This is a genomic window from Lachnoanaerobaculum sp. OBRC5-5 (genome assembly GCF_000296385.1).
In the GTDB taxonomy this organism is placed as follows: domain Bacteria; phylum Bacillota; class Clostridia; order Lachnospirales; family Lachnospiraceae; genus Lachnoanaerobaculum.
This window is the reverse complement of record NZ_JH815185.1, coordinates 1,068,355-1,126,025: the sequence shown is the minus strand read 5'-3', so window position 1 is coordinate 1,126,025 and position 57,671 is coordinate 1,068,355. Positions and strand designations below refer to the sequence as shown.

General features: G+C 36.3%; 56 protein-coding genes (2 of these 56 only partly in view). 42 read left to right on the top strand and 14 right to left on the bottom strand.

The genetic code is table 11. The features are described 5' to 3' along the window. The 6 genes from HMPREF1135_RS05215 to HMPREF1135_RS05190 form a co-directional block, all read left to right on the top strand. Positions 1-1,100: the 3' portion of a Coenzyme F420 hydrogenase/dehydrogenase, beta subunit C-terminal domain gene (locus tag HMPREF1135_RS05215; protein ID WP_007592780.1), read on the top strand. The gene continues 49 nt to the left of window position 1, outside the view; the window shows 1,100 of its 1,149 coding nt (coding positions 50-1,149); its start codon lies off the left edge, out of view; its stop codon occupies positions 1,098-1,100. A gap of 171 nt (positions 1,101-1,271) precedes the next feature. Continuing rightward, positions 1,272-1,892, top strand: a complete 621-nt coding sequence (locus tag HMPREF1135_RS05210) for a NeuD/PglB/VioB family sugar acetyltransferase (RefSeq protein WP_007592778.1) — start codon at positions 1,272-1,274, stop codon at positions 1,890-1,892. Between the two features lie 2 nt (positions 1,893-1,894). Further along, positions 1,895-2,926 carry an N-acetylneuraminate synthase gene (gene neuB / locus HMPREF1135_RS05205; RefSeq protein ID WP_007592776.1) on the top strand — a complete coding sequence of 344 codons (1,032 nt, stop codon included), beginning with the start codon at positions 1,895-1,897 and terminating at the stop codon, positions 2,924-2,926. Continuing rightward, positions 2,919-3,599, top strand: coding sequence for an acylneuraminate cytidylyltransferase family protein (locus HMPREF1135_RS05200; protein WP_007592774.1), 681 nt, complete (start codon positions 2,919-2,921; stop codon positions 3,597-3,599). The genes neuB and HMPREF1135_RS05200 overlap by 8 nt, the downstream gene beginning before the upstream one ends. A gap of 11 nt (positions 3,600-3,610) precedes the next feature. Continuing rightward, the gene (gene neuC / locus HMPREF1135_RS05195; protein WP_007592771.1) at positions 3,611-4,753 is read left to right on the top strand and encodes a UDP-N-acetylglucosamine 2-epimerase; all 1,143 of its coding nucleotides are present in this window, start codon (positions 3,611-3,613) and stop codon (positions 4,751-4,753) included. A 31-nt stretch (positions 4,754-4,784) separates the two neighbouring features. Continuing rightward, entirely contained in the window at positions 4,785-6,023 is a 1,239-nt protein-coding gene (locus tag HMPREF1135_RS05190) for a nucleotide sugar dehydrogenase (RefSeq protein ID WP_007592770.1), read from the top strand. Between the two features lie 60 nt (positions 6,024-6,083). On the opposite strand, the gene HMPREF1135_RS05185 is transcribed toward HMPREF1135_RS05190, so the two are convergent. Then, on the bottom strand, positions 6,084-6,752 hold the full coding sequence (locus HMPREF1135_RS05185) for a phosphatase PAP2 family protein (RefSeq protein ID WP_007592768.1): 669 nt from the start codon (positions 6,750-6,752) through the stop codon (positions 6,084-6,086). A 133-nt stretch (positions 6,753-6,885) separates the two neighbouring features. Beyond that, the gene (locus tag HMPREF1135_RS05180; protein WP_034242927.1) at positions 6,886-8,331 is read right to left on the bottom strand and encodes a D-alanyl-D-alanine carboxypeptidase family protein; all 1,446 of its coding nucleotides are present in this window, start codon (positions 8,329-8,331) and stop codon (positions 6,886-6,888) included. A 205-nt stretch (positions 8,332-8,536) separates the two neighbouring features. On the opposite strand from HMPREF1135_RS05180, the gene HMPREF1135_RS05175 reads away from it, so the two are divergent. The 5 genes from HMPREF1135_RS05175 (at position 8,537) to HMPREF1135_RS05155 (ending at position 14,501) form a co-directional block, all read left to right on the top strand. Then, a complete protein-coding gene (locus HMPREF1135_RS05175; protein ID WP_007592764.1) occupies positions 8,537-9,907 on the top strand; it encodes an NAD(P)/FAD-dependent oxidoreductase in 1,371 nt (456 codons plus the stop codon). A 190-nt stretch (positions 9,908-10,097) separates the two neighbouring features. Next, on the top strand, positions 10,098-10,577 hold the full coding sequence (locus tag HMPREF1135_RS05170) for a C-GCAxxG-C-C family protein (RefSeq protein ID WP_007592754.1): 480 nt from the start codon (positions 10,098-10,100) through the stop codon (positions 10,575-10,577). A 12-nt stretch (positions 10,578-10,589) separates the two neighbouring features. After that, positions 10,590-11,546, top strand: coding sequence for a TDT family transporter (locus tag HMPREF1135_RS05165; protein ID WP_007592752.1), 957 nt, complete (start codon positions 10,590-10,592; stop codon positions 11,544-11,546). Between the two features lie 178 nt (positions 11,547-11,724). Next, the gene (locus HMPREF1135_RS05160) at positions 11,725-13,839 is read left to right on the top strand and encodes a glutamine synthetase III family protein (RefSeq protein WP_007592750.1); all 2,115 of its coding nucleotides are present in this window, start codon (positions 11,725-11,727) and stop codon (positions 13,837-13,839) included. A gap of 2 nt (positions 13,840-13,841) precedes the next feature. Next, the gene (locus HMPREF1135_RS05155; RefSeq protein ID WP_007592748.1) at positions 13,842-14,501 is read left to right on the top strand and encodes an HAD family hydrolase; all 660 of its coding nucleotides are present in this window, start codon (positions 13,842-13,844) and stop codon (positions 14,499-14,501) included. Between the two features lie 33 nt (positions 14,502-14,534). Here HMPREF1135_RS05155 and HMPREF1135_RS05150 read toward each other — a convergent pair whose 3' ends face one another. Beyond that, positions 14,535-15,422 carry a LysR family transcriptional regulator gene (locus HMPREF1135_RS05150; protein WP_007592746.1) on the bottom strand — a complete coding sequence of 296 codons (888 nt, stop codon included), beginning with the start codon at positions 15,420-15,422 and terminating at the stop codon, positions 14,535-14,537. 154 nt (positions 15,423-15,576) lie between these two features. Here HMPREF1135_RS05150 and leuC point away from each other — a divergent pair, with 154 nt between their 5' ends. Next, positions 15,577-16,833 (top strand): 3-isopropylmalate dehydratase large subunit, encoded by a 1,257-nt coding sequence (leuC, locus tag HMPREF1135_RS05145; RefSeq protein WP_007592745.1) that lies wholly within the window; start codon positions 15,577-15,579, stop codon positions 16,831-16,833. A 16-nt stretch (positions 16,834-16,849) separates the two neighbouring features. Further along, a complete protein-coding gene (leuD, locus tag HMPREF1135_RS05140) occupies positions 16,850-17,341 on the top strand; it encodes a 3-isopropylmalate dehydratase small subunit (RefSeq protein ID WP_007592744.1) in 492 nt (163 codons plus the stop codon). Positions 17,342-17,371: 30 nt separating this feature from the next. Here the strand turns inward: leuD and HMPREF1135_RS05135 are convergent, their stop codons facing one another. After that, positions 17,372-18,598 carry an argininosuccinate synthase gene (locus tag HMPREF1135_RS05135; RefSeq protein ID WP_007592743.1) on the bottom strand — a complete coding sequence of 409 codons (1,227 nt, stop codon included), beginning with the start codon at positions 18,596-18,598 and terminating at the stop codon, positions 17,372-17,374. Positions 18,599-18,699: 101 nt separating this feature from the next. Next, the gene (locus tag HMPREF1135_RS13910) at positions 18,700-18,852 is read right to left on the bottom strand and encodes a hypothetical protein (protein WP_007592742.1); all 153 of its coding nucleotides are present in this window, start codon (positions 18,850-18,852) and stop codon (positions 18,700-18,702) included. Positions 18,853-19,008: 156 nt separating this feature from the next. Here HMPREF1135_RS13910 and cysK point away from each other — a divergent pair, with 156 nt between their 5' ends. The 4 genes from cysK to HMPREF1135_RS05115 all read left to right on the top strand — a co-directional run bounded on the left by cysK (position 19,009) and on the right by HMPREF1135_RS05115 (position 23,382). After that, entirely contained in the window at positions 19,009-19,941 is a 933-nt protein-coding gene (gene cysK, locus HMPREF1135_RS05130; protein ID WP_007592741.1) for a cysteine synthase A, read from the top strand. A 140-nt stretch (positions 19,942-20,081) separates the two neighbouring features. After that, positions 20,082-21,773, top strand: a complete 1,692-nt coding sequence (locus tag HMPREF1135_RS05125; RefSeq protein WP_007592740.1) for a glutamine--tRNA ligase/YqeY domain fusion protein — start codon at positions 20,082-20,084, stop codon at positions 21,771-21,773. Beyond that, positions 21,773-23,158, top strand: coding sequence for a MocR-like pyridoxine biosynthesis transcription factor PdxR (gene pdxR / locus HMPREF1135_RS05120; RefSeq protein WP_007592739.1), 1,386 nt, complete (start codon positions 21,773-21,775; stop codon positions 23,156-23,158). Before HMPREF1135_RS05125 ends, pdxR begins: the two co-directional genes overlap by 1 nt. Positions 23,159-23,181: 23 nt before the next feature. Next, the gene (locus tag HMPREF1135_RS05115) at positions 23,182-23,382 is read left to right on the top strand and encodes a DUF1858 domain-containing protein (RefSeq protein WP_007592737.1); all 201 of its coding nucleotides are present in this window, start codon (positions 23,182-23,184) and stop codon (positions 23,380-23,382) included. A 61-nt stretch (positions 23,383-23,443) separates the two neighbouring features. On the opposite strand, the gene HMPREF1135_RS05110 is transcribed toward HMPREF1135_RS05115, so the two are convergent. Genes HMPREF1135_RS05110 through asnS form a run of 5 tightly spaced genes read right to left on the bottom strand, consistent with a single transcriptional unit; the run spans position 23,444 to position 28,868 of the window. Beyond that, complete coding sequence (locus tag HMPREF1135_RS05110; RefSeq protein ID WP_007592734.1) at positions 23,444-24,136, bottom strand: LrgB family protein; 693 nt, start codon at positions 24,134-24,136, stop codon at positions 23,444-23,446. Next, a complete protein-coding gene (locus HMPREF1135_RS05105; RefSeq protein ID WP_007592732.1) occupies positions 24,137-24,505 on the bottom strand; it encodes a CidA/LrgA family protein in 369 nt (122 codons plus the stop codon). Positions 24,506-24,512: 7 nt separating this feature from the next. Further along, entirely contained in the window at positions 24,513-26,378 is a 1,866-nt protein-coding gene (locus HMPREF1135_RS05100) for an ATP-binding protein (RefSeq protein WP_007592730.1), read from the bottom strand. Then, positions 26,375-27,451 carry a metallophosphoesterase family protein gene (locus tag HMPREF1135_RS05095; RefSeq protein ID WP_007592722.1) on the bottom strand — a complete coding sequence of 359 codons (1,077 nt, stop codon included), beginning with the start codon at positions 27,449-27,451 and terminating at the stop codon, positions 26,375-26,377. Before HMPREF1135_RS05095 ends, HMPREF1135_RS05100 begins: the two co-directional genes overlap by 4 nt. Positions 27,452-27,476: 25 nt before the next feature. After that, positions 27,477-28,868, bottom strand: coding sequence for an asparagine--tRNA ligase (gene asnS, locus HMPREF1135_RS05090; RefSeq protein ID WP_007592720.1), 1,392 nt, complete (start codon positions 28,866-28,868; stop codon positions 27,477-27,479). A gap of 344 nt (positions 28,869-29,212) precedes the next feature. On the opposite strand from asnS, the gene HMPREF1135_RS05085 reads away from it, so the two are divergent. The 6 genes from HMPREF1135_RS05085 (at position 29,213) to dnaB (ending at position 35,888) form a co-directional block, all read left to right on the top strand. After that, positions 29,213-30,487 carry a glucose-1-phosphate adenylyltransferase gene (locus HMPREF1135_RS05085; RefSeq protein WP_007592718.1) on the top strand — a complete coding sequence of 425 codons (1,275 nt, stop codon included), beginning with the start codon at positions 29,213-29,215 and terminating at the stop codon, positions 30,485-30,487. Next, entirely contained in the window at positions 30,484-31,605 is a 1,122-nt protein-coding gene (glgD, locus tag HMPREF1135_RS05080; protein WP_007592716.1) for a glucose-1-phosphate adenylyltransferase subunit GlgD, read from the top strand. Before HMPREF1135_RS05085 ends, glgD begins: the two co-directional genes overlap by 4 nt. A gap of 24 nt (positions 31,606-31,629) precedes the next feature. Continuing rightward, positions 31,630-31,911 (top strand): septation regulator SpoVG, encoded by a 282-nt coding sequence (gene spoVG / locus HMPREF1135_RS05075; RefSeq protein WP_007592713.1) that lies wholly within the window; start codon positions 31,630-31,632, stop codon positions 31,909-31,911. A gap of 205 nt (positions 31,912-32,116) precedes the next feature. Beyond that, positions 32,117-34,111, top strand: a complete 1,995-nt coding sequence (locus HMPREF1135_RS05070) for a DHH family phosphoesterase (protein ID WP_007592711.1) — start codon at positions 32,117-32,119, stop codon at positions 34,109-34,111. Further along, positions 34,111-34,557, top strand: coding sequence for a 50S ribosomal protein L9 (gene rplI / locus HMPREF1135_RS05065; RefSeq protein WP_007592710.1), 447 nt, complete (start codon positions 34,111-34,113; stop codon positions 34,555-34,557). Before HMPREF1135_RS05070 ends, rplI begins: the two co-directional genes overlap by 1 nt. Further along, positions 34,557-35,888 (top strand): replicative DNA helicase, encoded by a 1,332-nt coding sequence (gene dnaB, locus HMPREF1135_RS05060; RefSeq protein ID WP_007592709.1) that lies wholly within the window; start codon positions 34,557-34,559, stop codon positions 35,886-35,888. Before rplI ends, dnaB begins: the two co-directional genes overlap by 1 nt. 104 nt (positions 35,889-35,992) lie before the next feature. Here the strand turns inward: dnaB and HMPREF1135_RS05055 are convergent, their stop codons facing one another. Beyond that, a complete protein-coding gene (locus HMPREF1135_RS05055; RefSeq protein ID WP_007592708.1) occupies positions 35,993-36,160 on the bottom strand; it encodes a DUF362 domain-containing protein in 168 nt (55 codons plus the stop codon). Between the two features lie 244 nt (positions 36,161-36,404). Between HMPREF1135_RS05055 and HMPREF1135_RS05050 the strand changes: the two genes are divergently transcribed. The 3 genes from HMPREF1135_RS05050 to hslO are packed head-to-tail and all read left to right on the top strand — an operon-like array spanning position 36,405 to position 38,603. After that, on the top strand, positions 36,405-36,908 hold the full coding sequence (locus tag HMPREF1135_RS05050) for an SEC-C metal-binding domain-containing protein (protein WP_007592707.1): 504 nt from the start codon (positions 36,405-36,407) through the stop codon (positions 36,906-36,908). A 57-nt stretch (positions 36,909-36,965) separates the two neighbouring features. After that, entirely contained in the window at positions 36,966-37,718 is a 753-nt protein-coding gene (locus tag HMPREF1135_RS05045) for a class I SAM-dependent DNA methyltransferase (protein ID WP_007592706.1), read from the top strand. Further along, on the top strand, positions 37,719-38,603 hold the full coding sequence (hslO, locus tag HMPREF1135_RS05040; protein WP_007592705.1) for an Hsp33 family molecular chaperone HslO: 885 nt from the start codon (positions 37,719-37,721) through the stop codon (positions 38,601-38,603). A gap of 71 nt (positions 38,604-38,674) precedes the next feature. Here the strand turns inward: hslO and HMPREF1135_RS05035 are convergent, their stop codons facing one another. Next, entirely contained in the window at positions 38,675-38,878 is a 204-nt protein-coding gene (locus tag HMPREF1135_RS05035) for a cold-shock protein (protein ID WP_007592698.1), read from the bottom strand. 227 nt (positions 38,879-39,105) lie between these two features. Here HMPREF1135_RS05035 and HMPREF1135_RS05030 point away from each other — a divergent pair, with 227 nt between their 5' ends. Beyond that, positions 39,106-39,654 carry a DUF5662 family protein gene (locus HMPREF1135_RS05030; protein WP_007592695.1) on the top strand — a complete coding sequence of 183 codons (549 nt, stop codon included), beginning with the start codon at positions 39,106-39,108 and terminating at the stop codon, positions 39,652-39,654. Positions 39,655-39,797: 143 nt separating this feature from the next. Here the strand turns inward: HMPREF1135_RS05030 and HMPREF1135_RS05025 are convergent, their stop codons facing one another. Then, positions 39,798-40,871, bottom strand: a complete 1,074-nt coding sequence (locus tag HMPREF1135_RS05025) for a ribonuclease H-like domain-containing protein (RefSeq protein WP_007592692.1) — start codon at positions 40,869-40,871, stop codon at positions 39,798-39,800. 123 nt (positions 40,872-40,994) lie between these two features. Here HMPREF1135_RS05025 and ruvA point away from each other — a divergent pair, with 123 nt between their 5' ends. The 14 genes from ruvA (at position 40,995) to HMPREF1135_RS04955 (ending at position 54,776) form a co-directional block, all read left to right on the top strand. Then, the gene (gene ruvA, locus HMPREF1135_RS05020) at positions 40,995-41,585 is read left to right on the top strand and encodes a Holliday junction branch migration protein RuvA (RefSeq protein WP_007592690.1); all 591 of its coding nucleotides are present in this window, start codon (positions 40,995-40,997) and stop codon (positions 41,583-41,585) included. 24 nt (positions 41,586-41,609) lie between these two features. Then, positions 41,610-42,608 (top strand): Holliday junction branch migration DNA helicase RuvB, encoded by a 999-nt coding sequence (gene ruvB, locus HMPREF1135_RS05015; protein WP_007592689.1) that lies wholly within the window; start codon positions 41,610-41,612, stop codon positions 42,606-42,608. A gap of 2 nt (positions 42,609-42,610) precedes the next feature. Further along, positions 42,611-44,860 carry a U32 family peptidase gene (locus tag HMPREF1135_RS05010; protein WP_007592687.1) on the top strand — a complete coding sequence of 750 codons (2,250 nt, stop codon included), beginning with the start codon at positions 42,611-42,613 and terminating at the stop codon, positions 44,858-44,860. Positions 44,861-44,928: 68 nt separating this feature from the next. Then, positions 44,929-45,375 carry an NUDIX hydrolase gene (locus tag HMPREF1135_RS05005; protein WP_007592685.1) on the top strand — a complete coding sequence of 149 codons (447 nt, stop codon included), beginning with the start codon at positions 44,929-44,931 and terminating at the stop codon, positions 45,373-45,375. Further along, positions 45,362-45,985 (top strand): hypothetical protein, encoded by a 624-nt coding sequence (locus HMPREF1135_RS05000; RefSeq protein WP_007592682.1) that lies wholly within the window; start codon positions 45,362-45,364, stop codon positions 45,983-45,985. Before HMPREF1135_RS05005 ends, HMPREF1135_RS05000 begins: the two co-directional genes overlap by 14 nt. Before the next feature lies 1 nt (position 45,986). Further along, positions 45,987-46,481 carry a dihydrofolate reductase gene (locus tag HMPREF1135_RS04995; RefSeq protein ID WP_007592680.1) on the top strand — a complete coding sequence of 165 codons (495 nt, stop codon included), beginning with the start codon at positions 45,987-45,989 and terminating at the stop codon, positions 46,479-46,481. A 25-nt stretch (positions 46,482-46,506) separates the two neighbouring features. Next, complete coding sequence (locus tag HMPREF1135_RS04990; RefSeq protein ID WP_007592678.1) at positions 46,507-47,532, top strand: sugar kinase; 1,026 nt, start codon at positions 46,507-46,509, stop codon at positions 47,530-47,532. A gap of 139 nt (positions 47,533-47,671) precedes the next feature. Continuing rightward, complete coding sequence (locus HMPREF1135_RS04985; protein ID WP_007592676.1) at positions 47,672-48,565, top strand: sulfide/dihydroorotate dehydrogenase-like FAD/NAD-binding protein; 894 nt, start codon at positions 47,672-47,674, stop codon at positions 48,563-48,565. Beyond that, positions 48,565-49,956, top strand: coding sequence for an NADPH-dependent glutamate synthase (gene gltA, locus HMPREF1135_RS04980; protein WP_007592674.1), 1,392 nt, complete (start codon positions 48,565-48,567; stop codon positions 49,954-49,956). The genes HMPREF1135_RS04985 and gltA overlap by 1 nt, the downstream gene beginning before the upstream one ends. Before the next feature lie 198 nt (positions 49,957-50,154). Next, complete coding sequence (locus tag HMPREF1135_RS04975) at positions 50,155-51,336, top strand: ABC transporter substrate-binding protein (RefSeq protein WP_007592672.1); 1,182 nt, start codon at positions 50,155-50,157, stop codon at positions 51,334-51,336. A gap of 120 nt (positions 51,337-51,456) precedes the next feature. Next, positions 51,457-52,338, top strand: a complete 882-nt coding sequence (locus tag HMPREF1135_RS04970; RefSeq protein WP_007592670.1) for a branched-chain amino acid ABC transporter permease — start codon at positions 51,457-51,459, stop codon at positions 52,336-52,338. 7 nt (positions 52,339-52,345) lie between these two features. Beyond that, positions 52,346-53,305: a branched-chain amino acid ABC transporter permease gene (locus HMPREF1135_RS04965; RefSeq protein ID WP_007592668.1), complete on the top strand. Its 960-nt coding sequence runs from the start codon at positions 52,346-52,348 to the stop codon at positions 53,303-53,305. After that, positions 53,305-54,057, top strand: coding sequence for an ABC transporter ATP-binding protein (locus HMPREF1135_RS04960; protein WP_007592665.1), 753 nt, complete (start codon positions 53,305-53,307; stop codon positions 54,055-54,057). Before HMPREF1135_RS04965 ends, HMPREF1135_RS04960 begins: the two co-directional genes overlap by 1 nt. A gap of 8 nt (positions 54,058-54,065) precedes the next feature. Continuing rightward, positions 54,066-54,776, top strand: coding sequence for an ABC transporter ATP-binding protein (locus tag HMPREF1135_RS04955; protein ID WP_007592663.1), 711 nt, complete (start codon positions 54,066-54,068; stop codon positions 54,774-54,776). Positions 54,777-54,800: 24 nt separating this feature from the next. On the opposite strand, the gene HMPREF1135_RS04950 is transcribed toward HMPREF1135_RS04955, so the two are convergent. Then, a complete protein-coding gene (locus HMPREF1135_RS04950; RefSeq protein ID WP_007592661.1) occupies positions 54,801-55,328 on the bottom strand; it encodes a DUF4364 family protein in 528 nt (175 codons plus the stop codon). 177 nt (positions 55,329-55,505) lie between these two features. Here HMPREF1135_RS04950 and HMPREF1135_RS04945 point away from each other — a divergent pair, with 177 nt between their 5' ends. Further along, positions 55,506-57,671, top strand: the 5' portion of a protein-coding gene (locus HMPREF1135_RS04945; RefSeq protein WP_007592659.1) for a DUF5717 family protein. The gene runs 1,392 nt beyond the window's last position; 2,166 of the gene's 3,558 nt are visible here — the first part of the coding sequence; the start codon lies at positions 55,506-55,508; its stop codon lies beyond the right edge, outside the window.

The window sequence follows — 57,671 nt, the reverse complement described above, 5'->3', positions numbered from 1 at the left end:
CAGAGAGTTGTCCTACCAAAGCAATATCATTTGATAAAAACTTACATCCGAGAATTGATTTACAAAAGTGTATTAACTGTAATAAATGTGAAAGAGTTTGTATTGAGTTGAATAAACCTAAAGATACAAAAAAGATGGATTGTATTGGTGCTTATATAGTGAAAAATAAAAACAATGAAATCAGAGAAGCCAGCTCATCAGGAGGTTTTTTTCCCCAGCTGGCACAAAAGGTTCTGAAAATGAATGGATATGTTTGCGCTTGTATATATGATGAAAAACTTATGCCAAAACATATTGTTACAAATGATAGTAAAGTCTGTGAAGATATGATGGGATCAAAATATGTTAAAAGTGACCTAAATGAATGCATTTCGAAAATAAAACAGATTATAGCGAGTGACAAAATTGTACTATTTTCAGGCGTACCCTGTCAGGTTGCTGCAGTAAAAAAATGCATTAAAAGTGATAAATTGATTACATTGGCGGTTGTATGTCACGGAACTATAGAACGTAATATATGGAAAAAGTACTTAGATGAAGAAGAGAAAATAAATGAAAGTTCTATTGTTGAAGTATTTATGAGAGATAAAACAAAAGGTTACTTAAATTATGGGTTGAAGTTTAGGTTTAAGAATGGTACTGAGCATATTACTTTTAGGAAAAATGATGGGTACTTTTTGAAGTGTTTTACAGATGGTCTGTTTGAAAGAGATAGATGTTTGAGCTGTACATATAAAGGGAATAACATTATGAGTGATTTACTTGTAGGAGATGCGTGGGGAATGGAAAAAATATTTCCACAATTTATGGATAAGCTTGGGGCTTCAGCTGTGTTAGTTTTGACTGAAAAGGGAAGATATATTTTTAATGAAATAAAGGATTCTTTTTCAGTAAGAAATATAGATAGTCAAGAAGTAATACATAGTAACCCAAGAATTATCTTACCGGAATCAAGAAATGCTCTTCAAAAGAGTTTTAATAAAAAATTAGAAAAATTAGACTCTAATATACATTACTGGACAGAAAAGTATGCAAAACCTACCATTTTTATTCGTATAAAAGGAAAGATATTAAGATTGAAAAATAAATTACTTAATTAAAATATGGTTGGTATATGATGAAAATAGCAAATAAATATTTTGATTGCAAAGTATAATTAGTAGTATAGAGTATGGAAATATGTAGAGAGAAGGATAGTAAGCTTAATAATAGGTGTATATAGAATTTAAATTTGAAAAGAATATCCAAAAAATAGATTTGAGGTGAGGTTTGTGGAAAAATTGATTTTAATAGGGGCCGGTGGTCATGCAAAATCGGTTGCAGATTCAATTAACAAGTCAAAATATGTATTATGTGGATTCATAGACAGTAATAAAAAAGGCATGCATATGGGATTACCCATATTCGGAACGGAAATAGAAGAGATTCCTGATTATAAAAAATATAGCTACTTTGTTTCTATTGGAGATGTAGTATGTCGTAAGTTGTGGTTCGAAAAGATTATAGAAAGAGGACTTAGTATAATCAATATTATTGATTCCTCAGCAATTATATCATCTGGAGTGAGAATGGGAATAGGGAATTTTGTGGGGAAAATGGCAGTTATAAATGCTGATGCAGAAATAGGAAATGATAATGTTATAAATACAAAAGCATTAATTGAACATGAATGTAAAGTGGGAGATCATAATCATTTATCAACAAACTCTGTTATAAATGGGAATGTAGTTGTAGAGAATAATGTTTTTATTGGAAGTTCATCTGTATGTAACGGACAATTGAAGATTGGTTCTAATGTAGTTATAGGGTCAGGTAGCGTGATTATAAAAGATGTACCGGATAAAGTAACTGTTGTAGGTGTGCCTGCTAGAGTTATAAAAAGGAGAGATTAGAAATGAGAGGTATTCAAATTGTTGCGGAGATAGGATGTAATCACAATGGAAGTGTTGAATTGGCAAAAAAAATGATAAAAGAAGCAAAAGAAGCCGGAGTAGATACAGTTAAATTTCAAAGTTTTGTGCCTGAAAATCTTGTTTCAGAGTATGCACCTAAGGCAGAATATCAGAGAAAAAATGATGGTAACGGTTCTCAACTAGATATGTTAAAAAAATTGGCACTTAAAGAAAAGGAATATTTGGAATTGGTTAAGTATGCACTCGATTTAGATATTAAGATTTTTTCGACACCATTTGATTTTGAATCTTTTTATTTTTTACAAAAGCATGGACAAAATATTTGGAAGATACCATCAGGAGAGATTACAAATCTTCCTTATTTACAGAAGGTAGCAGCAATTGAATGTCAAAATAAACAAGTGATATTATCAACAGGAATGTCTACAGTAGATGAAGTTAGATATGCAATAGATATTTTGAAAAAAAGTAAAAATACAAAGTTTACATTATTGCATTGTAATACACAATACCCAACAGAACCACAAGATATGAACTTGCGTGCTATGAAAAAACTTCAAGAGTTAGCTCCGGATTGGGATATCGGTCTTTCAGACCACTCAGAAGGAATTGTTGCTTCTCTTGTAGCGATTGGATTAGGTGCTAAATTTATAGAAAAACATTTTACTTTAGATAAAGGCATGCCGGGACCTGATCATAAAGCATCAATTACTCCAAAAGAATTAAAGGAATTGTGTTTATGTGTGAATAAAGCTGAAATCATGCTTGGAAATGAGGTAAAAGAAGTAACTGAATCTGAAAGACAAAATATTTTTGTTGCAAGAAAATCTATTGTTGCAAAAAGAAAAATAGCTAGTGGTGAAATATTTTCTGAAGAGAATATTACATGTAAAAGACCGGGAAATGGTATCTCTCCAATATATTGGTATGAAGTTTTAGGAAAAGAAGCAAAAAAAGATTTTGAAATAGATGAATTTATATCTTGTGATGGAGTGAAAAGAGAAGATGAATAATTTAGCAATAATACCTGCAAGAAGCGGTTCAAAGGGTTTAAAAGATAAAAATATTAAATTGTTAGATGGAAAACCGTTAATTGCTTATAGTATAGAAGCTGCAAAAAAGTCAGGAATTTATTCGCATATTTTTGTTTCTACAGATTCTGTAAGATATGGAGAGATCGCAATGCAGTATGGAGCGGAGGTTCCGTTTTATCGTTCGAAAGAAAATTCTACAGATAAAGCATCTTCATGGGATGTTGTGAAAGAAGCATTGAGAAGATATCAGAATATTGGGATAGAATTTGATACATTCACTCTTTTACAACCAACATCTCCGCTACGAAAGTATGAAGATATACAAAAAGCATACAAATTATTTAGTGATAGAAAAGCAATAGCTGTTGTATCTGTTTGTGAAATGGAACATTCTCCGTTGTGGAGTAACACTTTGCCGGAAAATGATTCATTATACAGATTCTTACATATTGACAATAATATCCAAAGACAAGAATTAAAAACATTTTATAGGATAAATGGAGCTATATATATGGCTGATGTAACAGAATTTTTGAAAGACACAAATCTTTATAGAGAAGATTGCTATGCATATAGAATGCCGGTAGAACGTAGTATAGATATTGATTCAGAATTAGATTTTAAGATTGCTGAAGCAGTTCTAAAATATTAAAGGTAGCAAGTATGGGAAAGTATAAAGTAGGTTATGTGACAGGATCAAGAGCAGATTATGGAATTGTTAAAAACTTTTTGAAATTATTAGATGATGACAAGGATATTGAATTTTCGGTATTGGTTACGGGATCACATTTAGAAGATAAGTTTGGCCATTCCATAGATATAATAAAACAGGACAAGTTTAGAATCAGCTTAGAAGTTCCATTAAATATTTTGAGTGATAATAATGTAAATATAATACATTGTATGGCAAATGCGTTGGATTTGTTTGGAAAGTATTTTGAAAATAATAAATTTGACTTATTAATTATACTTGGAGACCGATATGAAATGATGGCAGTTGCTATTGCAGCGTCTATGCAAAGAATTCCTATTCTACACTTGCACGGTGGTGAAGTGACATATGGTAATTATGATGAATTTATACGTCATTCTATTACCAAAATGAGTCAATATCATTTTACCAGTACAGAAGTATATAGAAAACGTGTAATACAATTAGGTGAAAACCCTAAAAGGGTATTTTATCTTGGAGCATTAGGTGCCGAAAATTGCTGTAAGATAGACGAAAGTAAAGTGATTAAAAAGGTAAAAGAATTTGTTTGTAAAAAATATTGGGTCGTAGCTTTCCATCCTGAAACTCTAACTGACGTGAATACAAAAGAGCAAGTAAATGAAATATTGGGTGCATTGTATGAAAATACAGATGATACGGAAGTCATATTTATGGGAACCAATGCAGATACAAACTCTGATATTATACGTTCTTCATGGATTAAATATGTGGATGAGCATAAAAATGCCTATTACATTGAAAATTTAAATGTAGATTCTTTTTTATATTTAGTAAAAAATTCTATTGCATTAATAGGGAATTCGTCTTCAGGAATAATTGAAACTCCATCTCTAGGTAGGTATACAATTAATATTGGTGATAGGCAAAAGGGGCGAGTACATGGTAATAGTGTTATTGATGTTTCTTGTGATAGAAGAATTATTGGAAATGCAATGAAATTGATTGCTAGTAGAACAGAAGAGATAAATAATCCATATTATGTGGAGAATACAGCGGAAAAGTATTATAAAAAGACAAAAGATATTTTAGAACAAGGAGTTTCTGTTTTAAAAGAATTTTATGATCTAATATAACTGTGTTAAGAAATATAAATAGGAGGGGCACATGAAAATAGCAATAGCAGGAACAGGATATGTAGGCTTATCAATTGCCACTTTGCTGGCGCAGAATAATGAAGTGGTGGCAGTGGATATTATTCCGGAGAAGGTTGATAAGATAAACAAAAGAATCAGTCCTATTCAGGATGAGTATATTGAGAAGTATTTCAAAGAAAAAGAGCTTAATTTGTTTGCTACTTTGGACACGAAGCTTGCTTACAGTGATGCTGATTTTGTTGTGGTGGCGGCGCCGACAAACTACGATACACAAAAGAATTTTTTTGACACATCTGCAATAGAGGCAGTGGTCACAGAGGTTATAAAGTATAACCCTGACGCTATTATAATTATAAAATCGACGATTCCTGTAGGTTATACGGAAAGTATCAGAAGTAAATTCCACTGTGACAATATTATTTTCTCGCCGGAGTTTTTGAGAGAGTCAAAGGCGCTGTATGACAATCTTTATCCTTCAAGAATTATTGTAGGTACAGATACTATGAATGCAAGGCTTATGAAAGCGGCGGATAAGTTTGCAAATCTTTTAAAAGAAGGTGCGATAAAAGATGATATAGAAATATTGATTATGGGTGTTGCAGAGGCGGAGGCTGTGAAGCTTTTTGCAAATACATATCTTGCACTTAGAGTTTCTTATTTTAATGAGCTTGATACTTATGCGGAGATGAAAGGACTTAATACCAAGGAAATTATAAGAGGTGTTTGTCTGGATCCTAGAGTCGGAGAGCATTATAATAATCCGTCTTTTGGATATGGTGGTTATTGTCTGCCAAAGGACACCAAGCAGCTTTTAGCAAATTATGAAGACGTTCCGCAAAATATGATTTCAGCTATTGTGGAATCAAACAAGACAAGGAAAGATTTTATTGCCGACAAGGTTTTGCAAAAGGCAGGATATTATAACTATGGAGAAGGAAGTGCCTACGATCCTACAATGGAAAAAGAGGTTGTTATAGGTGTATACAGACTTACAATGAAGTCAAATTCTGATAATTTCAGACAATCTTCTATTCAGGGTGTTATAAAGAGAATTAAGGCAAAGGGCGCTAAGGTTGTAATATATGAGCCTACTCTTGATGATAATTCTACATTCTTTGGAAGTAGAGTTATAAATAATATTGATATTTTTAAAGAAAACAGCGATGCAATAATTGCAAACAGATATGATGATTGCTTGGAAGATGTGAAAGAAAAGGTATATACAAGGGATTTATTTGGAAGAGATTAGTATTTAAAATACTGAATAAAAAAGGACATCATACTCAAAAACGGTACGATGTCCTTTTTGTTAAACTCTTATATTCTCTCTGTTATCATGGCTGATTGGCCAAGGTATCTTAGCGTAGATAAGCTGATAGATAACATATGAGAGTATTGTTGCTCCGACAACATCCAGGAATGAATGCTGCTTTAAGAATAATGTTGAAAGGCATATTGAAATCATTATTATGAATGAAATCGCCTTTACTTTCATATTGTTATAAAAGAATCTCGATCTCAATATGGCTACATGTGTAGCGATTGAGTTGAAAACATGAATACTTGGGAACACATTTGTATTGGTATCTGTTTTATATATAAAGGCTACCAGATGTGTAAAAATATTCTTGTTCGGATCAAGGCCTATAGGTCTTAAGTCTGTTCCGTTTGGGAATATCTGGCAAATAAAGAGTGATATACTCATTCCAAGTGCGAGATACAGCCCGAATCTGTAAAACTCATCTACATCTTTAAAGAAGAAGAAAATCAGTACAGATGCTACATATATGAACCATATAAAGTACGGTATAATAAAATATTCATTGAATGGGATAATATCGTCCACCCATGTATGTAAGACATGATATTCATGTGTTATAGTTCTTTCCAGATACATATACCATGGTAGATATATGAAGGTATATAAGAAAACCCATGCATGTCTGTATTTCTTTAATATTTCATGTATTCTTTTCATAATGTCCCCTAAAATTAAATTGCGTTATATTTAAGATTCGTCTATAGATTGTATAGCTATATGAAAAATAATTCAAGCGAATTGGAAAAAGAGATATTACAATTTATTGAAGAAAAACAAAAAAGCACTGTTATCAGTGCTTTTCTATTATATATTTCGCTTCTTCTTCACTTATTCCACAGTCTTTGGCACTCCATCCGCTTTTTAAAAGATTATATATTCGAAGTTCTCTGTCACTCAAATCACTTTTCCTGCTTGATAACTTTTTTTTTATTAAAATGATAATCAGCAGGAGAAGTAAAAAGCCTCCTACACAGGCTCCGACTATAATATAGTTTATCTTCGGAATATTGAGTATTATATTTGTAAAGTTTTTGGTGGTGTTTTGAAAGCCGTTTTTATTATTTTCTGCAGCAGCACTTTCTTCTGTATTGTTATCATCGGCAACATAGTTTTCATTTTTCTTTGCCACTATGTCCACAGATCCTATAGGGTAGTCATTATAAGTATAATCGACCTTGCAAAGTGCGGACGATTCTGAATTTTCTTCAAAGTTTACTGTTGACTTGATATCATTTATATCGGCATCATTAGGCAATGATATTGATGCATTATCGTCAGGCTCTATAGTATACTCGTTAAAATCAGGTATCAGTGAGATATTACTTGAAAAATTTGTGTTAATATCTGTAGAATTCAGCTTTATATTTTTAAAGTTTGCAAAGCCGAAGTTCAATAATTCCTGAGTATCCGTATAATGTGTTTTATTTCCGTTAAGTACTACCGTAATAAGTCCTATACTGTCATTTCTTGCATATGTCACCAGTGTATTTCCTGCCAGTGAAGTATAACCGGTTTTACCACAGATTGCGTTCTGATAGAAATTACCGGAGGTTTTTCTGAGCATGGAGTGATGATTGTACAAGGTTTGTCCGGTAGGGACTCTGCTTGTAGGCGGTAAATTGTAGTATGTAGCGGAATCTATTTCCGTAACCGTAGGATTTTTAAAAGCCGCACGGCTTATTAAAGCATAATCATATGCGCTGGTATAGTGCTCAGGATCGTTTAATCCGCTTGGATTTGCGAAATGTGAGTCTGTACAGCCAAGACTTGCCGCTTTTTCATTCATCATATTTGCAAATGCTTCAATGCTTCCTGCCGTATGTTCCGCCAAGGCATTTGCGGCTTCATTTGCCGATTGTAAAAGCATTGCATAGAGGCAGTCTCTTACAGTAAGTGTATCTCCCACATCTATACCTGCACTTGATGAGCCGGGTTCGACATTAAATACCGCATTTTTTGAAAATGTAACCATATCGTCAAGATTACAATTTTCCACTACTAAAAGGGCAGTCAAAATCTTGGTTATACTTGCCGGATAGTAATGTTCATGAATGTTCTTACCATAAAGTACAGCTCCCGAGTCGGCATCCATAAGTATGGCACCTTCAGATAATACATTTGTATCTACCGGCCAGTCAACATATGCAAACGACCGCATAGGGAGAGAGAGTATGGTTATAATTGTTAAAATAATTGTTAGAGTAATTTTTTTAAGGTTTTTAATTTTTGTGTTCATTACTATATTATGCATCTATTGTTTAAAATAGTAAAGTAAAGAATTATGAATATTTTAAAATGATAATATGATATAATTTAATACAATTGTGTATTGCTAGTATTCAAAAGACATATTATAATGGGAATGTTGCATGCGATGTTTCAAATGAGATATCGCCATTTTTATGTAAGTAATGGTTATTGCTTTTGTGAAAGGGAAAAATATGAAATATGATGTAATGATAATCGGGGCAGGTCCCGGAGGTATTTTCTCGGCTTATGAACTCATAAATCAGGACAGCTCACTGAAAATTGCGGTTTTTGAGTACGGTAATCCGCTTGAGAAAAGACATTGTCCAATAGATGGAGACAAGATTAAGTCTTGCATCAATTGTAAGAGCTGCGGAATCATGAACGGTTTTGGTGGTGCAGGAGCATTTTCTGACGGAAAGTACAATATTACCAATGAGTTTGGTGGTACTTTGCATGAATATATCGGAAAGAAAAAAGCCATTGAACTTATGAACTATGTAGACGGAATCAATGTAAAGTACGGCGGCGGAAAGACAAAGCTTTATTCTACAGCAAATTCCGATATTAAGAGACTTTGTTTACAAAATAATTTGCATTTGTTGGATGCAAGTGTTCGTCATTTGGGAACTGATATCAACTATGAAGTTCTTCAGAATATGTATACAGATTTAAAGGATAAGGTGGAGTTTTTCTTTAACACACCTATTGTCAAAATAGAAAAGCTGGATGCAGGATATAAATTATATACAAAGCAGGGTGAAGAATTCACCGGTGATAAATGTATAGTATCTGTAGGTAGAAGCGGAAGTAAATGGATGGAGCAGATTTGTAAGGAAATGAATATCCCTACAAAGTCAAATCGTGTGGATATCGGTGTAAGAGTTGAGCTTCCTGCCGAGATTTTCAGACATCTTACAGATGAGCTTTATGAGAGTAAGATTGTTTACAGAACGGAGAAGTACCAGGATTTGGTAAGAACTTTCTGTATGAATCCTAAAGGTGCCGTAGTCAACGAGAATACAAACGGTATTGTTACAGTAAACGGACACAGCTATGAGGATCCGGCGCTCCAAACAGAGAATACAAACTTTGCATTGCTTGTATCAAAGCATTTTACAGAGCCTTTCAAAGACAGTAACGGATATGGTGAGAGTATCGCCAGACTTTCAAACATGCTTGGTGGCGGTGTAATGGTTCAAAGATTTGGAGACCTTATCAGAGGTCAAAGAAGTAGTGCAGGTAGACTTAACAAGTCATTTATGACACCTACACTCAGTGCTACACCGGGAGATTTGTCTTTGGTTATTCCTAAGAGAATTTTGGACGATATCATTGAGATGATTTATGCTCTTGATAAGATTGCACCGGGAACTGCAGGTGATGAGACTTTACTTTACGGTGTAGAGGTTAAGTTCTATAACATGGAAGTGGAGCTTGATAAAAATCTTGAGACTCTTCATAAGGATCTTTATGTAATCGGTGACGGTAGCGGTGTTACTCACTCACTTTCACATGCTTCGGCAAGCGGTGTGTTTGTAGCAAGGCATATATTGGGAAGATAAATATATAGCAAAGATATATTTAAAAATTCCATTACATTATCGATAAAACAAATAAATCACAATAATTAATATGAAAAAACTATAAAAAATATCACGTTTTTTGGCATAGATATACAAAATCTATGCTTTTTTTAGTATACAAAAATATTTTTGAGTGATAAAATTATAAAAAATGTTTCAGGAGGAAATTATGAATATCAAAAATGAAATCAGTGTGGACAAGGTTAGACAGGATGCGGAGGACAATTACAGAAACGGATACTTCTGTTGCGAAGCGCTCATGGCGGCAGTTGTAGACAATTTTGAACTTGATGTTCCGAGAGAAGTTATCGCGATGTCATCAGGTATGGCTGTCGGAGCCGGTAAGAGCGGTTGTATGTGCGGCGCTCTAAACGGAGGTATTATGGCTCTCGGTATGATCTTTGGTAGAACCGAGCAGAACGGTCCGAAAGATCCAAAGGTAGTGAAGTGTATGGAGCTCACCCATGAATTACACGACTACTTCAGAGATGCAAACGGCAAGCACTCAAACTGCTGCAGAGTTCTTACAAGAGAATTTGATATGGGTGCCGGAGAGCACAAGGAGCAGTGTATCAGATTTACAGGAATTGCCGCAAAGAAGGTGGCTGAGATTATTGTTAGAGAAAAGGGATTGAAGAATATAGATTAATAAGGGGTAGTTATGAGTTTTTTAAAAAGGGTACCCTTGCCTTTATGCGGAGTGGCATTGGGGCTTGCGGCACTTGGAAATCTTCTTGCGGCTTACAGTCCTTATTTGAAGATACTTTGCGGAATTTTGGCATTTGTAGGGATTTTGTTTGTAACATGTAAGTATTTGACTATGCAAACCGCTTTTGTAACGGATATGAAAAATCCGGTGACTGCAAGTGTATCGGGAACATATACCATGACTTTAATGCTTCTGGCGGGCTACATAAAGCCTTTGATACCTGCATTTGCGATGATTCTTTGGTATGTGGCTATTGTTTTGCACTTTGTATTGATTGTATATTTTACTTTGAATTTTATTTTAAAGATTAAAATACCTGATGATTTGATGAAGGTAGTTGCAAGCTATTTTATCGTATATGTGGGAATTGTGGTTGCTTCCGTTACTGCACCGGCTTTTAATAATATAGCACTTGGACAGATTTGCTTCCTGATAGGATTTATTCTTTATATTCCTCTTTTCTTCTATGTATCTTTCAGATATATAAAGCTTGGAAATAAGAAGATTGAAGCAAAGGCGCTTGCATGTATCTATGCCGCACCTGCAAGTCTTTGTGTTGCCGGATATATCAGTTCTTTTGAGCAAAAGAATATAACATTTTTGACCGGACTTTACCTTTTCTCATTGGTGATATATCTGCTTGGATTATTTGTTGTGGCAGATCTTTTTGCAAACTTTGCAAAGAACAAAGAATTTAAATTTTATCCGAGTATTGCAGGAATTACATTCCCTTTTGTGATCAGTGCTATTGCCGCAAAGCAATTTAATGCGGTTCTTACAAAAATGGATATTCAAAACGGTATCAGACCGATTTTACCTTTGATTGTAAATATAGAGCTTATAATTGCAATAGCAGGAGTTGCATTTGCAGCAATTTGTTTTGCAAAGCATGTTTTCTCAAAGGAATAGTATAAAATAATTTATTTTAAATTATATTAAGCGACTGAAATTCCGGTCGCTTTTTTATATTCAAAGATGCAAAAATATATTTTATATGCTATAATTTTTGCGAAAACTTACGGGGAGAGAAATTCCCGTAAAAGTTTATTTTATGTATTAGGCTTTGCTTAGATTTTGAAAGGTGTATATGGAAAAAAGAGATACAATCACAGAGATTTTTGGGGTTAATGTATTCAATGATGAGGCTATGCAAGTATACTTGCCGAAGGCGGTATTTAAAAAGTTAAAAAAGACTATAGAAGACGGTCTGGAACTGGATAACGATATTGCAGATTCAGTAGCTCATGGAATGAAGGAGTGGGCAATTGACAGAGGGGCTACTCACTATACCCACTGGTTTCAGCCTTTGACAGGTGTAACCGCCGAAAAACATGATTCTTTTATTTCCGCGCCGAAAAACGGCAAGGTCATAATGGAATTTTCCGCTAAGGAGCTTACAAAGGGAGAGTCGGACGCATCAAGTTTTCCTTCAGGCGGACTTAGAGCAACATTTGAGGCCAGAGGATATACCGCATGGGATTGTACATCTCCTGCGTTTATAAAAAAGGATTCTTTGGGTGTTACATTATATATTCCTACAGCATTTTGCTCTTACAGGGGTGAAGCACTTGATAAAAAGACACCTCTGCTTCGTTCAATGCAGGCTATAAACACTCAGGCCCTTAGAATACTCAGACTCTTCGGAAATACCACGACAAAGAGAGTAATACCTTCAGTAGGTGCGGAGCAGGAGTATTTCATTGTAGACAGGGAAAAGTATCTGCAAAGAAAGGATTTGATTTATACAGGAAGAACATTGTTTGGAGCAATGCCTCCAAAGGGACAGGAGCTTGAGGACCACTACTTCGGTTCTATCAGAGAGAGAATAGCTTCCTATATGAATGATATAAATCATGAACTTTGGATGCTTGGTGTTCCTGCAAAGACACAGCATAATGAGGTTGCACCGGCGCAGCATGAGCTGGCACCTGTTTATGAGCAGGTAAATGTGGCGGTGGATCACAATCAGGTGACTATGGAGACCATGAAAAAGGTGGCAGGCAGACATGGACTTACATGTCTTTTGAATGAGAAGCCTTTTGCAGGTGTGAACGGTTCGGGAAAACATAATAACTGGTCCTTGACTTCAGATGACGGAATAAATATGTTAAATCCGGGAGATACACCGCATGAGAATATACAGTTCTTACTTGTACTTGCATGTATTTTAAAGGCGGTTGACAAGCATGCCGATTTGCTTAGAGAATCTGCGGCCTGTGTAGGTAATGATCACCGCCTTGGTGCACATGAGGCACCGCCTGCTATTATTTCCGTGTTCCTTGGAGATCAGCTTCAGGATGTTATAGATCAGCTTTGCTCCACAGGAGAGGCTACACATTCCATTCAGGGTGCTACATTAAAGACAGGTGTGGCAACACTCCCCGACTTTGAAACAGATGCTACAGACAGAAACAGAACATCACCTTTCGCCTTTACAAATAATAAATTCGAATTCAGAATGGTAGGTTCTTCAGACTCCATCGCATCACCGAATATTGTTTTAAATACAATAGTGGCTGAAAGTTTTAAAGAGGCTGCAAATGAGCTTGAAAGTGCAAGTGATTTTGATGAAGCCGTTCATGATATAATCAAGAGACTCTTCACCGCTCACAGAAGAATTATATTTAACGGAAACGGGTATTCAGAGGAATGGGTAAAAGAAGCAAAGAGAAGAGGACTTTCAAATCTTCCAAGTATGATAGATGCCATTCCGGCTCTCGTATCTGAGGATTCTATAAAGCTTTTTGAAGAATTTGAGGTATTTACCAGAACCGAGCTTGAATCCAGAGTTGAAATAGAATATGAAGCATATTCAAAAGCAATAAATATCGAGGCAAAGACTATGATAGATATTGCGGGCAAGTCTATTATACCGGCGGTTATAAGATATACCACAAGACTTGCGGATTCTATAATTAAGTTAAAATCTGCGGTTTCAGGTATAGAGCCTTATGCACAAAATGCTATTTTAATAGAAGTGAATGAGCATTTGAAAGAGTCAAAAGTTGCACTTGAAAATCTTAAAAATTATATGGATGATGCCGCAGAAATCACGGATGTAACTGCGCATGCTAAATATATGCATGAGGTGGTGGTTCCTGCAATGGAAGTGCTCAGAAAGCCTATTGATACTTTGGAAATGATAGTGGATAAGGATCTTTGGCCGATGCCAAGCTATGGCGATCTTTTGTTTGAGGTGTAATAATGATAAAGGCTGTTATTTTTGATCTGGACGGTACATTGCTTAATACATTGACTGCACTGTCTTTTTGTATGAGTAAAACAATGAAACATTTCGGGTTAAAAGAAATTGATATAGAGCATACAAGATATTTTGTCGGAGAAGGTGCAAAGAAGTTCGTGGACAGATCATTGATATATAACGGTGATACGGATTTGAAACTTGCAAATGAAGCTTACAAAGTATATGATGAGATATTTGCTGTGGATTGTCTAAAGGGTGTTAAGCCCTATGACGGTATTACAGAACTTCTTGAAGCTCTAAAGCGGATGGGAATAAAGTCTGTAGTTTTATCAAATAAATCACAACTCGGTGTAGAGAAGAATGTGAACGGAATATTCGGCAATAAAGTATTTGATTTGATATACGGAGAGAGGGACGGTATTCCAAAGAAGCCCGATCCTACCTCTTTAAATATGATAATAGAGGAGCTTGGACTCTCAAAAACAGATATACTCTATGTCGGAGATACCGCTACGGATATGCAGACAGCTCTCAGAGCCGGGGTTACAAGCATAGGAGTACTCTGGGGATTTAGAGATGAGGATGAGCTTAGAGAAAATAAGGCTGATTATATTATAAATAAACCAAGTGAAATACTTGAAATAATAAAAGAAAGATAAAAGCAATTCCGGGTCATATGGCCCGGAATATTTTTATTTAAGAATATTTAAAAATTTGCCGAGAGAAGGATTGATATTCTTTTCATCATATAAAAATACAATCTCTCTTTTCGGTATTGTAAGACCTTCAGGCATCTCTATTTCTACCAATGTTCCTTCTTCAAGTTCTTTTTGTATAAACTCCTTTATAACACAGGCGATACCTATTCCGGTTTTTGCAAACTCTATAAGAAGTTCCATATTGCTTGTTTCAATGGATTGATTAAGCTGAAGTTTGGAATCTTCTATGCAATTGTCAATATATTTTCTTGTGGCATTGTTTTTATCCAATAACATTATATTTCCATCTCTGAAGGGATTGAAGTTGTTGTTAAATATATGTTTCAGACTGTTAAGATATCCGGGAGTTGCTACAAAGACATCATGTATCTCCATTATATTTATATATGACATATTGTTGACTTTAGCAGGCTTTGCAACAAGACCGATATCAATTTTATTTTCAGAGAGAAGAAAACTTGTTTCATCGGAAGACTGAGTAAAAATACTTACCATGGTATGTGGATTTTCCTTCATGAATTTGTTCAGATACGGAAGTAAAATATATTTACAAAGTGTATTACTTGTTCCGACTGTTATTTTACCTATATTGAATTGTTTTATCTTTGTGAGATGATTTTCGCCTGCTTCTATAGCCGAAAATGCATTCTGCAAATATTCATAAAAAATCTGTCCTTCCGGTGTAAGGCTGACACCCTTTGATGTTCTTACAAAGAGTGCGATTTCAAGACCTTCTTCCAACCTTAGGATTGATTTTGATATGGCAGGTTGGCTGATATACAATAGCTTTGCGGCTTTTGATATACTGCCGGCCTTGGCCACCTCAAAAAATATTCTATATTGTGATAAATGCTGTTCCATATTCCTCCGCCTGGTTACATTATATATATTAAAATTATAGTTAATCTGTAACCAATATAACTATATGTAATACTTGATATATTAAATTTATATCGCTATTATATCATTTGATATGTTACAATCAACAGTAATTAAATGAAAAGAGGAAAAAAATATGGGAATGACAATGACACAGAAGATTTTGGCTGCCCATGCAGGACTGGACTTCGTAGAAGCCGGCCAGCTTATAGAGGCTGACTTGGATCTTGTGCTTGGAAATGATATCACATCACCTGTTGCAATCAATGAGATAAAGAAATTTGAAAATAAAAAAGTATTTAACGGTGAGAAGATAGCGCTGGTAATGGATCATTTTGCTCCGAATAAGGATATTAAATCCGCTCAGAACTGTAAGACTTGTAGAGATTTTGCAGATGAGAATGAGATAGTTAATTTCTTTGATGTCGGAAGAATGGGAATTGAACATGCGCTTTTACCTGAGCAGGGACTTACCGTGGCAGGTGACTGTATAATAGGTGCTGATTCTCACACATGTACTTATGGTGCTCTTGGAGCATTCTCAACCGGTGTAGGTTCTACAGATATGGCCGCCGGTATGGTTACAGGTAAAGCATGGTTTAAGGTTCCGAGTGCAATAAAGTTTAATTTAAAGGGTAAGCTCTCAAGTGATGTTTGCGGTAAGGATGTAATTCTTCATATTATCGGAAAGATAGGCGTAGACGGTGCGCTTTATAAATCAATGGAGTTTGCAGGTGAGGGTGTTGCATCCTTATCTATGGATGACAGATTTACTATCTGTAATATGGCAATCGAAGCCGGTGGAAAAAACGGTATCTTCCCTGTAGATGATATAACTTTGGATTATATCAAGGAGCATTCAAACAGAAGCCCTAAGATATTTGAAGCCGACAGTGATGCTGTTTATGACGAAGTAATAGATATTGATCTGTCGGCATTAAGACCTACAGTTGCATTCCCGCATTTACCTGAAAATACAAAGGTAATCGGTGAATTCGGTGATATAAAGATTGACCAGGCGGTAATCGGTTCATGTACAAACGGACATATTTCAGACCTTAGAAGTGCGGCTGCACAAATGAAGGGCAAGAAAGTTGCAAAGAATGTAAGATGTATTGTAATTCCTGCAACACAGGAGATTTACAAGCAGGCTATAAAAGAAGGACTTGTAGATATTTTCATAGATGCCGGTGCAATAGTTTCAACTCCTACATGCGGTCCTTGCCTTGGAGGTTATATGGGAGTTTTGGCGGCAGGTGAGAGATGTATATCCACTACCAACAGAAACTTTATCGGAAGAATGGGACATGTTGAATCAGAGGTGTATCTTGCTTCTCCTGCAGTGGTTGCAGCCAGTGCGATAGCAGGAAAAATAGTGGCACCTACAGTATAAAGATTGGGAGGTTAATATGGAAGCAAGAGGACATGTATTTAAATACGGTGAAAATGTAGATACCGACGTTATAATTCCTGCAAGATATCTTAATGCCACAACAGGTGAAGAGCTTGCAAAGCATTGTATGGAAGATATTGATAAGGAATTTGTGAATAAGGTTCAAAAGGGAGATATAATTGTAGCAAGAAAGAATTTCGGCTGCGGCTCATCAAGAGAGCATGCACCGCTCGCTATCAAGGCAAGCGGAGTAAGTGTGGTAATTGCAGATACATTTGCAAGAATTTTCTATAGAAATGCTATAAATATAGGTTTACCTATTATTGAAAGCCCTGAGGCTGCGGCAGAGATAAAAGCAGGTGATGAGGTCAAAGTGGATTTTAATACCGGACTTATTACTGATATTACAACAGGAAAGACCTATAAAGGTCAGGCTTTCCCTGAGTTTATGCAAAACATCATAAATGCGGGCGGACTTGTAAACTACGTAAATAATAAGAATAAATAATTAATGGGGCTGATTTACAGCCCCTTAGTTTTACTTATTCTTATTTATTTCAGCCATCTTCATAGCCCTTACCTTTAGTGGAAGACCGAATAATGTAATAAATCCGTCAGCATCATGGTGGTCATATAAATCACCTGTAGTAAATGATGCAAGTGACTCCGAATAAAGTGAATATGGTGATGTTGTACCGGCCTTTATAATATTTCCCTTATAGAGCTTAAGTTTAACTTCACCTGTTACATACTGCTGTGTAGATTCTACAAAGCTTTGAATGGCTTCACGAAGAGGTGTAAACCATTTTCCTTCATAAACTATCTGTGCAAATTTATTGCCCATATCTTTCTTCACTTCAAATGTCGCCCTGTCAAGTACAAGCTCCTCAAGTGCATCATGAGCTTCTATAAGTATAGTTCCGCCCGGAGTCTCATAAACACCCCTTGATTTCATACCTACAACACGATTCTCAACTATATCTATGATACCGATACCGTTGGCACCTCCAAGCTCATTTAATTTGGTGATAATCTCTGAGACTTTCATTTTCTCGCCGCCCAGTGCTACAGGAACACCTGCTTCAAAGCTTAGAGAAATCTCAGTTTCTTTATCAGGAGCTTTTTGAGGTGTTACACCAAGCATAAGTACATGTTCATAGTTCGGCTCAAGCGAAGGATCTTCAAGCTCAAGACCCTCATGGCTGATATGCCAAAGGTTACGGTCACGGCTGTAACTTGAATCGGCTGAGAATGGAAGGTCGATACCATGTGCCTTACAATAAGCTATCTCATCCTCACGAGACTGCATTTGCCATATATCGGTCATACGCCAAGGTGCAATAATCTTAAGATCGGGCGCAAGAGCTTTGATGCCGAGCTCAAATCGTATCTGATCGTTTCCTTTTCCTGTAGCACCGTGACAGATTGCAGATGCACCTTCTTTTCTTGCAACATCCACAAGAGCTTTTGCAATACCGGGCCTTGCCATTGATGTACCTAGAAGATATTTGTTCTCATATACTGCACCTGCCTGTACACATGGAACTATATAATCATCACAGAATTCATCAATAATATCGATGATATAGAGTTTTTCCGCACCGGATAATTTGGCACGTTCTTCAAGACCGTCAAGCTCATTTCCCTGACCGCAGTCTATGCAGCAGCAAATTACATCATAATTAAAATGTTCCTTTAACCAAGGTATAATAGCGGTGGTATCAAGACCGCCTGAATATGCCAATACAACTTTTTCCTTTGCCATAAAGCCTCCTATGTATAAAAATACTGTTAAAATATAGAAAAATAGCTTATAAACATGTATAGCTATAAAATACATTCATAAATATACATTAAAAAAGAATATTATGCAAGAGAATTTTTCTTTTTATACAAATAAATTTTTCTGTACTCACTTGGAGTAAGATTTGTTTCGGACATATTGTCGTTTACCCCGTCTATCTCTTCACAGGATATATTTTCGCCCTGTGCTATTTTTATACCTGCATTGTCTAACATATAAAACCCTCATGTTATTAAATATAGCGATATTTTATTGTATTAAAATATAAATATCAAGAAAAATAAAAAACTGCTTGACAATCAAAAATAAATAGATTATTATAAACCTATAAAACAAGTAGGAAAACAGGAATACAGAAAACGGAGGTTTGTATGTCTAGAGTTTATAAGAGCAGTAGTGAGTTAATCGGTAATACACCATTGGTAGAGGTTTCAAATATTGAAAAAGAGCTTGGCCTTAAAGCAAGAGTTTTGGTAAAGCTTGAGTATTTCAATCCGGCAGGTTCTGTAAAGGACAGAATTGCACTTGCAATGATAGAGGCGGCAGAAAAGGAAGGTAAATTAAAGCCGGGTTCTACCATTATAGAGGCAACATCAGGTAATACAGGAATCGGACTTGCATCAGTAGGTACAGCAAAGGGTTATAAGGTTATTCTTACAATGCCTGAGACAATGAGCGTTGAGAGAAGAAATATCCTTAAGGCATATGGAGCTACTATAGAGCTTACAGAAGGCTCAAAGGGAATGAAGGGTTCTATTGCCAAGGCAGAAGAGCTTGCGGCAAGCATTGAAGGAAGCTTTATACCTGCACAGTTTGAGAACAAGGCAAATCCTGCAGTTCACAAGGCTACAACAGGTCCTGAGATTTGGAATGATACTGAAGGTGAGGTTGATATCTTTATTTCAGGTATCGGAACAGGCGGTACTATATCAGGTGTAGGTGAGTTCTTAAAGGAGAAGAAGCCAAATGTTAAGGTAATTGCAGTGGAGCCTACAGGTTCTCCTATACTTTCTGAAGGAAAGAGCGGTCCTCATAAGATTCAGGGTATCGGAGCCGGATTTATTCCTAATACACTCAATACAAAGATATATGATGAGATTATCACGGTAGAAAATGAGGAAGCATTTGAGTATGGCAGACTTATTGCATCAAAAGAGGGTATCCTTGTAGGTATATCTTCAGGTGCGGCACTCTTTGCAGCCATCAAAGAGGCTAAGAAGCCTGAGAACGAAGGAAAGACTATAGTTGCTCTTTTACCTGACAGCGGAGACAGATACTTCTCAACACCTTTATTTACAGAATAAAAATATTTCATACCCTTATTACCAGCAAACGGTAATAGGGGTATTTTTGTAATATTAAGGCTTAAGCGGGATTGCGATAGAGATATATCAATGATATAATAATAGCTTAGTGAATAAACCGATACAGATGGGGGAAACTTATGTCAGAAGAAATTAAAAATACAAATACTGAGACAGTTTCAAAGAATTTTATTGAGATAGAGATAGATAAGGACCTTGAGTCCGGCAGATTTGACCATGTGCAGACCAGATTCCCGCCGGAGCCTAACGGTTACCTGCATATAGGTCATGCAAAATCAATTATTTTGAATAATGATATTGCAAAAGAGTATGGCGGAAAATTCAACTTAAGATTTGACGATACAAATCCTACAAAGGAAAAAGAGGAGTTTGTACATTCAATACTTGAAGATGTTAAATGGCTTGGCGGAGAGTTTGAGGACAGATTATTCTTTGCTTCAAACTATTTTGAGGAGATGTATGAGAAGGCTGTTCTTCTTATAAAGAAGGGCAAGGCATTTGTTTGCGATTTAAGTGCCGATGAGATCAGAGAGTACAGAGGAGATTTCAAAACTCCGGGAAAGGAAAGTCCATACAGAAACAGATCCGTTGAGGAAAATTTAAAGCTCTTTGAGGATATGAAGAACGGACTCTGCGAGGACGGAAGTCGTGTGCTTCGTGCAAAGATTGATATGGCATCACCGAATATCAATATGAGAGATCCTGTAATCTACAGAGTTGCAAGAATGACCCACCACAATACAGGTGATAAATGGTGTATTTATCCTATGTATGATTTTGCACATCCGATAGAGGATGCTATAGAAAATATTACACACAGCCTTTGTACATTGGAGTTTGAGGATCACAGACCGCTTTATGACTGGGTTGTACAGGAGTGTGAGTATAAGAATCCTCCAAGACAGATAGAGTTTGCAAAGCTTTATCTTACAAATGTGGTGACAGGTAAGAGATATATCAAAAAACTTGTTGAGGACGGAATAGTTGACGGATGGGATGATCCGAGACTTGTTTCAATTGCCGCACTCAGAAGAAGAGGTTATACTCCTGATGCGATAAGAAACTTTGTAAAGCTTGCAGGAGTTTCAAAGGCGGATTCATCTATAGAGTCAGCAATGCTTGAGTATTGTATAAGAGAGGATTTGAAGCTTAAGAAGGCAAGAATAATGGCAATACTCGATCCTATAAAGCTTATAATAGATAATTATCCTGAAGGTCAGTCGGAATTATGTACAATGCCTAACAATCTTGAAAATCCGGAGCTTGGCGAAAGAGAAATAGAATTCGGCAGAGAGCTATATATTGAGAGAGAGGACTTTATGGAAGTACCTCCAAAGAAATATTTCAGACTCTTCCCGGGAAATGAAGTAAGACTTATGGGTGCATATTTTGTAACCTGTACTTCTGTGGAAAAGGATGAAAACGGTGAAATTGTAGCGGTTCATGCCACATATGATCCGGCGACAAAGTCAGGTTCGGGATTTAGTGAGAGAAAGGTAAAAGGAACTATACACTGGGTAAATGCAAAGACTGCACTTGAGGCTGAGATAAGACTTTATGAGAATATAGTTGATGAGGAAAAGGGTAAGCTTGATGAGAACGGAAATTTGAATCTCAATCCTAATTCATTGACTGTATTAAAGGATTGCTATGTGGAGCCATGTCTTAAGGATGCAAAGGCTTATGACAGCTTCCAGTTTGTGAGAAACGGTTTCTTCTGTGTGGATGCCAAGGATTCAAACCCTGATGCATTGGTATTTAACAGAATAGTTTCACTTAAGAGCTCATTCAAGCTTCCGAAGAATGACTGATGGAACTTCTTATAGATTTAAATAGTGATTGCCCTATATACGAGCAAATCTATGAATTTATAAAGAATGAAATAAAAAACGGGCAAATCTTGCCCGAAACCAAACTTCCTTCAACAAGAAGTCTGGCACAGGGGTTAAAAATATCCAGAACTACAGTGGTCAATGCCTACGAGCAGCTGTCAGCTGAAGGGTATTTAAAATCCAGAGGCGGCAGCGGGTATATCGTAAACCGTCTGGATGTTTTAAACATTGAAAGAAAGAAATATAAAAGGGAAGCCAAGAGAGAAGATTTTAAGATTGAAGATGATATTAAGATTGATTTTTCACCGACAAAGATTGACTCAAAAAGCTTTCCCTATGCATCCTGGAGAAGTATCGCAAGGAAGGTGTTTTCAAGTGAAAAGGAAGATGTTTTCACTTCAGGGGATAAGCAGGGCGAGTTCGGACTGCGAACTCAGATAGCGGATTATCTTCATACTGCAAGAAGGGTTGTATGCACTCCTTCAAATATCGTGGTCGGAGCCGGAAGTGAATATCTGATATTGCTTCTTGGATTATTGCTCGGTACAAGAAATATTGCGCTTGAAAATCCGGGATATATTAAGGCTAAAGAAATCTTCAAATCAATGTCTTGGAATGTACTCAGTGTGGATATGGATGATGAGGGTATAAATATAGATATACTCGAGTCGACAGATGCCGATATATGCTATCTGATGCCTGCAAACCAATATCCTACAGGTGTTATAATGCCAATAAACAGAAGAAGAGAACTTATTTCATGGTGCTATGAAAAAAGTGACAGATATATAATAGAAGACGATTATGATTCGGAGTTTCGATTTGTGGGTAAACCTATTCCTGCAATGCAAGGGCTTGATCCTTCAAGGATTATATATATGGGAACATTTTCAAAGGCAATAGCGCCGGCGATAAGAGTAGCTTATATGGTTCTACCTGAAAAACTGATGGAAGAGTATGAGAGTAAACTTAAATTTCTGTCCTGCACGGTTCCAAAGTCCGATCAAAATATTCTTGAAACATTTATAAAGGGAGGATATTTTGAAAGACATCTGAACAGAATGAGAACCAACTACAGGGTGAAAAGAGATGCTCTTATTGAAAGCATAAGAAATAATTTGCCACAGGCAAAAGTTTTTGAAAACAACTCGGGACTTCATATTTTACTTACACTGGATCATCTTAGCGAGGAAGAGATACTAAACTATGGAAAACTTGCAGGAATCAGACTTTATCCCATATCTGTTTTTTATACAGGCAGAAATATAAGAAAATCTACCGTTTTGGTGGGTTTTGCCGGATTAAGTATAGATGAGATAAAAAAAGGTATAGAAGATTTCGGCAAAAAGATTTATACTGAATAAAAATATTGTAAAGGAGTAAGATTATGACAATAAATAAGAATATGACAATCGGTGAGCTTTTAATGACAAATGAAATGATTGCACCGATACTTATGAGAACAGGTATGCATTGCCTTGGATGTCCTTCATCACAGATGGAGACTTTGGAAGAGGCTTGCATGGTACATGGGATTGACTGTGATACATTGGTATCACAGATAAATGAAATTTTATCAGTTTCATAAAATAAAGGGAGCTGTAGCTTTAGAGGTTAAAACTTTAAAGCTACAGCTTTTTTTATGTCCACTATATAAGTTTTGCAAAGAATGAAGCAAATATAACTGTGATAATACCTGCAACTGCTATGGATAATGAACTCATAGCACCTTCAGTCTCGCCCATTTCAAGAGCTTTTGAAGTACCTATGGCATGTGCGGATGAGCCAAGACCTATACCCTTTGCAATAGGATTTGTTATATTGAAAATTTTATAAACAATATCGGCAGATACATTGCCGAAAACGCCTGTTACAATGATAACGGCAGTGGTAATAGTGGATATACCTCCAAGTTCTTCCGAAACTCCGATACCTATTGCTGTAGTTATTGACTTCGGGAGCATGGATACATAATTTTCATGACTCAGACCGAAGAGTAATGACATTATAAATATTGATATCAAAGATGTTAAAACCCCTGCAATAAGTCCGGACATAATGGCCTTAAAGTTTGACTTTAACAAAGTAAGCTTTGAATATAGCGGTATGGCCAGAGCCACAGTTGCCGGAGTCAATAAAAAGCTGATATATTTTGAACCTTTATAAAAATCTTCAAACTTGATATGAAACATGACAAGTACAAAGATTACTATAATGATGGAAATAAGCAGCGGATTAAAAGCGGCTATTTTTGTCTTTTGCCTTAAGAATACTCCGGCCTGATACGACAGTAAACATAGGAGAACTCCGAAAAATATAGAATTACTTAAAAAATTACTCATCTATTTGCCTTCCTTTTGCTCTTTATTGTCAAGTTTTATAACGAATTCGGTTACCTTACCTGATACAACCATTACCAAAACAGTGGAAACTATAGTCATAATAAGAAGCGGTATAAGTACAGGCTTTAAAGTCGGCCAGATATCAATTAGACCTGCCGAGGCAGGGATGAACATAAGAGGCATTATATCTATTAAAAACATAGAAGCGCCTTCAACCTGTTCAAGCTTAACTACTTTTAAAACAAGTAATGCAAGCATAATGACAAGTCCATATATGCTTGCAGGTATGGGAAGCGGTAAAACGGATTTTAACACTTCCCCTAAAAAACTTACAAATAATATGATTAGAAATTGTCTGATAAAACGCATAAACTCCCTACAATTCTATTAGATTGAAATCCTGCATAGTAGCTGTCATTAACTGAGCTTCTCTCATATGACAACTGAATACAATGATTTGTTCCGGCACATTATTGGCAATCCAAAGTAAAGCGGCTCTAAGACGTATCGAATCGTAGTTTACAAAACTGTCGTCAAATATAAAAGGTAATTCTTTAGCGCGTCCCTGCATAAGTCTGCCGGCTGCTATTCTAAGTGCCAGATACACCTGATCCATAGTACCTGAGCTGGCCTGTTCTATAGGAACAAGTCTGTTCGGAGTATTAAGGAATACATTAAAATTCTCGTCAATGGATATAGAATCATACACACCGCCTGTTATACCTTCAATAAGTTCTGAAGCATCCTTATTCAGATACAATCCGAAAGAATTCTTGATAGTCTGTGAAAGATTTTTCAAGGTCTCGGTGGCAAGATCTATAGCATCTATTTCAAAGCGGATTTTATCATTTTCCGCAATGATATTTTTTAATGAAGTATTTGCTTCCTTCAATTGTGCAAGCTTTTCCATCAGTTTTTCGAGTTCCCACTCGTTTTGCTTTTTGGCATCAATACCGCTGGCATATGCGGCTTTTTTTGCACGCAGGTTTTCTATATCTGCGCTCAAAGCCTCACACTTTGCAATATCGGCTTCCATTTCGTCAAAAATTCTCAGCTTTGAACTGAGTGTCTTGTTGGCACGATGGATATTTTCTTCAGTTATAGAATCAAATGAACCTACTCTTGCCATTATTGCAATAAGATTTACTTTAAGCTCGGTCAAATGCCTGTTGTCCTTATTATGAACCGTATAGATATAACTTGCAAAAATCAAAGATGCAAGACATATAATTATAAAAAGGACCATTGCAAACTGATAACTTATACCTGTGGCGGTTGTAAGAAAATTGCTTTTTCCTGTTTTAAAGATATAACCTGCAAGGATTACACTGACTATCGATAAAACAAGGAATATTGTTGAATAAACCTTATTAATTGATTTCTTCTCGTTTTCATAAGCGGAAAGATAATCGTTATATCCTTTATTAAGATCGTTTTGCAATTCTATAATAGTCTTTTTATCATTAAAACCGAGATCAGAAAGGTGCTGACGCTTTGATGCAATACTTTCAATCAGAGACTCTTTTTGAGAATTTAAATCAATAATTCTTTTCTCAGTGATGGCATCGGCCTCTTTCAAAGTTTTCAAATGAGTTGAAAATTCGGGAGAGGAGATTTTCTTTTCAAGAGCTCTTATTTCGGTCAAATTCTGATTGTAAGTCTTTGCCGCATCGGGATCCAAGGAGGCGGTAAACGCTTTCTTTTTTTCTTTCAAGAAATCAGATGCTTTATTGATATTTAAAGACATATTACCGGTGGTATTCATATTCGCAATATAGTTTTTAAGCTCCACCACCATTTTGGCGTCGGTTGCGGATTTAAGCTGTGATATACTTACTGTATTTGAATATGCGGTTTGTGAAAGTCCGCAAAGCGCTTCCTTTAAAAATTCGCCCGGATTTTCAACATTCTTTCCGTCGGTTTCATTCACTACGGCAAAAGGGGTTGTTGCGGTCTTTGTAAAATCTCGCTCTATGCGATAGTTTTTGTCCTGATAAGAAAAACGCAGGTTTCCGCCATATATATCGCCATTGCCCCAAGGTTTGAACTTGGTCCAGGTATCGCTTTTACTTGCTCTGCCTTTTGCTCTTTCAAGACCGTAAAACATTGCTTCGATAAACATAAATATTGTGGATTTCCCGGCTTCATTGTAGCCGTATACAATATTCATATTATCGGCAAATTGCAAATCTTTATTTTTGAATTTGCCAAAGCCGTCAATATGCAAGCTTAGCAGTTTCATGTTTTCCCCCTTTCATCAGTAGTTCTAAGTAATGCATTAATACCGTAATAAAGGGCTTTTTTATCGAGTTTGCTCATATTGGGTCTGTCAAGTTCCCTGATAAAAAATCCTATCATATCGGAAGGATGCTCCGCAAATAGTTTTGCAAAATCATATTTCGGTTCGGAATCATCAATAATCTCAGCAATTCTAAGTGTTGATGAGAGCGAATCCAAATCAAATTCGATATCCGGATCTCTTAGACCCTTTATTTTAAATCTGTATATATTTTGTTTGCCCTTAATATTAATGGTTTCCGTTAAAGAGGTATGTAACTCAGCATTTGTTGTTTCGGGAGTTACATTTATTGTAAGTGAGATATATGAAGTATTTGAAATTTTTATAAATTCAAAATCCTTCATGACACGTGTATTATTATCTATCTCACCATAGAAAATTCCGTGGTCTCCGGTTTCAGTCATATCCAGAGGTTCAGGAGACCCACAGTAAGCCATATGTCTGTCAAAAAGTACTTCAGGCTTATGCATATGTCCTAGAGCTATATAAGATGAAGAAATCTTGTTTAATTCATTTTTATCAAAAGGTAAATGCGTTGCATCACCGCCATGTAAAAGAAGAATTTTTACTCTGTCATTTTCACGAATGGAAAGTCCGGAAACAATATTTTCCTTAACCTCCCTGTCATGATATGAAAAGCCGTAGATTTCCGTGTTTATATCCTGGAAATATACACTGCTGATAGTCGGGGTGGACAAATAAACCACATTTTTTGCCCATGGAAAGCTAAGTATATTATTGTTTTCTCTTAAACAGTCATGATTACCGGCAATAATAACCACTTTGGTATCCGGTATTGTGGAAAAAAGGAAGTTGACTTCTTTTAAATCACGACTGAAGGGCTGGGAGTGGAAGAGATCGCCTGCAATAAGAAGCAAATCGACTTCTTTTTTCTTTGCAACATCAATAATCTTTTGAAGCGAAGATTTTACCGCATCGGCTCTTTCCTTACCCCATGGTCTATTTGAATCAGGCTTCATACCATAATGAATATCACCTGTATGTATAAATTTCATATGGCTAAAGTTTACCTCCCTATTATTATAATTCGCAATTTCCTACCGTTCTTGGGAATGGAAGTACGTCTCTTATATTTGACATTCCTGTAAGATACATAACGCATCTCTCAAATCCGAGACCGAAACCTGCATGTCTGGTTGAACCGTATTTTCTGAGATCAAGGTAGAAGTCATAGTCCTTTGTATCCATACCAAGCTCCTCTATTCTTGCTAAAAGCTTGTTATAGTCATCCTCTCTTTGGCTTCCGCCCATTATCTCACCTATTCCCGGTACAAGACAGTCCATAGCTGCTACAGTTTTCTTATCTTCGTTTTCCTTCATATAGAATGCCTTGATTGCCTTCGGATAATCTGTAACAAATATAGGCTTTTTAAATACCTGCTCTGTAAGGTAACGCTCATGCTCCGTCTGAAGGTCACATCCCCATGAAACCTTGTACTCAAAGTTTTCATTATTCTTTTCAAGTATTTCAATGGCCTCGGTATATGTGATTCTGCCGAAGTCCGACTCGGCAACATTTTTAAGTCTGTCCAAAAGGCCCTTATCTACAAACTGGTTGAAGAATTCAAGCTCAGGTGCGGCATTTTCAAGTACATAATTTATTATGTATTTGAGCATACTTTCGGCAAGATCCATATTGTCATTAAGATCACCGAAGGCAAACTCCGGCTCAATCATCCAAAACTCAGCGGCATGTCTGGTGGTATTTGAATTTTCGGCTCTGAAAGTAGGTCCGAATGTATAAATATTTCTGAATGCCATGGCAAAAGTTTCACCGTTTAACTGTCCTGAAACTGTAAGGTTTGTCTCCTTACCGAAGAAGTCCTTTGAATAATCCACACTGCTGTCGTCTTTAAGCGGTGGATTTTGCGGATCGATTGTTGTAACTCTAAACATCTCACCGGCACCCTCGGCATCACTTCCTGTAATTATCGGAGTATGTACATATACAAAATCTCTTTCCTGGAAGAATTTATGTATAGCATAGGCAATAAGAGATCTCACTCTGAATACCGCCTGGAATGTATTTGTTCTTGGACGTAAGTGAGAGATTGTTCTCAAATACTCCAAAGTATGTCTTTTCTTTTGCAGAGGATAATCTGAACTTGATTCACCCTCGATATCAATATGTGTAGCCTGAATTTCAAAAGGTTGCTTTGCACCCGGTGTTGCTACAAGTGTGCCCTTTATAACAAGTGCTGCACCGACATTAACCTTTGTCAATTTATTAAAATCAGGTAGACTGTCATTGTATACAACCTGAATCTGCTCAAAATAACTTCCGTCACTTATAACAAGAAAGCCGAAAGACTTTGAATCTCTATTGCTTCTTACCCATCCTCCTATTGTGATTTCAGTATCAATATACTTTGAAGTGTTTTTGTATATTTCTCTTACTGTTGTCAGCTTCATTAGATTTCCTCCTCAATACCGTTTAGGCATAAATTTAGTAACATCTAATTATAGCATACATTCAATTGTTTGAACAACTTAAGAACTGATAATATTTTGCGCTTTATGCAACATTTGAAACCTTAGTGAAAATAACTAAAAACATATAAAATACTTTGTGCAATTTTTAATGTAACATGGTAAATGCTGTTAATTGTATCATAATTATTGGAAGCGGATATTAAATTTCATCAAAACATAGAAAAAAATACGTTAAAATAAAATCTTTTATTCACAATCGAGTATATTTGTGCTATAATTCAAGTGTAAACATAAGGAAATAGCATTAGCAACGAGGTGTGTACATGATTAAAAAGGAAATGATAGCTATGCTGTTGGCAGGAGGACAAGGCAGTCGCCTTGGGGTGCTGACACATAATGTGGCAAAACCAGCAGTTTCATTTGGCGGTAAGTACAGAATTATAGATTTTCCGTTGAGCAACTGCATCAATTCAGGTGTTGATACGGTTGGAGTCTTGACTCAGTACCAGCCTCTTAGGCTGAATACCCATATCGGAATCGGAATTCCGTGGGATTTGGATAGGAATATGGGAGGAGTCACTGTATTACCGCCGTATGAAAATGCTGCAGGTAGTGACTGGTATTCAGGTACTGCCAATGCAATTTACCAAAATCTTGAGTATATGGAGAGTTACAATCCTGATTATGTTTTGATACTTTCAGGTGATCACATATACAAGATGGACTATGAGGTAATGCTCGATTACCACAAGGCAAACAATGCCGATATAACTATTGCGGCTATGCCTGTTTCGATGGAAGAGGCATCAAGATTTGGAATACTTATAACCGACGAAAACAGCAGGGTAACGGAGTTTGAAGAAAAACCTAAAGTTCCAAGGTCAAACCTTGCATCTATGGGAATTTATATTTTCTCATGGAAGGCGCTTAGAGATTCTTTGATCGAATTATCAAATGAACCGGGATGTGATTTTGGTAAACATATTATTCCACATGTGTTTAACAAAGGCGGTAGAATTTTCAGTTATGAATTTAACGGATATTGGAAAGATGTAGGTACTTTGGAAACATATTGGGAAGCAAACATGGAGCTTGTTGATATAATACCTGAATTCAACCTGTATGAAGAATACTGGAAGATTTATACCAAGGGCGATATTATTACTCCACAATATATTTCGGCGGCTTCCACCATAAACAAGAGTATTATCGGTGAAGGTGTGGAAGTTTACGGAGAAGTGAACAATTCGGTAATAGGTGCGGGAGTTGTTATTGAAGAGGGTGCGGTGGTTACCGACTCCATAATTATGAAGGGCAGTAAGATAGGCGCAAACTCGAAGGTTACCAAAGCTATTATCGCTGAAAATTCCGAAGTCGGAAAAAATTGCGAGATTGGAGCTTTTGAATTCTGTGAGAGCAGATACGATAAGAAAGTTTACAATTGCGATCTTGCAGTAATCGGGGAGAGAACAACTATCCCTGACGGTGTTGTTATTGGTAAGAATACAGCTATTTTGGGAAAGACAACCATAGATGACTATGTGGATGGTAAACTTTTAAGCGGTGACTTCATTGTAAAGGTAGGTGGTAAGATATGAGAGCAATAGGAATAGTGTTGGCGGGCGGAAACTCAAAAAGGATGAAAGAACTTTCCAACAAGAGGGCTATTGCAGCAATGCCTATCGCCGGAAGTTATAGAAGTATAGATTTTGCACTCAGCAATATGTCAAATTCACATGTACAAAAAGTAGCTGTATTTACACAGTACAACTCAAGATCGTTGAATGAACATTTGAGTTCATCAAAATGGTGGGATTTTGGAAGAAAACAAGGTGGTTTATTTGTTTTCACACCGACTATTACCGCTGAGAGTTCAGATTGGTATAGAGGTACCGCTGATGCATTGTATCAAAATTTGGTGTTTTTAAAAAGATCTCATGAGCCGTATGTTATTATTAGTGCAGGTGATGGTATTTATAAACTTGACTATAATAAAGTATTGGAGTATCATATTGAAAAGAAAGCAGATATTACTGTAGTATGCAAGAAAGCAAATGATACAGAAGATTTGACTAGATTCGGTATGGTTTCAATAAATGATGATGGTAGAATAGTCAATTTTGAAGAAAAACCGATAGTTACTGATTCTGTAAATATATCCTGCGGGATATATATTATCAGAAGGAGACAACTTATTGAACTGATTGAAAGAAGTATTGCGGAGGACAGATATGACTTCGTAAAAGATATTTTGATCAGATACAAAAATTTGAAGAGAATATATGCATATAAGATTAATTCTTATTGGAGTAATATAGCTTCGGTAGAATCTTATTATAAGACAAATATGGATTTCTTGAAAAAAGAGGTGAGAGATCATTTCTTTGTAGAATATCCGGGCGTGTATTCTAAGGTTGACGATTTGCCGCCGGCAAAGTATAATCCGGGGGCTAAGGTGTCAAATTCACTTATTGCAAGTGGCTGTATCATAAACGGTACAGTTGAAAACTCAGTTCTTTTTAATAAATCGTACATAGGTAACGGTTGTATAATTAGGAATTCTGTTATTTTGAATGATGTATATATTGGCGATAACACAGTCATTGAAAACTGTATTGTGGAAAGCCGTGATACAATACGTGCAAATTCGACTTATATTGGGACAGCAGAGCAGGTCAGAATAGTAATAGAAAAAAACGAAAGATATACTCTTTAAGGAGATTAAGGGGGGATTCAAATAATGCAGATTACTGATGTCAGAGTTAGAAGAATTGATAAAGAAGGTAAGATGAAGGCCGTTGTATCGATTACTTTAGATAATGAATTTGTTATTCACGATATTAAGGTTATCGAAGGTGAAAAGGGATTGTTTATAGCTATGCCAAGTAGAATGGCAGCTGACGGTGAGTACAGAGATATTGCTCATCCTATAAACTCTCAAACCAGAGAACTTATTTCGGACACGGTCATAGGTAAGTATGAAGCAATGTTGCTTGAAGACGCAGCAGATGTGAATGTATAATTTGATGAGTGTGAAATTTATATTATGAAAAGTTTTTAAGGGCTGTGAAAACAGCCCTTATTTAAGTTCTATAGAATATCGCTAAGCTTGATAGATTATACTTTTCTTGATATAATCAATTAAAACTTTTATAATAAAAGCGATGACATTTTGCCGCATATTATATATGTAGCGGAATACCATTTTTAAAATAATGGAGATGCTAATGAAAAATAAAAAAAATACAAAGGCAATCTTAAGGAAAAATTTGCTGTATTCACTTATAGTCTTGGTGTTTTTGCTTGGAATATTGTTTGTTGCACCGGGGAAAGGCTGTGGTGCAATAATTTTTTTACTGGCACTTTTCGGAATAATATACATTATTGTATGGAATATTATGATTTCAAGAAATTTGTCAAATTACATGGTAGAGTATGCCATGGCAAGCGAGAATACGCAGAATATATTTTCTCAGGATTTGGATATACCATATGCCCTGATGGATAAAAAGGGAATTATAGCCTGGAGAAACAGAGCTTTCAATTCGCTTGTACAAAAAGACAGGCAGTCCAAAAAAGATATTCATGCGATGTTTGAAGATATCACCGAAAATGATATTGAGGAAATTACCGATAAAACGGATTTTCACGGCGAATATCAGGGTAGAAAATATCGTATAAGGATAACCAGATTATATATTGAGGAGTCTTTTGTATATACGATTTGCCTTTTTGATGAAACCGACCTGGTGGAATTACAAAATAAGAAGGATGATTCCATGCCTGTGGTAGGACTTATCTATATGGATAACTATGAGGAGGCCATGGAAAGTGTCGAAGAGGTGAGAAAGTCGCTTCTTGAAGCGTTGATTGACAGAAAAATAAATCAATATATAAACAGTTTTAACGGTATTGTAAAGAAACTTGAGAAAGATAAATTTTTCTTTGTTATAAAGAGAGAGAATTTAAACTCGGCGATAGAGGTAAGATTTGATATTTTGGAGGATGTAAAGACTGTAAATATCGGTAATGAAATGAGCATCACCCTAAGTATCGGTATCGGCTATGGAAGTGAGAATCTTTCAAGAAACTATGAACTGGCAAGAATGGCTATGGATATGGCACTTGGAAGAGGAGGAGACCAGGCTGTTGTAAAGACTGAAAAAGAGATAAAATACTTCGGCGGAAAAGCACAAACTGTTGAAAAGCAGACCAGAGTGAAGGCCAGAGTAAAGGCTCATGCATTCAGAGAATTGCTTGAGAATAAAGATAAAGTAATTATAATGGGGCATAAAATTCTTGATATGGATGCCTTCGGTGCTGCGATAGGAATATGGAGGATTGCTACCAGTCTTAACAAAAAAGCTCATATCCTGATGGGGGATGTAAATCCTTCGGCAAGGCCTATGATAGAGAAGTTTAAGACTGCCGAGTATCCGGACGATTTGTTTATTTCCGAGGAAAAGGCTGTAAACAGTATTACAAACGAGTCTTTAGTGGTTGTTGTGGATGTAAACAGACCGAGTATTACAGAGGGACCTTCTCTTTTAAAGAAGGCTAAAAATATTGTGGTATTTGACCACCACAGGCAGAGCTCGGAGATAATTACAAATGCAACATTATCTTATGTGGAGACTTTTGCATCATCGGCCTGTGAAATGGTATCTGAGATTGTACAGTATATATCTGACGATATTAAGTTGAAAACCGTGGAAGCGGATGCTATGTATGCGGGAATAGTAATTGATACTCAAAACTTTAATGTGCAAACAGGTGTCAGAACATTTGAGGCTGCGGCATTTCTGAAGCGATGCGGTGCCGATGTCACCAGAGTCAGAAAGATGTTTAGAGAAGACGCTATTGATTACATTGCAAAGGCTGAAGCGATTCACAATGCAGAGATCTTTAAGGAGTGCTATGCCATAAGTGAATGTGATTCCGAGAATACGGCATCACCTACTTTGGTATGTGCACAGGCTGCAAATGACCTTTTAAATATAAAGGGTATAAAGGCAAGTTTTGTTTTGACATTATATAATAATATAATATATATCAGTGCAAGATCCATGGATGAAGTAAATGTTCAGACAATTATGGAAAAACTTGGTGGAGGCGGACACAGATCCGTTGCCGGAGCACAGATAAAAGAGGGCACAATAGAAGATGCGAAAAAACGCGTGAAAGAAGTGCTGAAAGAAATGACTGAAAAAGGAGAAATATAATGAAAGTTGTTTTATTGGAAGATGTAAAATCATTGGGAAAAAAGGGTGATATTGTAGAAGTAAGTGAAGGTTATGCAAGAAACTTTATTATACCTAAAAAGAAGGGTGTAGAGGCGAATCAGGAAAATTTAAACACTTTAAAGCTTCAAAAGGCAAATGAAGAAAAGATTGCAAAGGAAAAGCTTGAGGCTGCAAAGGAGTTGGCTGCAAAGCTTAATGAAGCAAGCGTATCATTGACAATAAAGGGTGGAAAAGACGGAAGAACTTTCGGTTCCGTATCATCAAAGGAAATAGAAGAAGCCATAAAGAGTCAGCTTGGACTTGAAATAGATAAGAAAAAACTTGTAATTGCGGAGCCTATAAAGACTTTCGGAAACCATGAAGTAAAGGTAAAGTTACATAAGGATGTCACAGCCGCACTGAAGGTAAAAGTTGGAGAAGAGTAATGGAAGAAGCTCTGGTTAAGAGAGTGATGCCAAACAGTATAGATGCCGAAAAAGCGGTTTTGGGATCTATGCTGCTTGACAAAGAGGCTGTTGCAAGTGCTATAGAAGTTCTGGATAAAAATGATTTCTACAGCAAGGCATACGGCACTGTATTTGAATGTATGGTTGAACTCTTTAATGAAGGTAAACCTATAGATTTGGTGCTTATTCAAAATAAACTTGTTGAAAAACAGGTACCTCCGGATATAACAAGTCTTGATTTTTTCAGAGGGATAATGGACTCGGTTCCGACATCTGCAAATATAAAAAATTACGCTAAAATAGTTAAGGATAAGTCCAATGTCAGAAGGCTTATTAAAATATCCGAGGAAATAGTAAATGATTGCTATGTGGGCGAAAAGGGAGTCGATGAACTTTTTGCAAAGACGGAAAACGAGATATTTAAACTGCTTCAGACCAAGGAAACAAAGGATATTGTACCTATAAATGATGTGGTATTAAATGTTTTGGATAAAATAGAAGCAGCATCAAAAAACAGTGATACCGTTACAGGTATTCCTACAGGATTTGTAGATTTGGATTTTAAGACCAGCGGACTTCAGCCTTCCGATCTTGTTTTGGTGGCTGCAAGGCCTTCCATGGGTAAGACCGCATTTGTCCTTAACATAGTTCAAAATATTACTATGAAGAAGAAAATTTCATGTATGGTTTTTTCTTTGGAGATGAGTGCCGAGCAGCTTGTCAACAGACTTTTGAGTATGGAGAGTAATGTGGATTCACAAAAACTTCGTACAGGAAACTTAAACGACAATGATTGGAACAGTTTGATAGAGGGTGCTGTAAGTGTCGGATCCTCCACATTGGCAATTGATGATACTCCGGGTATTTCTATAAATGAATTAAGGTCAAAGTGCAGGAAGATGAAGCTTGAAAAAGGGCTTGATATTATCATAATAGACTATTTACAGCTGATGACCGGAAGCGGAAAGGCAAATATAAGCAGACAGCAGGAAATCTCCGATATTTCAAGAAGCTTAAAAGCTTTGGCAAGAGAGATGAGAGCGCCTGTTATCGCACTTTCGCAGCTTTCAAGAGCCTGTGAAACAAGACCCGATCACAGACCTATGCTTTCGGATTTGAGAGAGTCCGGAGCGATAGAGCAGGATGCCGATGTTGTAATGTTTTTGTACAGAGATGATTATTATAATAAGGACACGGAACATCCGAATGAAGCCGAGGTTATTATTGCAAAACAAAGAAACGGTGCAATAGGAACAATAAATCTGGTTTGGAAACCTGATATAACAAAGTTTGTAAACATGGCGAGATAGGCAACTGTCTCGCTTTTTTATATAATTAAATGTTTTTCAAGCAACAAAAAAGACCTGCATGAGCAGGTCGTATGATAAGTATTATCGCTTTGAGCAAGCAATAATTAAGCTATAATAGCATCTGTAGGGCAAACTGAAGCACATGTACCGCAATCGATGCAAGCATCAGCGTCGATGTTGAACTGAGTATCTCCCTGTGAAATTGCACTTACAGGACACTCACCTTCGCAAGTTCCGCAACTAACGCACTTATCTGTAATTGTATATGCCATTGAAATTTCCTCCTAAAATTTATATGTTTCTCTTACTTGATGATATTCTAATCTATTTAATGTAAAATAACAAGAGCAAATTTGCATGTATTGAATAAAATACAAGTTAGTACGACCTTACTTAATATACAATTTATACAATGATTTGTATTAATCAGAATATTCTACAATCCTGCTATCTTGCTTTTAAAGAGGTTTTAGTATATAATACGTAATCAAGTTTAAGAAAAAAGGGGAAGTTACGATGACCTTATTGGAAAATTGGAGAAATAAAGCTTACGGCGATGCAACAGATGACAGGCAAAAAGAAGAGATTTGGAAAAACTACTTTATAGTTGAAAAGGGTATCTATGAGAAGATTTTAAAGAACCCTAAAGATGTTATCAGATGCACCGTAGCGGAATTGGCAACAAAATTTGATACAGATATACAGACAATTACAGGCTTTTTAGACGGTATAAATGATTCACTTAATAAGCCTAATCCTATTGAAGAAATGAAGGAAGATACAGAGATTGCTCTTGATATCGATCTTGAGAAGCTCTATTACAACATGGTGGAGGCTAAGGCGGACTGGCTTTATAACTTACCTGAGTGGGACAGCCTTTTGGATGAAGAAAAAAGAAAAGAACTCTACAAGGCTCAGAAAAAGAGCGGTACTGTAGTTAAAGAAAAGAAAGTCGGCAGAAACGATCTATGTCCATGTGGAAGTGGAAAGAAGTATAAATTCTGCTGCGGTAAGAACTAAATAAGGGTATTGTTTTAGGTGGCGGTTTGACGTCACCTAAAATTTTAAGGAAAAATAATGGAGCAATATACAAATTTTGCAAAAGTATATGATTTGTTCATGGACAATGTTCCCTATGACAAGTGGGTGGAGCAGATAAAGGATATATTATATAAAGAGAATATAAAAGACGGGTTGATATGTGATCTGGGTTGCGGTACCGGAGCAATTACCGAAAGGCTTGCAAATCTGGGATATGATATGATAGGTATAGACAACTCATATGATATGCTTGATGTGGCAATGGAGAAAAAATATGCTTCGGGCCATGATATATTATATCTTTGTCAGGATATGAGAGAATTTGAGCTGTACGGAACTGTAAGGGCAATAATATCTCGTTGTGACAGTTTGAATTATATAAGGGAATTATCTGAGCTTAAAGAAGTATTTGCCTGGGTGAACAATTATTTGGATCCTAACGGGCTTTTTATTTTTGATATGAATACTGAATATAAATATCAAAATATACTTGGAGAAAATACTTTTGCAGAGGTAAGAGAACAGGCAAGTTTTATATGGGAAAATACATATGACATTGATAAAAGAATCAATGAATATGATTTGAACCTTTTTATAAAGCTTGAAGGTGATAATTACAAAAGGTTTGAAGAAAGGCATGTACAAAAAGCTTATACCTTTGATGAGATATTATCTGCGATAGATTCAAGTAATATGGTGCTTGAAAAATATCTGGATGCGGATACTTATGGGGATGTAAGTGAAAATACTGAGAGAATACTTTTTGTGGCCAGAGAGAAGGGAAAGTAAATGAAAGATTATATGGTGAAAGCCACTGCGGCAAACGGATATATAAGAGCTTTTGCTGCAAATACAAAAGATTTGGTTGAGGAAGCCAAAAACGATCATAATACTTCACCGGTGGCGACTGCGGCATTGGGAAGAATGCTTACCGCAGCGGCAATGATGGGAAGTATGATGAAGGGAGAAAAGGATCTCCTTACATTAAAAATAGAGGGCGACGGCCCTCTCGGAGGAGTGATTGCAACAGCAAACAATAAAGGTGAAGTAAAGGGATATCCTTTTAATCCTACGGTTATTATTCCACCTAATGCAAAGGGCAAACTTGATGTTGCAGAGGCGATAGGTGTCGGACTTATGAGTGTTATAATGGATACCGGAATGAAGGAGCCTTATGTAGGTCAGGTGGCACTTTTATCCGGAGAAATAGCTGAAGATTTGACATATTACTATGCGACAAGTGAGCAGACACCTTCAAGTGTCGGACTTGGGGTACTGTTAAATAAAGATAATACAATAAATGCGGCAGGCGGTTTTATTATACAGCTTATGCCACATTGTCCTGATGAGATAATAGATAAGCTGGAAACAAAAATAAATAATTTAAAACCTGTCACCACAATGCTGAGTGAGGGCATGTCTCCAAATGATATACTTAAGGATATCTTGGGGGATATGGATCTTGAATTTAACGAGAGTCTTGATCTTTGCTTTAAATGCAATTGTGATAAGGAGAGGATAGAAAAGGCTCTTATAAGTGTCGGGGAAAAAGAGTTGCAGGAAATGATAGATGACGGTAAGTCTATAGAAGTGAAATGTCATTTTTGCAATAAGGCATATGATTTTAATGTGAACGAGCTTGAGGAAATGCTGAAAAAAGCTACAACAAAGTAGTTTACGGCATCTTGATGAGAAGACGATATAAAAAAAGAGCTCTTAAAAGAGCTCTTTAAACATATCTATGATTATCTGACTACTGTAACGTTTACGGCCTGTGGTCCCTTAGCACCCTCAGTTAAATCATATTCAACCGAGATTCCCTCATCAAGAGTCTTAAATCCTTCCATGTTTAAATCAGAAAAATGTACGAATACATCACTTCCGCCTTCATCTGAGATGAAACCGTAACCTTTTTGGTTATTAAACCACTTAACTGTACCTCTGTTCATAAATAATGCCTCCAAATAAAAAAGTGTAACTACAGAAAAAAGTTAAATAGCTTGAAAGATTACAGGCTCAAAAATCCGTTTTGGGGGATAATTGAAAGTCGTTCTTTGTTTAGATGAAAGTAAAACTTTCTATCATCAAGCATTCAAGTGGTAATTTTTATCTGTAATTATATAGTATCACGTAATGTGTATATTGTCAAATATTTAATTAGAGGAGATAGATAATTATGCATAATAACAGTGTATTTAATCATTTAAAGACAATAAATAAACATAAGCTTACTGTAATGGACCTTTGTTTTAAAATTGGTCTAATTAAGCAGGGATTCCTACACGATTTGAGCAAATATTCGCCTGAAGAGTTCTTAATAGGTATAAAATACTATCAAGGAGACAGGAGTCCGAATGCCATAGAGAAGCTTGAAAAAGGGTATTCAAGCTCATGGCTGCATCATAAGGGAAGAAATAAACATCATTTTGAGTACTGGATTGACTACGGTCCTGACGAAAAAGACGGGCTTATGGGTATGAAAATGCCTTTAAAATACGTGCTTGAGATGTGTTGTGACAGAATTGCGGCTTCAAAGGTCTATTCCGGAGACAGCTATACAACAGATGTTCCGTGGGATTATTACAGCAAGAGAAAAGATTATATTGATTTACATAAGGATACCAGAGCCTTGCTTGAAAAAATCCTGCTAATGAATAAGAATGAGGGTGAAAAGAAGGCTTTGGCATATATGAGATGGCTTTTAGAACATCCGTATTTATATTGATTTTATATTATAAATTATATAAAAAATTGAAAATATATATTGAGTTAATACATAAAGTCCTTATAATCAGAATTTATAAGGACTTTATAAATTTATAACCTATTTCAGTATTTTTTGTATCTATTTTCTGAATAATCTAATTATTATTTTAATAGTTTAAAATGTTTGAATATTTCGACCAAGTATTTACCGAAAAACTCTTTGTCATCAAAATCGAGTTTTGCTAAATTTATATATTTTTCTTTTGCTTTGTAATCTTTTTTAAATGTTTCATCAATATCAGACATATTAAAGCAGTATATATAATCGGCAAACTGCCTGATATAGGCGGTTTGTCTGGTGGCTTTTTTCTTTACCGCTTTGTCTACAAATTCTCCTATACTTTTATGTATGGCATAATCTTCAATTGTGAGATAATAGTAGTCCTTGTAATTTTCAAAGAAAAATTTCAACTCATCTTTTAATATAGGTATGCTTATTTCCGCTTTATTACCTGAAATATATAATGAAATATCGTCGGTGAGTTTCAAATCATGCGGTAGAGTTTCATTGCAGATGTAGTTTAAAAACAGTGTATCATCATTTACATGTCCTGATTTGACGGTAAAGTTTGAGTCAAAAAAATCCGGGTAAGAGAGCATCTCCACAACCTTTAACATACCCAAAAGATCTTCTTCGTTATGTAATAGCAGGGCATGTAAAATATCCGAATCTTTATTTTGTGTATATCTGTAGTAAAATTCTATAAGTTCGCCTCCGGTATAGATATCCTCTCGATGCAGCCCCAGAAATTCCTCCAATGATTTCTGATTCATTCTTTCAAGTCCGAGCGGTTTCTTTAAATGTCTTATTTTCTTGTATATATCGATGCTTACATACTCATCAAGCGGATTGAAAAGATAGTATTGCTTGGCACATTCTCTTATATAAGGAAGGTCAAAGCCGTCTCCGTTAAAATGAATCAAAGTATCGAATTTTGCGGCATACTCATAAAATGACTGTAACATAGACGTTTCATCGGACATATTTTCGGAAAACCATTGCTTAAAGTTTAAATTGTCTTTTTCAACACTTATACAGCCGATAAGATAAAGCTTTGAATTTTTCGGACTCAGTCCTGTGGTTTCTATATCAAAAAAAAGTACTTTTTCCGGATTTCCTATTTTTGATAAATCATATTTTATATTGTTCTTAAAAATCTTTGTTATTTCTTTCATACCTGTATTATAATATCCTCATATGTTTTAATCAATAATTTGCGAAAGTGTGTTCGATTTTGTTTGATTTGTAATCTTGCTATATGATATTATAGTCTTGAGATTAAAATATTGGGAAGAGATATGATTGCATATATAAAAGGAATTGTTGTAGAGAAAAATATTGACAATATAATAGTGGAATGTGCCGGTTTGGGTTATGAAGTATTTGTTTGCGGTAGAGATCTGGAAAATATATCAAAGGGAAAAGATATTGTTATACATACATATTTGAAGATTTCAGAGGATGCACATACATTATACGGATTTTTAGACAGAGCGGACCTTAGTATGTTTAAAAAGCTTATAGGAATAAGTGGTGTCGGTCCGAAGGCTGCGCTCAGTATAATGTCGACTTTAAGTACATTTGACTTGAAGATGGCTATAGTTTCCGATGATCACAAGGCGATAAGTGCGGCTCAAGGTATAGGACCTAAGATTGCGAAGAGAATAATTCTTGATTTAAAAGAGAAGGTTGATCTTGAAAGTATCAAATCCATAGAAAATGAAAAGCCTGTAAACGGCGGAGTGCAAAGTGAAGTTGTGGAAGCTTTGGTTTCCTTGGGATATTCAAGCAGTGAAGCTTATAAGGTGTTAAGAAGCATTGATATAAATGAATCCGATACTACAGAGGATATACTGAAAATTGCTTTAAAAAAGATGGCGATATTCTAAGAATAAGATATAGTGGGCATATAAATGGAAAGAAGAATAATTTCAACTGAAATAACAAAAGAAGATAAGCAGATAGAAAAAAGTCTGAGACCTCAATTTTTAAATGAATATATCGGTCAGGATAAAATAAGAAAAAACCTTAAAATTTATATAGATGCTGCAAAGCTTAGAAAAGAAAGTCTTGACCATGTGCTTTTCTACGGCCCTCCGGGACTTGGAAAGACTACACTTTGTAATATCATTGCAAATGAGATGGGGACAAACTTAAAGGTTACCTCAGGCCCTGCAATTGAAAAGCCGGGAGATATGGCTGCGATTTTAAATAATCTGAATGAGGGTGATGTGCTTTTTGTGGATGAGATACACAGGCTGAATCGCCAGGTGGAAGAAGTGCTTTATCCTGCAATGGAAGATTTTGCAATAGACATTGTAATAGGTAAGGAAGCCGGAGCAAGAAGTATCAGACTGGATTTGCCCAGATTCACTTTGGTGGGTGCAACCACAAGAGCGGGCCTGCTTACGGCACCGCTTAGAGACAGATTCGGTGTGGTACAAAAGCTTGAATTTTATACTACAGACGAGTTGAAAGAGATTGTAATGCGCTCATCCATGGTTCTCGGTGTGGAAATAGATGAGAGCGGAGCCATGGAAATTGCAAGAAGAAGCAGAGGTACTCCAAGACTTGCAAACAGACTTTTAAAGCGTGTTAGAGATTTTGCACAGGTAAAGTATAACGGTATGATAGATAAAAAAGTTGCGGATTATGCACTGGATATCCTTGATGTTGACAAACTTGGGCTTGATAACAATGACAGAATGATTTTACTCACTATTATAGAAAAGTTTGGAGGAGGTCCGGTGGGACTTAATACTTTGAGTGCGGCATTGGGTGAGGATGCAGGTACTTTGGAAGATGTATATGAGCCCTATCTTTTGATGAACGGACTTATAAACAGAACGCCGGGAGGAAGAGTTGCTACTGAGAATGCATATATCCATCTCGGTATTGAAATGAAAGGTTAAGAATGAATAATGTAGAGCTTTTGGCTCCTGCAGGCTCGTATGAGAGTCTTGTGGCGGCGGTCAATGCAGGAGCGGATGCGGTATATATAGGAGGAAAAAAGTTTTCAGCCAGAGCATATGCCGATAATCCGGAAGAGGATATTTTAATAAAGGGTATTGAATACGCTCATACTTTCGGAGTAAATGTCTATATGACTGTAAACACTCTTTTAAAGGAAAGTGAAATCGGAGAACTTTTTGATTATATAAAGACTTACTATAATGCAGGTGTTGATGCTGTTATAGTACAGGATCTTGGTGTTTTTGAATTTATAAGGAAGCATTTTCCGAAGTTACCGGTACATGCCAGTACTCAGATGACTATAACGGGAAGCTACGGAGCCATATTCTTAAAAAATCAGGGGGCAAGCAGAATAGTTCCCGCCAGAGAGATATCTTTGGAAGAGATAAGAGACATAGATAAAAAGAGTGATATTGAAATAGAGTGCTTTGTACATGGAGCGCTTTGCTACTCATATTCAGGGCAATGCCTTATGAGTTCAATGATAGGCGGAAGAAGCGGAAACAGAGGAAGATGTGCTCAAACCTGCAGACTGCCTTATGATGTGTATGAAGGTGATAAAAAACTTAATAAAAACGACGAAAGAAATCTTTTAAGCTGTAAGGACCTTTGCAGTTTGGATATTTTGCCGGATCTTATCGAGGCGGGAATAGATTCTTTGAAAATTGAAGGAAGAATGAAAGCGCCAAGATATACTGCAGGTGTGGTAAGTATATGGAGAAAGTATTTGGATCTGTATAATGAAAAAGGAAGAGCCGGATATAAGGTTGAGAAGGCGGACAGAAAGCTTTTGCTTGACCTCTTTGACAGAGGCGGACAGACCGACGGTTATTATAAGGAGCATAACGGTAAGGATATGATTGCTCTGCATGAAAAGCCTGTTAATAAGCAGGTGAACTCGGAGTACTTTGATTATCTTGATAAGACTTTTGTTGAAGGTAAAAAGCAACTTTCCGTTTCAGGCTCAATCAGATTAAAAGAAAATACTCCTATAACATTTGATGTAAGTATAGATAATTTAAAAGAGGTCTATGGCAGAGATAAAGAATTTGACAAGTTTTTATCTGTGGAAATTATCGGTGATATACCTCAGCCTGCAAAGAACAAAGCTGTTTCTTTGGAAGATGTGGATAAACAACTAAAAAAGACGGGTAACAGCAGATTTCACTTTGAGAATTTAAGTATAGAGCTGGATGATAATCTGTTTATCCCTTTAAAGGCTTTAAACGAGATAAGAAGAGAGGCCTTGGATAAGCTTGAAGAGAAAATTTTAACAAGGTATACAAGAGATGATTCGGATATAAAGGAATACGAAGGATTTATACATCCGGTTATAAGCGGCGAGAAAAAAGAATCCGATAGAGTAAAGCTCAATATACTTTGCGAGAGCATGGAGCAGATAGACGGTGCAATTCAATTTGCAAAGGAAGAGGGGATTGTACTTGATGAGATAAGTATAGAGAGTGAACTGCTTGGATATGAAGGCATAACTGAAAAAATAAATACATTAAGGTCTTATTCAAGCAACTGTAACTTATATTTGCCGCATATTTTCAGAGATGAGGCAAAGAAGTTTTTCAACAAGTATTTAAATAATATAAGAGATTTTAAATTTGATAATTATATAGTCAGAAGTCTGGAAGAGATATTTTACATAAATGATAATATTGACACTTCGGCAAGCATTATACTTGATTACAATATCTATGCTTATAATAAGAATACAATAGACTTTTATAATGAAAAGTTTAATGTAAAGAGGCTTACATATCCTTTGGAGCTGAATCTGAATGAGATGAAACAGCTTGAAAATGCGGGAAATGAGATGGTTGCTTACGGAAAGATCCCTATGATGGTTTCTGCACAATGCTTAAAGAAAACCACAAAGGGATGTGACCATAAGAAGGAAGTACTTGTATTAAAGGACAGAAAAAACAGTGAGATGCAGGTAAAAACACACTGTGATTTTTGTTATAACACGATACTTAATTCAAAGCCGCTTTCAGTTATAGGAATGGAAAAAGAAATAAAAAAGATTGCACCGGGAACATTAAGACTTTGGTTTACCACAGAGAATGTGAGAGAAACAAAGGCTGTTATAAGGAAATACTTTGATTATTTTATTAATGGAATTGATGTTGAAAATATTTCAGATTTTACAAGAGGACATCTAAAAAGAGGCATAGAGTGATATGTTCTTTACTATAGCGCGGCATTGGTTTATACTTCTTTTAGTTATCACTAAAGTGGAGGTGTGGAATGATAGAAGCAACCAGCTGCGGTGGTGTAGTTATATATCGTGGAAAGATATTGACCTTGTTTAAAAATTATAAAAATAAATATGAGGGATGGGTTTTGCCGAAAGGAACTGTGGAACCGGGTGAAACATTTGAACAGACTGCACTGAGGGAGGTTTACGAGGAAACCGGAGCAAAGGCTAAAATAGTACAATTTATAGGAACCAGCCATTATACATTTAACACAAGTACGGAGATTATTGATAAGAGAGTACATTGGTTTTTGATGAAGACCGACAGCTATTTTTCAAGACCGCAACGAGAAGAATATTTTGTAGATTCGGGGTATTATAAATACCATGAATCTTTTCATCTTTTGAAATTTTCAAATGAAAGAATGATGCTTGAGAGAGGCTATAATATGTATATGGAATTAAAAAGAAAAGGGAGATGGGATGATAGATTTTAACAGAGTTTATGTTATGAATTTGGAAAATGCCATAAGAGGCGCAAGAAATCCGATGAATTCATGGGCGAGATCGGACAGTTATTATGATGAAAACGGTCAATATATTTTAGGAGAGAATGATTTATCGCTTGCAAAAAGGCTTAGAAATGCCGGAACAAGCGATCACAGAAAGTATTTAAGACAGGTAATGCTTTCCGTTGATATAACCGCACCTATGTATTGGTGGAAAGAGTACGATACATATAAGGTTGCCACAGTTGCAAATTCCACATCCACAATGCACAAGATTCATTCAAAACCTTTTGAGATTGAAGATTTTTCACATGATCATCTGACTGAGAACGGTCTGAAAGTTTTAAAAGGCATTGTTGATGAAATGGAAAAAATCAGACTTGAATATGTGGAAACTAAGGATAAGGCACTTTGGTATGACCTTATACAGCTTTTACCTTCAAGCTACAATCAAATGAGAACCTGTACATTAAACTATGAAACTCTCATTAATATTTATAAATCAAGAAAACATCATAAACTTGAAGAGTGGAGAAGTTTTTGTGAGTGGATAGAGACATTGCCTTATGCAAAGGAACTTATTATAGCTGAGGAATAGAATGAATATAATTGTTTCGGTAGATAAAAAATGGGGAATCGGAAATAAGGGGAAGCTCTTGGTTTCGATTCCCAAAGATATGAAACTTTTCAGGGAGGAGACTGTAGGAAAGGTGATAATAATGGGACATAATACATTATTGTCACTTCCCGGTTCTCAGCCGCTTGCAGGAAGAGAAAATATAGTTTTATCAAAAGATAAAAACTTGAAAATAAAAGGTGCAACAGTAGTAAACAGTGTGGAGTCATGCTTGGAGTACCTTAAAGAAAATAATATTAATAATGAAAATGTTTTTGTTATAGGGGGAGAAAGTGTTTATAGAAATTTCTTGCCCTATTGCAATGTCGCCCATGTTACATATATTGACTATGAGTATGCGGCTGACAGACATTTTTTGAATCTGGATGCTGATAAGGAATGGAGTCTTTTGCTTGAAACAGAGGAAGAGACATATTTTGATATACCTTATACATTCAGAATGTATAAAAGAGTTTAGGTAAGTTTTTTTGAAAGGCAAAGAGATGGATAAGAAATTTGATTTATTGACTTTGGGACAGGCGCTTTTAAGACTTTCACCTGTAAGAGATGACAGACTGGTAAGAGGAGATACACTTATCAGACAGGTAGGAGGTGCGGAGTTAAATGTTGCGGTAGGCGCTTCACTTCTCGGATTAAAAACCGGAGTTATAACAAAGCTTCCTTCACATGAGATGGGCGCATATATAAAGAATACTGTCAGATCTTATGGAATAAGTGACGATTATATAATATATGATTCGAATAAAGATGCCAGAGTGGGGATATATTTCTATGAAAACGGGGCATATCCGAGAAAGCCTAATGTAATATATGACAGAAAAAATTCATGCTTTGAAAGTATAAGTATAAATGAGTTTTCGGAAGATATGTATAAGTCCACCACATGTTTTCATACAACAGGTATAACATTGGCCCTTTGTGAAAAGTCAAGAGAAACCGCAATAGAAATGATAAAGAAATTTAAAGAGAACGGATCTATTATATCATTTGATGTAAATTTCAGAGCCAATCTTTGGTCCGGTGATGAGGCAAGAGAGACAATAGAAAAGATATTGCCGTTTGTGGATATATTCTTTTGCTCCGAGGATACAGCCAGACTCACTTTCGGAAAGACCGGAGATGTAAGAGAAATTATGAAGTCGTTTACCGAGGAGTATCCTATCTCAATAGTGGCATCTACACAAAGAACAGTGCATTTACCGAAGGTACATGATTTCGGATCGGTAATCTATAATGCTTATCAGGATAAGTATTATACGGAAAAACCTTATAAGGCTATAGATGTTGTTGACAGAATCGGAAGCGGAGATGCATATATTGCAGGAACATTGTACGGACTTTTACATTACAGACTTGACTGCGAAAAAGCGCTGGCTTACGGCAATGCATATTCCGCCGTAAAAAACACTATACCGGGTGATGTGCCTTCTTCAAATCTGAATGATATCGACAATATAATTGCGGATCATAATATGACTGACGGCTATAAGTCTGAAATGAACAGGTAGCAAAAAATAACATTTAAGGTTAAATTAGCCAAAAAAATAACGAACTGTTCTTATATATTGCTTTTATTTAGTTTGTTTTTTTTGTTTTTTTATGTTAATATTATAGTTGAGATTTTATCTATTTGGAGGGATAAGCAATATGTTTCCTATTGTGAAGAAAAGAAAATTAGCTGAAAACATTTATTTATTCGATGTTTTGGCTAAGAGAGTAGCAGCAAAATGTCTTCCGGGAGAGTTTGTTATAGTAAAGCAGGATAAGCAGGGTGAGAGAATTCCGCTTACAATCTGTGACTATGACCGCGAAGCGGGAACTGTTACTATAGTTATTCAGGTTATTGGCGGCTCAACCAGACTGATTGCAGATGAGCTCAACGAAGGCGATGAGTTTATGGACTTTGTAGGACCGCTTGGAAATGCAAGTGATCTTATAGGAGAGGACATAGAGGAATTAAAAAAGAAGAAGATTCTTTTTGTAGCCGGCGGACTTGGAACAGCACCTGTATATCCACAGGTTAAATGGCTGTTTGAAAGAGGCATTAAGGCTGATGTTGTTCAAGGTGCAAAGAGCAAAGACTTTGTAATACTTGAGGATGAGCTTAAGTCCGTATCCGATAATTTATATGTATGTACAGATGACGGTTCTTACGGATTCAAAGGGCTTGTAACTGATAAGGTAAAAGATCTTGTTGAAAATGAAGGCAAGAAGTATGACCACTGTGTAGTTATCGGTCCTATGATAATGATGAAATTTGTATCACTTCTTACAAAAGAACTCGGTATACCTACTATAGCAAGTATGAACACTATAATGGTAGACGGTACCGGTATGTGCGGTGCCTGCAGACTGTCTGTAGGTGATGAAATTAAGTTTGCATGTGTAGACGGACCTGAGTTTGACGCACATAAGATTAATTTCAACGAAGCACTTCAAAGATTACAGATCTATAAGACGGAAGAAGGTAAGGAACTTTTGAAGATTGTAGAAGGCGAAACACATCATGGCGGATGTGGCGTATGTGGAGGTGACAAATAATGGCACAGGATATGTGGAAAAAAGTTGCTGTTGCTGAGCAGGAGCCTGAAGTAAGAGCTAAAAACTTTGAAGAAGTATGCCTCGGATATACTGAGGAAGAGGCAATGGCTGAGGCTGCAAGATGCTTCAACTGTAAGAATGCAAAATGTATACAGGGTTGTCCTGTATCTATAAATATTCCGGCTTTTATACAGGAAATATTAAAGGGTGATATTGAAGGTGCGTCAGATGTTATCGCACAGTCAAGTTCACTTCCTGCCGTATGTGGAAGAGTTTGTCCGCAGGAGACACAGTGTGAGGGTGTATGTATCAGAGGAAACAGAGGTGAGGCTGTTTCAATAGGTAAGCTTGAGAGATATGTGGCCGATACTGCAAGAAAAATGGGTATTAAGCCGAAGGCAAATCCGAATAAGAACGGAAAGAGGGTTGCTGTAATCGGTTCAGGTCCTGCAGGACTTAGCTGTGCAGGCGACCTTGCAAAACTCGGATATGAAGTTACCATATTTGAAGCATTGCATGAGCCGGGCGGAGTTTTGATTTACGGAATTCCCGAGTTCAGATTGCCTAAGGATGAAGTTGTTTTACCTGAGATTCAAAACGTTATAGACCTTGGCGTAAAGATTGAGACTGACGTTATCATCGGAAAAACCGTTACAATAGATGAACTTTTGGAAGAAGAGGGATTTGATGCCGTATTTATAGGTTCAGGCGCAGGTCTTCCTATGTTTATGGGTATTCCGGGTGAGAACGCAAACGGAGTATTCTCGGCTAACGAGTATCTTACAAGAAATAACCTTATGAAGGCTTTCAGAGACGACTATCACACACCTATTATAAAGAGTAAAAAGGTATGTATTGTAGGTGGTGGAAACGTGGCTATGGATGCTGCAAGAACCGCCCTAAGACTTGGTGCCGAAGTTCATGTTATATATAGAAGAAGTGAAGCCGAATTGCCTGCAAGAGCTGAAGAAGTTCATCATGCAAAGCAGGAAGGTATCATATTTGATATTTTGACAAACCCTGTTGAGATCCTTGAAGATGAAAAGGGTTGGGTAAAGGGCATGAAAGTTATCAGAATGGAACTTGGAGAGCCTGATGCCAGCGGTAGAAGAAGACCTGTAGAGGTAAAGGGAAGTGAGTTCGTTATCGACTGCGATACTGTTATCATGTCACTCGGTACATCACCTAATCCTCTTATCGCAAGAACTACAGAAGGTCTTGATATCAATAAGTGGAAATGTATTGAAGCCGATGAAAAGACAGGACAAACTTCAAGAAAGGGAGTTTTCGCAGGTGGTGATGCCGTAACAGGTGCCGCTACGGTTATTCTTGCTATGGAGGCCGGAAGAGCCGGAGCAAGAGGAATACATGAGTATCTCTCAGAAAAATAAATATAAAATAATATAAATTAATTGAAGCCTTTATAGTCGTATTTAGTAAAAAATAACGGTTATAAAGGCTTTGTTATATCTATTTGTTATACCTGCCATGAAAAAAATATATATGCATTTCAAATGTGTTTATTGACAGAATTATATGAAATAAATATAATGAGATGAGTTTTATAAAATTTAATTTATGGAGGCATTATGAAGAAAAGAGTATTATTGTCAGCAATGGCATTGACATTCGGATTGGCATTGACAGCTTGTGGAAACGCAGGTTCGGATAAAGCTGCAGATTCAGGATCTAAGGCTGAGACTGAAGCTGCTGCAAAAGTTGACGGTGACGTATTTACAATAGGAACTACAGGACCGCTTACAGGTAGTGCTGCATCTTACGGTAACTCGGTAAAGAACGGTGCTACTATAGCTATTGACGAGATCAATGCGGCAGGCGGAGTAAAGGTTGGAGACAAGACATATAAGCTTGCACTTAACTTCCAGGATGATGAAGCTAAAGAAGATAAGGCTGTTAACGCATATAACAATCTTATGGACAGCGGAATCAATGTATTTATGGGCTCTGTAACAAGTGGTTCATCACTTGCACTTACAGATTTAACAGCAAAGGATAATATTTTACAGATTACACCTTCAGGCTCAGCTAAGGCAATCACTGAGAATCCAAATGTTTTCAGACTTTGCTTTACAGATCCTCTTCAGGGAAAGATGATTGCAGATTTCGTTGTAGATCAGGGATATGAGAGTGTTGCTGTTCTTTACAACAACTCCGATGAGTATTCAACAGGAGTATATGAGGCTTTCAAAGAGGAGCTTAACACAGCCGGAAAGTCCGATTTACTTGTAAATGAGCAGTCATTCACAAATGATGATGTGGACTTTACAACTCAGTTGACACAGATCAAGGCTTCAGGAGCTAAGCTTATATTTGTACCGGGATATTATGAAGCTGCAGCATATATTGTACAGCAGGCAAAGCAGCAGGGTATCGATGCGGCATTTGTAGGTTCTGACGGTTGGGACGGAGTTTTAGGACAGGTTACAGATCCAAGCGCTGTTGAAGGTGCGGTATTCTTAAGTCCTTTCTTGGCTTCAGATCCTTCTGCGGCAGATTTCACAAAGGCGTATGAGACTGCATATAAGGCAACACCTGACCAGTTTGCAGCTGACGGATACGATACTGTTCATGTAATCAAGGCGGCTATGGAGAAGGCAGGAAGCATTGAGAGTGATGACCTTATCAAGGCTATGACCGAGATAGAGGTAAACGGTATTACAGGTAAAGTATCATTCAATGCCGACGGTGAGCCGAACAAGGAGCCTAAGTTTGTTACTATAACAAACGGAGAGTATAAGCTTTTTGATTAATCTATGAAATTTTAAAGAGGACGGGATTATTGTCCCATCCTCTTTTTCTGACATAGACCTCGGAAAGCTTCTAACGTAAGGTAGGAGTTTTCCGTAGTTTAGGTAAAGAGGGGTAAAAAAATGTTAATTAACTTTATTGAACAGTTAATAAACGGATTGAGGACAGGAAGCATTTATGCATTGATAGCTATAGGTTATACAATGGTATACGGTATAGCTAAAATGATAAATTTTGCTCATGGAGATATAATAATGGTAGGAGCATATGCTCTTTATTTTAGTATATCGGTATTGGGTTTACCTGTTCCGGTAGCACTTTTATTAACTGTTATTGTATGTTCCGTTTTGGGCGTTTTGATTGAAAAGATTGCGTATAAGCCGCTTAGAAAAGCACAGCCTTTGGCAGTACTTATCACTGCAATAGGTATGAGCTTCTTTTTACAGAGCAGTTCTTTGTTGATATTCGGTTCAACACCGATACCTTTTCAATCTGTGATTCCGAACGAAAATATAAAGGTAGGACCGGTAATAATTTCAAGTATTACTTTAGTTACATTGGTAGTTACCGCTGTTGCAATGATTTTACTTACATTGTTTATAAACAAGACTAAGATGGGTTCTGCAATGAGAGCCGTTTCGGAGGATAAGGGAGCTGCGGAACTTATGGGTATTAATGTAAACAGTACCATATCGATGACTTTCGCAATAGGTTCGGCACTTGCGGCTGTAGCGGGTATTTTGTATATAAGTCAGTACCAGTCTATGAAGCCTACACTTGGAGCGTTGCCTGGTATCAAGGCGTTTGTGGCTGCGGTTCTTGGAGGAATCGGAAGTATACCGGGAGCTATGCTTGGTGGAATACTTCTGGGACTTATTGAAAGTGTGTCTAAGGCATATATTTCAACAGAGCTTGCAGATGCTATTGTTTTCGGAGTTTTGATTGTCGTTTTATTGTTCAGACCTTCAGGACTTTTGGGCAAGAAGAAGATTGTAAAGGTATAGGTGTGGTATGAAGATATTAAATAAAAAAACTATATTTAATATAGCTGTAATGTTACTGGCCTATGTATTGGTGTTTGTTTTGATAAACTCGGGAATACTCAGCAGACAATATAAATCCTTGATAGTTCCTATTTGTGTGAACATAATGTTGGCTGTTTCACTGAATCTTGTAACAGGATTTTTAGGTGAGCTTTCATTGGGCCATGCAGGATTTATGTCAATAGGAGCATATACAAGTGCTTTGATTTCCATCAATACGAGCTTTTTACCTCCGGCGCTGTCATTTTTTATAGCCGTGGTTTGCGGTTGTATATTGGCGGCTGTTTTCGGATTTTTGATAGGCGTACCTGTACTTAGACTCAGAGGTGACTATTTGGCTATAGTAACACTTGCATTTGGAGAGATAATAAAGTCTGTTATAAATTATCTTAATTTTACCGGAGGATCAAAGGGACTTAGTAAGATTCCTTTATATTCCGATTACAATAATTTTACAGTCGTATTTATTATCATGGTAATATGCATAGTGCTGATTTCAAATCTTATAAATTCAAGAGACGGAAGAGCGATAAAGTCAATTCGTGACAATGATATTGCGGCGGAGTCTATAGGAATAAAGATAAGTAAGTATAAGGTAAGCGCTTTTGTTATAGCTGCAGGTTTTGCAGGACTTGCAGGTTCACTTTATGCTCATAATGTGGGCATTATAAAACCTAATATTTTTGACTATAATAAATCAATTGAGATACTTGTATTTGTAGTTCTCGGAGGTATGGGAAATATTCCGGGTTCAATAATATCCGCAATAATTCTTACCGTATTACCTGAGTTCTTAAGAGGTGCGGACAATTTGAGAATGTTACTCTATGCAATAGTATTGATTTTGATGATGATATTTAATAACAGTAAGTTTAAGGCTAATTTATCACTGAATAAAACCTTTAGAAAGCTTGGAAAGGAGGATTAATGCTGGAGTGTAAGAATCTTGGAATTCAATTCGGAGGATTAAAGGCGGTAGACAATTTTAATCTTAATATTGAAAAAGGAATGTTATACGGTCTTATCGGACCGAACGGTGCGGGAAAGACTACAGTTTTTAACCTCTTGACAGGAGTATATAAGCCGACCGGAGGTACAATACGACTTGACGGAAATCTTATAAACGGAAAAACACCTACACAGATCAATAATATGGGTATTGCAAGAACCTTTCAGAATATAAGACTTTTTTCAAATATGTCGGTTCTTGATAATGTAAAAGTGGCATTGCATGAAAAGGTAAAATATCCTCTGCTTACATCCATGACTCATATGTTCGGATTTTCCAAAAAGGAAAAGGAAATGGATGCTCTTGCTTTGGAGATACTGGATGTATTTTCACTCGGCTCAAAGAAAGATGTTCTGTCGGGAAATCTTCCTTACGGTGAGCAGAGAAAGCTTGAGATAGCAAGAGCTCTTGCTACAAGTCCTTCTTTGCTTTTGCTTGATGAGCCGGCGGCAGGTATGAATCCTAATGAGACGGAAGAGTTGATGGAAACTATCAGAAAAATAAGGGATATGTATAATCTTACAATTCTCTTGATTGAACATGATATGAAGCTGGTGGCTGGAATTTGTGAAAAGCTTACGGTACTTAATTTCGGTACCGAGCTTGCAAGCGGAACACCGAGTGAAGTGCTTAATAATTCTGATGTAATTACAGCATATTTGGGAGAGTAGGAGGAACGATGGAAATATTAAAAGTAAAAGATCTTGTCGTGAACTATGGAATGATCAAGGCTGTAAAGGGTGCAAGTTTTTGCGTCAATCAAGGTGAGATAGTTGCTCTTATAGGTGCAAACGGTGCAGGAAAAACTTCTATTTTGCACACGGTCACAGGACTTCTCAGTGCAAAGGAAGGAAGTATCGAGTTTGACGGCAAGGATATAACGAGGACCAAAGCACATGATATTGTTAAGCTCGGAATGGCACATGTGCCTGAGGGAAGAAGAGTTTTCGGAGATTTGACGGTAATTGAAAATTTGAAACTCGGCGCATATATAAGAAATGATAAGGCCGGAATTGAAGAGAGCCTTGATAAAATTTATAAGAGATTTCCAAGACTTTTTGAGAGAAAGACTCAGGTTGCAGGTACACTCTCAGGCGGTGAGCAGCAGATGCTTGCAATGGGAAGAGCTCTTATGAGTAATCCTAAAGTTATTTTGATGGATGAGCCTTCAATGGGTCTGTCACCGCTTTATGTAAATGAGATATTTGATATTATAAGAGAAATCCATGAGAGCGGTACCACGGTACTCTTGGTTGAGCAAAATGCAAAGAAAGCGCTTAGTATTGCCGACAGAGCATATGTTCTTGAAACCGGAAATATAGTTCTTGACGGAGATGCAAAGACACTTATAGATGATGACAGTGTAAAGAAAGCATATCTTGGGGAATAAAAAAGGACACATAAGTGTCCTTTTTTATTCCATGCCTCCGAGAAGTCTTTTCATAATATACTGATAAATATCCTGACTGCAGGAGCGCCAATTGTTTTTCATAATATTGGCCTGTTCTTCATCAGGTGAATTTATTTCGATATTTATAAGCGGGGTTTTACCTTCTAAAACCTCACAGTGTACAATCAGATCATTTCCCGGAAGCTTATAATATTCTGCCGTAGTGGAAACTTCGTTTCTCATACGGAATTTATTTGTCTGTATAAACTCGTTTATATCTGTAATTATAGCCGGAGAAATCTGTTTCTCAAAAAAAGAGAGGGCTTCCTTGCCTTCTTTTGTCATTTCATATCTGGAATTGTTGTTTATATTCTCGACACTCAGCAAGTTTGATTCCAGAAGCTCTGAAAGAGCCTGCTGGACTATAAAATATGTAGTATATTCTTTACTGACAAAAAAGTCGGATATATTTGAGTTTGTAAGTGGAAATTTCACTTGTTTTAACATATATAGTATCATTAACTTATATAAAGTCATCGGTTCTGAGAGCATCGTCGGACCTCCTGTGTAATATAAAGATTTTACAACAAATGGGATATTATGTAAAGTGTAATACATTACCGGGTATTTTATTCAGTTGCCTGTGGATTACTAACTGCCGATTAGATATAGAAATTCATTATTATTTATGATAAAATGTAGGTTATGGTTTATGGAAGAGGTGTATAAATGAGAGAGCGAATCAATCGTTTGGCAAAGGGGATTATTGAAGAAGAATTACCTATATTGGTCTGTGAGCCGGATAATATAGAACTGCCTATAAAGATGGATGAAGCTGTTCGCTTTGAAATAGAGGTACGAAGTGACAATAAAGTACCTTTGAGGGGAGTGGCGTATTCCGACAATATAAGAGTAAGAGTGGTTGATGCAACTTTTGGCGGAATAAAGAACAAAGTTGTACTTGAGATCAACTCGAAAAATTTGAGCGGAGAAGAAAAAATAGAGGGTATTATAACTCTGGTAACAAATGCCGGAGAAAGAGATATACCCTATACTTTTTATATAAAAAATACGGATACTGTACTTGTGCTGGAGTCATTAAAGACAGTGGATGATTTTATGGTCATTGCAAAGGAAGACATAAATATTGCATTGGCTATTTTTATGTATAAAGACTTTTGTAAGTCGGGTTTTATGAAGGACCTGAGATATCAAAAGATTTACGAAGTACTTAATAAGGGCAATAACTTCAGATTAAACCTTGAAAATTTCCTGCAGGCTGTGGGAAATAAAGAAGCGGTGGATTTTTTGCTTGAATCGGATTCGCTTTATTTAAATACTGTAGAAGAAGATAAAGTTTATACCGTCAAAGTTTACAAAGAAAACTGGGGACTGCTTGATATTGATGTATCAACAAATGCAGGTTTTATTAAATTAAATACGGATAAAATCAAAAACGAAAACTTTGAAGATAATACTTTTGAACTTGGATTTACTATAGATCCCGAGCTTTTGCAAGACAGAAAAAATATTGCAAGTATAAAGTTTGGTAACGGTTTAAATGAAAAATATCTCGAAGTTGTAATAAATAAAAATCTTGAAAAAGAATATCAAAGAGAAGCAAGAATATTTGAAAGAAAACAGTGGATTGCCTATATAAAGCTTAGAGTTGAGCATGAACTTTGCAACGATAAAATCGAAAAAAATGAGATTTTATTTAAAATGCTTGCGGTACTTGACAGATTACAGGCAAGTACATACAGGAGTTTTTTGGTAAAGCTTTTAAAGGCCGAAATATACCTGATGCAGGGAGATAAGGCTACGGCAAAGTCTATTATCAACAGTCTGGATTCAAAAATAAAAGAAAACAGGCATGAACTTAGAGATGAGTATTTGATTTTAGAATACCTGGATACATATATGTATCCGGATGCCGAAAAGATGAGAGACCTTACAAAGCTTATCAAGGATTTATATAAGAAATATCATTCAAATATTGAGTTTATGCTTGTATTAAATCTTGATGAAAGTCTGGCGGACAACCCGGCGGAAAGACAGAAGTTTTTAAAGAGGGCTTTTGAGCTTGGTGACAGGTCAAAAATATTGATGATGGAATATGCTCTTTTACTTTGTAAAAATCCGCATCTTTTGACAAGCTGTACGAGATTTGAAGTGTTGGCGCTCAGCTTCGGCATAAGAAATAATCTTATATCGGTCAATCTTTCGGAAAAAATACTCTCAGTTGTAAGAGAGACAAAGAAAATCAACGGAGCTATATTAAATATTCTGCTTTCAATATACAATGCATTGCCGAGCAATGAACTGCTTACAGATATATGTGAGATTTTTATAAAAGGTAATGTCAGAAAAAAGTATGTAAATGCATGGTATGAAAGATGCATTGAAAAGGGATTGCCGGTGGAAGGAATATATGAGTATTTTGTTTACTCACTTCCGGAAAAATATGATTTACCTATACCTGAATCTGTGCTGAAGCATTTTGAAAGAATAAACTCGATGGAGGATGACTTTAAGGTAAAGATATTTGAAAATATTGTAGAGTTTTATCCGCATAACAGTGAAATATACAGAGAGTTTATAAAGAGAATAAAGATTTTTACCATTGACAATGCTATGAAATTGAAGATGGATGACCATCTTATAAATATCTATTCCGGAATTCTTGAGGATGATGATATAGATGAAAGATTGGCAAAAATCATTCCGTTTTTGATGAACTCATATGATGTGAGAGTGCCTGAAGATAAAGCGGCTTCTATAGTTGTTGTATATCCGGAACTGAACGGCGAAAAGAAATATGAGCTTGTAAATAACAGGGCTTATGTAGCACTGTATTCGGAAAATGCAATTATACTTACGGAGGACTGTGAGGGC

Coding starts and splice junctions, on each gene's coding strand:
- neuB (WP_007592776.1), top strand. CDS start 1,895: ATGAGAGGTATTCAAATTGTTGCGGAGATAGGATGTAATCACAATGGA.
- HMPREF1135_RS05200 (WP_007592774.1), top strand. CDS start 2,919: ATGAATAATTTAGCAATAATACCTGCAAGAAGCGGTTCAAAGGGTTTA.
- neuC (WP_007592771.1), top strand. CDS start 3,611: ATGGGAAAGTATAAAGTAGGTTATGTGACAGGATCAAGAGCAGATTAT.
- HMPREF1135_RS05190 (WP_007592770.1), top strand. CDS start 4,785: ATGAAAATAGCAATAGCAGGAACAGGATATGTAGGCTTATCAATTGCC.
- HMPREF1135_RS05185 (WP_007592768.1), bottom strand. CDS start 6,752: ATGAAAAGAATACATGAAATATTAAAGAAATACAGACATGCATGGGTT.
- HMPREF1135_RS05180 (WP_034242927.1), bottom strand. CDS start 8,331: ATGAACACAAAAATTAAAAACCTTAAAAAAATTACTCTAACAATTATT.
- HMPREF1135_RS05175 (WP_007592764.1), top strand. CDS start 8,537: ATGAAATATGATGTAATGATAATCGGGGCAGGTCCCGGAGGTATTTTC.
- HMPREF1135_RS05170 (WP_007592754.1), top strand. CDS start 10,098: ATGAATATCAAAAATGAAATCAGTGTGGACAAGGTTAGACAGGATGCG.
- HMPREF1135_RS05165 (WP_007592752.1), top strand. CDS start 10,590: ATGAGTTTTTTAAAAAGGGTACCCTTGCCTTTATGCGGAGTGGCATTG.
- HMPREF1135_RS05160 (WP_007592750.1), top strand. CDS start 11,725: ATGGAAAAAAGAGATACAATCACAGAGATTTTTGGGGTTAATGTATTC.
- HMPREF1135_RS05155 (WP_007592748.1), top strand. CDS start 13,842: ATGATAAAGGCTGTTATTTTTGATCTGGACGGTACATTGCTTAATACA.
- HMPREF1135_RS05150 (WP_007592746.1), bottom strand. CDS start 15,422: ATGGAACAGCATTTATCACAATATAGAATATTTTTTGAGGTGGCCAAG.
- leuC (WP_007592745.1), top strand. CDS start 15,577: ATGGGAATGACAATGACACAGAAGATTTTGGCTGCCCATGCAGGACTG.
- leuD (WP_007592744.1), top strand. CDS start 16,850: ATGGAAGCAAGAGGACATGTATTTAAATACGGTGAAAATGTAGATACC.
- HMPREF1135_RS05135 (WP_007592743.1), bottom strand. CDS start 18,598: ATGGCAAAGGAAAAAGTTGTATTGGCATATTCAGGCGGTCTTGATACC.
- HMPREF1135_RS13910 (WP_007592742.1), bottom strand. CDS start 18,852: ATGTTAGACAATGCAGGTATAAAAATAGCACAGGGCGAAAATATATCC.
- cysK (WP_007592741.1), top strand. CDS start 19,009: ATGTCTAGAGTTTATAAGAGCAGTAGTGAGTTAATCGGTAATACACCA.
- HMPREF1135_RS05125 (WP_007592740.1), top strand. CDS start 20,082: ATGTCAGAAGAAATTAAAAATACAAATACTGAGACAGTTTCAAAGAAT.
- pdxR (WP_007592739.1), top strand. CDS start 21,773: ATGGAACTTCTTATAGATTTAAATAGTGATTGCCCTATATACGAGCAA.
- HMPREF1135_RS05115 (WP_007592737.1), top strand. CDS start 23,182: ATGACAATAAATAAGAATATGACAATCGGTGAGCTTTTAATGACAAAT.
- HMPREF1135_RS05110 (WP_007592734.1), bottom strand. CDS start 24,136: ATGAGTAATTTTTTAAGTAATTCTATATTTTTCGGAGTTCTCCTATGT.
- HMPREF1135_RS05105 (WP_007592732.1), bottom strand. CDS start 24,505: ATGCGTTTTATCAGACAATTTCTAATCATATTATTTGTAAGTTTTTTA.
- HMPREF1135_RS05100 (WP_007592730.1), bottom strand. CDS start 26,378: ATGAAACTGCTAAGCTTGCATATTGACGGCTTTGGCAAATTCAAAAAT.
- HMPREF1135_RS05095 (WP_007592722.1), bottom strand. CDS start 27,451: ATGAAATTTATACATACAGGTGATATTCATTATGGTATGAAGCCTGAT.
- asnS (WP_007592720.1), bottom strand. CDS start 28,868: ATGAAGCTGACAACAGTAAGAGAAATATACAAAAACACTTCAAAGTAT.
- HMPREF1135_RS05085 (WP_007592718.1), top strand. CDS start 29,213: ATGATTAAAAAGGAAATGATAGCTATGCTGTTGGCAGGAGGACAAGGC.
- glgD (WP_007592716.1), top strand. CDS start 30,484: ATGAGAGCAATAGGAATAGTGTTGGCGGGCGGAAACTCAAAAAGGATG.
- spoVG (WP_007592713.1), top strand. CDS start 31,630: ATGCAGATTACTGATGTCAGAGTTAGAAGAATTGATAAAGAAGGTAAG.
- HMPREF1135_RS05070 (WP_007592711.1), top strand. CDS start 32,117: ATGAAAAATAAAAAAAATACAAAGGCAATCTTAAGGAAAAATTTGCTG.
- rplI (WP_007592710.1), top strand. CDS start 34,111: ATGAAAGTTGTTTTATTGGAAGATGTAAAATCATTGGGAAAAAAGGGT.
- dnaB (WP_007592709.1), top strand. CDS start 34,557: ATGGAAGAAGCTCTGGTTAAGAGAGTGATGCCAAACAGTATAGATGCC.
- HMPREF1135_RS05055 (WP_007592708.1), bottom strand. CDS start 36,160: ATGGCATATACAATTACAGATAAGTGCGTTAGTTGCGGAACTTGCGAA.
- HMPREF1135_RS05050 (WP_007592707.1), top strand. CDS start 36,405: ATGACCTTATTGGAAAATTGGAGAAATAAAGCTTACGGCGATGCAACA.
- HMPREF1135_RS05045 (WP_007592706.1), top strand. CDS start 36,966: ATGGAGCAATATACAAATTTTGCAAAAGTATATGATTTGTTCATGGAC.
- hslO (WP_007592705.1), top strand. CDS start 37,719: ATGAAAGATTATATGGTGAAAGCCACTGCGGCAAACGGATATATAAGA.
- HMPREF1135_RS05035 (WP_007592698.1), bottom strand. CDS start 38,878: ATGAACAGAGGTACAGTTAAGTGGTTTAATAACCAAAAAGGTTACGGT.
- HMPREF1135_RS05030 (WP_007592695.1), top strand. CDS start 39,106: ATGCATAATAACAGTGTATTTAATCATTTAAAGACAATAAATAAACAT.
- HMPREF1135_RS05025 (WP_007592692.1), bottom strand. CDS start 40,871: ATGAAAGAAATAACAAAGATTTTTAAGAACAATATAAAATATGATTTA.
- ruvA (WP_007592690.1), top strand. CDS start 40,995: ATGATTGCATATATAAAAGGAATTGTTGTAGAGAAAAATATTGACAAT.
- ruvB (WP_007592689.1), top strand. CDS start 41,610: ATGGAAAGAAGAATAATTTCAACTGAAATAACAAAAGAAGATAAGCAG.
- HMPREF1135_RS05010 (WP_007592687.1), top strand. CDS start 42,611: ATGAATAATGTAGAGCTTTTGGCTCCTGCAGGCTCGTATGAGAGTCTT.
- HMPREF1135_RS05005 (WP_007592685.1), top strand. CDS start 44,929: ATGATAGAAGCAACCAGCTGCGGTGGTGTAGTTATATATCGTGGAAAG.
- HMPREF1135_RS05000 (WP_007592682.1), top strand. CDS start 45,362: ATGATAGATTTTAACAGAGTTTATGTTATGAATTTGGAAAATGCCATA.
- HMPREF1135_RS04995 (WP_007592680.1), top strand. CDS start 45,987: ATGAATATAATTGTTTCGGTAGATAAAAAATGGGGAATCGGAAATAAG.
- HMPREF1135_RS04990 (WP_007592678.1), top strand. CDS start 46,507: ATGGATAAGAAATTTGATTTATTGACTTTGGGACAGGCGCTTTTAAGA.
- HMPREF1135_RS04985 (WP_007592676.1), top strand. CDS start 47,672: ATGTTTCCTATTGTGAAGAAAAGAAAATTAGCTGAAAACATTTATTTA.
- gltA (WP_007592674.1), top strand. CDS start 48,565: ATGGCACAGGATATGTGGAAAAAAGTTGCTGTTGCTGAGCAGGAGCCT.
- HMPREF1135_RS04975 (WP_007592672.1), top strand. CDS start 50,155: ATGAAGAAAAGAGTATTATTGTCAGCAATGGCATTGACATTCGGATTG.
- HMPREF1135_RS04970 (WP_007592670.1), top strand. CDS start 51,457: ATGTTAATTAACTTTATTGAACAGTTAATAAACGGATTGAGGACAGGA.
- HMPREF1135_RS04965 (WP_007592668.1), top strand. CDS start 52,346: ATGAAGATATTAAATAAAAAAACTATATTTAATATAGCTGTAATGTTA.
- HMPREF1135_RS04960 (WP_007592665.1), top strand. CDS start 53,305: ATGCTGGAGTGTAAGAATCTTGGAATTCAATTCGGAGGATTAAAGGCG.
- HMPREF1135_RS04955 (WP_007592663.1), top strand. CDS start 54,066: ATGGAAATATTAAAAGTAAAAGATCTTGTCGTGAACTATGGAATGATC.
- HMPREF1135_RS04950 (WP_007592661.1), bottom strand. CDS start 55,328: ATGCTCTCAGAACCGATGACTTTATATAAGTTAATGATACTATATATG.